The sequence below is a fragment of the Nonomuraea sp. NPDC003709 genome, assembly GCF_040610775.1.
GTDB classification, from domain to species: Bacteria; Actinomycetota; Actinomycetes; order Streptosporangiales; family Streptosporangiaceae; genus Nonomuraea; species Nonomuraea angiospora_A.
In genome coordinates, this window is sequence record NZ_JBEXMW010000020.1 from 191169 (window position 1) to 245829 (window position 54661).

The following is a 54661-nucleotide window of genomic DNA, read 5'->3' on the forward strand; positions in this document are numbered from 1 at the left end:
TGTCGTACACCGGTGAGCTCTCCGGCAGGACGTCGGCCAGCAGCAGGCCCCGCAGCCGAGGCCCCAGGCGCTCGGCGGCGCGGCGGGCGACCAGCCCGCCCATGCTGTGCGCGACGAGCACGAACTCGCCCGGGACGACGGCCTCGGTCATCGCGATCAGATCGGCGGCCATGTCATCGATGCTGAGCCGCTGGGTGACGCGGCCGCTGAGCGCGCGCCCGGCACGGTCGTAGGCCACCAGGTGCGCCGTGTCGGCCAGCAGCGGCAGCACCGGATCCCAGAAGGTCCGGCCGCAGCCTCCGCCCGCCTCGAAGACCACCGTCCGGTCATGCCCCTGGCCGGACTCCTCGACATAGACGCGCCGGCCGTTCACCGGCACCGCCCGCCCCGCTACATCCCGCATGCCCGCTCCTCCCAACCGTTTTCATTTTGGATAATGGTATCTCATATGAAATCGTTGGACCATGGACGCCGTTGAGCTGCTGCTGCATCCGGTACGGCTGCGCATCGTGCACGCCCTGTCGGCAGGACAGGTGCTGACGACCGCGCAGTTGTGCGCCCGTATGCCCGAGGTGTCGAAGGTGACCGTCTACCGGCAGGTCGCCCTGCTGGCCGAGGGCGGCTTTCTCGAGGTGGAGGGCGAGCAGCGGGTACGCGGTGCCGTCGAGCGGAGCTACCGGCTGCGCCAGGACCGGCCCGCGATCGACGCCGGGGCCGCGGCCGCGATGTCGCTCGACGACCACCGCCGTGGATTCGCCGCGACGATGGCCGCCCTGATCGCCGAGTTCAACGCCTACCTGGACCGCGCCGGCGCCGACCCGGTCGCCGACTCGGTGTCCTATCGGCAGGGCACTCTGTGGCTCAGCCCGGACGAGCTCGCCGAGATGCTCACCGAGCTGCTCGCGGTGCTGCGGAACCGGGTCGCCAACGCTCCCGCGCCGGACCGCGCGCCGTACCTGCTCAGCGCGATCCTGTTCCCCGCCGAGCAGCCGCCCCCGGACGCGCCCGGTCACTGAGGGAGGCGGGTGGCCGAATGGCCTACTTCCCAGGGCGGAGACCGTCGGCCGACATCAGGGTTTCCGCGGGTGCCTTCTCCGATGCCGTACCACCCCTCCATGGCTGATCTTGATGTGGCCGAGTCCGGTGACGGCCCGCTGGGAGGCGGGCCGGTGGTTCACCGTACGGGGACGCCGAGTTCGCGGCCCTGGTAGAAGCCTTCGCGCTCCTCGAGGACGTAAGGGCTCATGATCTCGCGGCGCCGGTTCTCGGCCTCGGAGCTGCGCCAGGAGTCGCAGGCCTCCTTCGAGTCCCAGAACGACACCCCGGTGATCTCCTGCCCGTCCTCCGACCAGTACGCGTACGCGTGGCGCAGACCCTCCGGGTACGGGTCCGGGCGCCAGGCCCTCTCGAACTCCTCCAACGCCCCCGGCCTGATGCGGCGCGTCGTCACCCAGACGAAGTGCTCTCTCATCGCAGCCTCCTCAGCGGCTTTCATTCCACCATAGGCGGCCGGGGCGGCGATATAAGGGAAAATATCGGAGTAAAAGGCTGCTGTTTCTATGCCATGCCATGGGATTAGCTTGACGATCACGTGTAACCGAGGTCATCATTGATCCAAGCGATGACACGACGCTTGGATATGAGGCCCGCAGAGATGCGGGCCTCAAATCTTTCACAGGTCGGTGGCGATGATTTTCTCGATGTTCCGCTCGGCCAGGGCCGTGATGGTGACGAACGGGTTGACGCTGGTGTTGCCCGGGATCAGCGCCCCGTCGATGACGTACAGGCCGGGGTAGGCGGTCAGGCGCCCGTAATTGTCGGTCGCCTTGTTCAGGACCGCACCCCCGAGCGGGTGGTACGTCAGATGGTCGCCCCAGATCTTGTAGACGCCGAACAGATCGGTCCGGTAAATCGTCCCCTCTTTCGAATTGATTTTGTCGAAAATGGTCTTCGCCATGTCGATGGCCGGTTGTTTCCAGGCCGTCTGCCAGTTCAGGTCCACCTTTCCCGTCGCGGCGTTCCAGGTGAACTGGGCCCGGTTCGGGTTCTTGGTGATGGAGAGATAGAACGACGCGAAGGTCTCGATCCCGGTGGGCAGCGGGGCGATCTCCGCGAAGGCGCCGCCCGCGGCCCAGTTGTCGATGCCGGAGCACGGGATGGACGACTGGAGTGATCCGGTCGGGTCCCAGAGGTGGTTGGCGCGGCCGCACATGACGTTGCCGTTGTCGCCCCAGCCCTTGCCGATCTCGCCGTTCAGGTTGGGCAGCGCGCCGGTGGCCTTCAGCTTGACCAGTAACTTGCTGGTGCCGACGCTGCCGGCCGCGAAGAACACCCGGTCCGCGGTCACGGTCTTGGTGGCCGTGGTGTCGCCGCTGGTGTTCAGCTGCTCGATGGTCACCGTGTAGGCGCCGCCGGACGCGGGAACGACCGAGGTCACCCGGTGCAGGGGGGAGACGGTGACCCTGCCGGTGGCCGCGGCCCGGGCGAGGTACGTCTTCTGCAGGGACTTCTTGCCGTAGTTGTTGCCGTACAGGATCTCGCCGGCCAGGGCCGACTTGGTGACCGTGCCGGCGGCCTCCTGCTCCATGTAGTCCCAGTCGTACACGTCCGGCACGAAGGTGAACGGGAAGCCGGAGCGCTGGGCGTGCTTGCGGCCCACGCGGGCGTACTGGTAGCAGTCGGTGGAGTCGAACCAGGCGGGGTCCACGGTGCCGACGCCGAGGCCGGTGTTCGCGCGGGGGTAGTAGGTGTCGTACATCTCGGCGGGGTTCACCGAGGGGAGGATGGCGGCGAAGTTCTCGCGCTTGGGGGTGACGGCCATGCCGCCGTTCACCAGCGAGCCGCCGCCGACGCCGCGGCCCTGGTAGACCGTGATGCCGCTGAAATCCTCGGCGTCCAGCACGCCGGTGTAGCGGGGGATGTCCCGGTCGATGGGGAAGCCGAGGAAGTAGTTGAGCGGGGCTTTCGTCCGGGTGCGGAGCCAGTAGGAGCGGTTGTCCGGCTGGAGCGTGTTGCAGAAGATCTTGCCGTCGGAGCCGGGGGTGTCCCAGGCCATGCCCATCTCGATCATGTGGACGTTGACACCCGCCTGGGCCAGGCGCAGAGCGGCCACCGAGCCGCCGTACCCGGTGCCGATGACCAGGACAGGTACGTGGGCCCCGTCAGCGATCGGGCCGGCAGCGGCGGCGGCCGGGTGGCTGAGGGCCGCCGCGCCCAGGAGGGACCCGGTTCCGATGAGGAAGCCGCGGCGGGAGATGTCGGGGGTCGAGGTCTTTCCGGTGCTGCGCATGCGGTCCCTCACTTCCTGGTTCTCATCTTCGGGGGGTAGGCGATGAGCCGCCGGTCAGCGTGCATGCGGTGTCGAGGCCCAGTACGTGGTTGAGGCGGCCGAACGCCAGCCACGAGCCGAGGCACATGCTCAGCTCCACGATCTCGAGCTGGCTGTAGTGCGCCGTCATCCGGGCCCAGAACTCCTCGTCCAGGCCGTGGTGGTCCAGGGCGTACCGCTCGGCGTACTCGGCCGCCAGGCGGGTGCGGTCGTCGAACGCGTCGGTCGTGCGCCACTCCGTGACCGCGTCGGCGAACGTGTCCTCGACCTTCTGCCCGTCCCGTTCCGTACGCCAGTCGAGGCAGAAGGCGCACCCGTTGATCTGCGCGATCCGCAGCCGCGCGGCCTCGAACTCGCGCAGTCCGAGGGTCGTGTGGGTGTACACCGACATCGAGAACTTCGAGGCGGCGATCCCGATGCCGGGGACCATCTCGCCCCACACGTACGAGATCGGGTCCTTGCCTGCGGGAATGTCGATGTTCACGGTCGTTTTCCTCCGAGGGTGCCGGGTCGCAGCGGGACGTCGAGCGCGTCGTACAGTCCGGGTCCGGCGTCCACGAGCCAGTCGATGGCGCCCACCAGGCGGGCGACCGCGGTGGCGTTCCCTCCGGCGGACAGGTTGCCGCCCTCGTCGGTGGCCTCCACCGTGACCTCGATGCGCGGCCGGCCCTCGATGATCACGCGGTGCGCGCCCACGCCGTTCGGAGCCGTCGGCCAGTCGGGCGCGCAGGACGAATGGATGCGGGTGACGTGCTCGACGACGATGCGGGGCTCGCCCTCGACGATGCCCTGCACCTCGAACCGGACCGCGCCCTGCGTCCCCGCCTCGAACTCGCCCACCGTGGCGTCGAGCGCGCGCCGGTCCCGGGTCTCGCGGATCTCGTCGAGCTCGACGCCGAGCGCCCTGGCCATCAGCCGTACCTGGCCGCCCCACACCATGGTCGGGACGGTCGGCGCGATCATCGGCGGCTCGTAGTCCATCGGCTGGCCCATGCCGACCAGGTACCGGACGGAGTCGGGCTGGTCGTACGTGGAGTAGTCGAAGATCTCCTGGCAGCGGATCGCGTCGATGGTGGAGCCGAGCCCGCTGATCAGCAACGGCAGCACGTCGTTGCCCCAGCCGGGGTCGATCCCCGACACGAACAGCGAGCCGCCGCCCTCGCCGATGGCGGCCAGCACCGGCTCGCGCAGCTCGGGCGGGGCGTTGCGCTGGTCGTAGAGCGCGTAGAGGGAGGGGGTGACGACGACGGCTCCGGCTCGGATCGCCCTGGTCACGTCGTCGAGTGCCTCCTGGGGGCGGAGGTCGCCGGAGGCCGCGTAGACCACCGCGCGGGGGCTCGCGCCCAGGACGGCGTCGACGTCGTCGGTGGCGGCGACCCCGAGCTCGTGGCCGAGCCCGCCGAGGTCGCCGGCGTCCCTGCCGACCTTGTCCGGATCGTGGACGAGTACGGCTGTGAGTTTCAGCCCCGGATGGGCCTCGACCGCGCGGATGGCCGCGCGGCCGACGTTGCCCGTGCCCCAGACAACCGTGGACATCATGGGCGGAGCGTAGCAAGCGCTTGGTTAGTCGTATAGGGGTCAGCCGCGTACGGCGCACAGCAGGCGGTTGTTCCCCCGCTGCCAGAGCGTGCCGACCTCCGAGAAGCCGGCCTCCCGCAGCGCCTCGACGTGATGCGACAGCAGGTGCGACTCCGAGCCGTGGTGCGAGGCCCCGGCCGTGGTGCGGCGCGCCTCGTTGAGCTCGGCGAAGGCCGGTTCCGCCGCGACCGCGTCCCACCAGGTCCGCCAGTCCTCCGGCGGGTTCGCGCCGAACGCCCGCTCCGTCTCCCTGTCGTGGACGGCGCGCTCAAGGCGGGAGAGAGCGGGGGAGGTGTCGTCGGTGTCCATGTGGTCGCCGTTGAGCAGCAGCCCGCCGGGCCGCAGCACGCTCGCCACCTCGCCGTACACGCCCCTGAGGTCGGCGGCGGAGATCCAGTGCAGCGCCGTCGTGCTGATCGCGGCGTCGGCGGGCCCGTCCAGTCCAAGCAGTTCCGTCCAGCCGCCGGTACGCAGGTCCGCCGAGACGAACGTCAACCGCGGGTACGCGGCCCGCCCGAGCCCGAGCAGCAGCGGGTCGGCGTCCACCGAGATCACCTTCGCCTTGGGCAGGCGGTCGAGCAGCCGGGCCGACAGGGATCCGGGGCCGCAGCCCAGGTCGATCACCACCGGGTCCGGCCGGTCCAGCGCCTCCACGGCGTCGATCAGGGCGGTGAAGCGCTCCTCGCGGTCGGGGAGGTAACCCTCCTGCTGGCGGTCCCAGCGCGCGATCCACTCCAATGCGGCATCGTGAGTGAGCACGTACGTCTCCTTGTGACTGTCGTTTATGCTTTGGACAGTTACAAGCTAGAACATGAAGGTGTAACCGGTCAATTGGATTACAACAGTCACACGGATGGCGTGGTCAGGACCACGGTGGCGATCGTCAACGCGCTGACCCCCGGCGAGCAGCGGGGACGCGCTTATCCGGCGCCGGGCAGCGCCGGTGCCGCCGCCACCGAGAGCCTGCGTACGGTCTATCCGGATCATCGCGAGGTCACCGACGCGGAGGGCGCCGAGCTGGCGGAGGTGGCCGCCCGCCTGCGGACGGTCTTCGCCGCCGTGGCAGCGGACGACATCGACGCCGCCGCCACCGAGGTGAACGCGCTGCTGGAGGAGAGCCACGCCAGGCCGACGCTGGAGCGGCACGACGGCGAGCCCTGGCACCTGCACTTCCACGGCCCGGGCGGCACGCTGGCGGGCGAGTGGGCGGCGAGCTGCGCCACCGGGCTGGCGATCGTGCTGGGCAGCGAGTTCAGCGACCGTCTGGGGGTCTGCACCGCGCCGCACTGCGACCGGGTCTACGTGGACGTCTCGCGCAACGGCACCCGGAGGTTCTGCTCCACGGCCTGCCAGAACCGCGTCAAGACGGCCGCCTTCCGCGCCAGGAGCCGGGCCGACTGACCGGGGCTAGAGGGTCCTGATCGGGGTGCCGGCGAGGAAGGCGTCGATGTCCTCGACGGCCTCGCGGAAATACGTGCCGTAGTTCAGCTCCGTCACGTATCCCAGATGCGGCGTGGCCAGCACGTTGGGCAGCGTGCGGAACGGGTGGCCGGCGGGCAGCGGCTCCAGCTCGAACACGTCCAGCCCGGCCCCCGCGATGCGCCCCGCCCGCAGCGCCGCCACCAGCGCCTCCTGGTCGACGATCGCCGCCCGCGAGGTGTTGACCAGGTAGGAGGCCGGCCGCATCAGCGACAGCTCCCGCTCCCCGATCAGCCCCCGCGTGCGGTCGCTCAGCACCAGGTGGACGGAGACGACATCGGACTCGGCCAGCAGCGCGTCCTTCCCGGGGGCGAGCCGCACGCCGAGGGCGTCCGTGCGCTCCTCGGTCAGGTGTTGGCTCCACGCCACGACGTCCATGCCGAACGCCCGGCCGATCGCCGCCATCCGGGACCCGATCTTGCCGAGCCCCAGCAGCCCGAGCGTGCGGCCATGGAGGTCCGTGCCGACGGTGCTCTGCCAGGGGCCGTCCGCGCGCAGGGCCGTCGCCTCGGGCAGCAGGTGGCGGGCGAGGCCGAGGATCAGCGCCCAGGTCAGCTCCACCGGCGCGGTCGAGTCGCTGGCCGTGCCGCAGACCGTGACGCCGCGCGCCCGCGCGGCGGCCACGTCTACGGACGCGTTGCGCATGCCCGAGGTGATGAGCAGCCGCAGGTTGGGGAGCCGGTCGAGCACTTCGGCCGGGAACGGCGTGCGCTCCCGCATGATGACCACGATCTCGTAGTCGCGGAGGGCGGCCACGAGGTCGTCCCTGGCGGTGAAGTGGTCGCGGAAGCTGGTCACCCGCACCCTCGACCAGTCGGCCAGGCCGAGAGCCACTCCCTGGTAGTCGTCAAGCACGGCGCAGCGCAGCATGACCAGCAATCCTACGGAGGATCCGGTCCCCTGCTCCAGCTCCCCGGTACGCCCGGGGAGCTGGAGCCCGTTCATTCGGCAGCGAGTCGCTCTGCCTCGTCGTGCAGCGCCAGGATCAGGATCAGCTCGAGCTGGAGCTCCTCCAGATCGGGCGCCGTGAGCCCGTGTAGGACGCGCATGTCGGGCCTCCCTGACCATAGGACGTCCCACAGGTCACAACGGTTCACCTGTCAGGTCTCGCTCCTGAACCGTTCCCACGCGGATTGCCGCGTCATGCCGAGCGAGGCGCCGATGCGTTCCCAGCTGACGTCCCTGCCGCGAAGATGCGCCACCCAGTCGCGCAGGTTGTCGTCCACCTGTGCCTGCACGGCGGCGATTTTCGGAAGATGCTCGAGTATTTGCTCCTCTGTCATGGACTCCCACATCGGGAGGCGGGGCTCGGTAGAGGTGGCGAGGCGCTCCTGCGTGAGGATTTCATTGCACAGTTCGATGCATTGGTCACAAATGTGCACACCGGGACCGGCAATCATCTTCTTCACCTCCGCGCTCTTCTTGTGACAGAAAGAGCAGCGGATCTTGTCCTTCCAGTCGTCAGGCATGCCCTGACATTAGCCCGTCAGGCTGCACCTGACAACCCCATCTGCTCCTGCAGGATGGCCTGACGTTCCTCGGCGATCTTGCGACAGATCGTCACGTACGCGTTCAGCACCTTGCCGTACAGCGCGCGCGCCTGTTCCAACTGGGCGCGCAGCTCCAGGACGCGGTCGGCGTCGCCGCGTTGCTCGGCCTCCGCCAGCAAGGTCCGTGCCTCGTCCACGATCTCCTCGGCGCGCAACCTCGTACGGCGGAGCACGGCGGAGCACTGATGCAGCTCTTCCAAGCGAGCCGCGGAGACGATGAACTCAGCAGAGTGCACGGGCGAGTCGTCCGACGCCCGCCTGCGGAGATCCGATGCCATTTCCCGCCACCTCCCGGTCAAGGTTGCCTAACTGTAGACGCGCAAGCCCCTCGAGAGGATCACCGGGGAACGCCCGGGGGTGGCTGAATGATCCTGGCGGAGAGGTTTCTATTCCTCGGTAGGAAAACCTCATCCCTGAAACTCATTCGGTCCAGGATAAATGTGGTACTGCCAGGGCCTATTAGTGGAATGCCGTATATCTCCGTTGGCTGCAAAAGCGGGGGTGAAGACATACGATCGGCCCTCGCGGAGGCCCGGGCTCGTCACATACTGAAGCCGGACGGCAGCGCAACGTGACTCTCTGAAGTGGTGGCGGTGGTGGCGGATGTCTGAAACGGGGAACGGTGACGACGCGGTCGACGTGAGCGTCGTCATCCCGGCACACAACTGCCGGGCCTACCTCGACAGATGCCTCACCTCCGTGCTCGTGCAGCGCGTGAAGAAGGAGCTCATCGTCGTCGACGACGGCTCCACGGACGGCAGCGCCGAGCTCCTCGACCTCTACGCCGCCTATCACCGGGCCAGCGTCAAGGTCGTCCACATCGACGGCAGCGGCAGCGCGGGCCGGCCGCGCAACGTCGGCATCGAGCACGCCTCGGGCCGGTACGTGTTCTTCTGCGACGCCGACGACTACCTCGGCCCCGAGGCGCTGGAGCGCATGGTCGCCATGGCCGACAGGAACGGCTCCGACATCGTCCTCGGCAAGATCGTGGGCCACGGCAGGCGGGCGCCGGCGTCGATGTTCCAGCAGAGCGCGGAGAGCGTGACCATCGGCGACAGCAACGTCTACAACAGCCTGTGCTGCTTCAAGCTGTTCAGGAGGGAGCTGCTCGAACGCCACCGCATCAGGTTCGGCGAGGGCATGCTCGTGGGCGAGGACATCCTCTTCACCGTGCACGCCTACTGCCACGCCGGCGCCGTCTCCGTGGTGGCCGACTACGACTGCTACCACCTCGTGTCCAGGCCCGACGGCACCAGCATCATGCAGCAGCGCGGCAGCAGGGACCCGCTCGCCTGGCTGGCCATGATCAAGGCGCCGATCCGGCTCATGGCCGGGCACGTCGAGCCCGGTCCGCTCCGCGACCACCTGCTGCGCCGGCACTTCAGGCTGGACGTGTTCGCGCAGCTCGGGCAGGTGTTCCTGGAGAGCGACGACGTGCGGCGCAAGGACATCGCGCGGGAGGTGGCCGCCCTGTGCGACGAGTGGTACACCCCCGGCGTGCACGAGCTGCTCAACAGCGTCGACAGGCAGCGGGCGGCGGCGCTCGACGACATCGACCGCCTCGTGCGCCTGGCCCGCATCGAGAGCGCCGCCGTGCGGCGCAGGCTGACCGGGCTGCGCTGGGACGGCGACGGCCTCGTGGTGACGGGATCGGCCGGGCTCGACGGCATCGGCGGGGACGACGGCCTGGCCGTGGTGCTGCGCGGGCGGCACGACCCGGCCGCCGAGGTGGTCGTCCCGGCCGAGCGCAAGGGGAACGAGTTCACCGCGCGGGTGAACGTGTCCGCGCTCGGCTCGGGGATCTGGGACCTGCGGGTGGCGGTCGAGGCCGAAGGCGTGGTGCGGCTCGGCAGGCTCGGGGCCGAACGCGACAGCGGCGTGAACCGCCCGCCGCCCCGGCTGATCGGCGCCGCCGTCGCCCTGCCGTACTTCACCAGGGACAACGGCAACCTCAGCATCGACGTCGGCGGCCACGTGGTCGGGGTGCCCGGCTCGGTGCGGCTCATCAGGACGCGGTGGGCGCTGGGGCACCGGCTGATCGTCGACGGCGAGGTCTGCGTCGCGGGCGCCGCACCCGCCGCCTCGGCGGTCAAGCGGGTCGTCTGGCGCGAGCGGCGTAGCGGCCGTGAGCGGGTCGAGCGCGTCGTGGCGCTGCCCGGGGGCGGTTTCGTGGCCAGGCTCGGGGTGGGCTGGCTGCCGCCCGGCACCTGGGACGCGTACCTGGAGCTGGATCTGGGCGGGCCGCCCGCGCGGTTCAGAATCGAGACCGACGCCGAGACGGTGGCGGCGCCGCGCCGGTGGTGGGGCGCGGCGGTGCTCAGGAGCGTGCGGCCGTACGCGACCTCGGGGAAGGGACGGCTGAGCACCGTGGTGCGGCGGCTCACGGCAAGGATGATCATCAGGCGAATCATGCGCTAATGCCATCTATATGCAGGTGCAAGACGATGTCCTAAAGTAGGACCGTTTGCTCTTGCAGGAGGTGTGCCGTGCACGTACCAGATGGCTTCTTCAACGCCGCGACGTCCATCTCGGCCGGGGTGGTGGCGGCGGCCGGAGTCACCGTCTGCCTACGCGGGGCACGGCGCGAGCTCGACGACCGGACCGCTCCCATGGCCGGGCTCGTCGCGGCCTTCATCTTCGCCGTCCAGATGCTCAACTTCCCCGTCGCCGCCGGCACCAGCGGCCATCTGCTGGGCGGTGCGCTGGCCGCGATACTCGTCGGGCCGTACACGGGTGTGCTGTGTATGGCCGTGGTCCTCCTCGTGCAGGGCGTGTTCTTCGCCGACGGCGGGCTGACCGCGCTCGGCATCAACATCACGATCATGGGCGTCGTCACCGTGGTGGTCGGCTGGGGGATCTTCCGGCTGGTGACGGGGCTGTCCAGGGGACGCGTGGCGGTGGCGGCGTTCCTGGCGGCGCTGGTCTCGGTGCCGGCCTCCGCGCTGGCGTTCACGCTGCTGTTCTGGATCGGGGGGACCGCGCCGATCGAGGTGGGCGCGGTGGCGGCGGCCATGGGAGGCGTGCACGTCCTGATCGGGATCGGCGAGGCGCTGATCACGGCCATGACCGTCAGCGCGGTCCTGGCCGTGCGGCCCGACCTCGTGTACGGCGCCCGCGGCCTGACCAAGCCCCTGGTCCTGCGCGGCGCAGAAGGCGAGACCACCACCGTGGGCGGGCAGGAGCCGGCCGCCGCGCCTGGCAGGCTCAAGCCGTTCCTGCTCGGCGGGATCGGCCTGACGCTGGTCCTGGCCGGGGTCGTGTCGTTCTTCGCCTCGTCCTCGCCCGACGGGCTGGAGGCGGTCGCCGAGAACAAGGGCTTCCTCGGCCAGGCGACCGACCACCTGGTGACGTGGGGGCTGGCAGACTACGGCGAGGTCGGCGGCATCCCCGTCGGCGTGGCCGGGATCATCGGCGTCGGGCTCGTGCTGCTCATCGCCGGGGCCGTGGCGTACGCCGCCCGCGGCCGCGACGCGGCCAAGGTGTGACGCGTGGGCGCGGGGCACCATCACCAGCTCTACCTGCCGGGCGACTCGGTCGTGCACCGGCTGCCGCCGCAGTGCAAGCTGCTGGCCGTCTTCGCCTTCGCGATCGTCGTGGTGGCCACGCCGAGGGAGCGGTTCTGGGCGTTCGCGGTCTACGCGGTCCTGCTGGGGGCCGTGGCGGTGGCCGCGCGGGTGCCGCTGGCGTACGTGCTGCGGCGGATGGTGATCGAGGTGCCGTTCGTGCTGTTCGCCTTCCTCATCCCGGTCATCGGGCTGGGGGAGCGGACCACGGTCCTCGGGCTCTCGCTGAGCGTGCCCGGCCTCTGGGCGGCCTGGAACATCCTGGCCAAGGCCACGCTCGGCGTGATCGCCTCCATCCTGCTCGCGGCCACCACCGAGCCGCGGGTGATCCTGATCGGCGCCCAGCGGCTGCGGCTGCCGGCCCTGCTGGTGCAGATCGCCATGTTCATGCTGAGGTACATGGACGTGATCATGGACGAGATGCGGCGGATGCGGGTGGCCAGGGAGTCGCGCGGGTTCGAGGCGCGTGATCTGCGGCATGTCCCGGTGATCGCCCGGTCCGCCGGGGCGCTGTTCATCCGTTCGTACGAGCGGGGCGAGCGCGTGCATCTGGCCATGCTCAGCCGGGGATACACCGGCCAGATGCCGGTGATCCAAGATATTTCGGCATCTGTACGTCAATGGGGCATCGCTCTGGCTCTGCCGGCCATGGCCCTCGCAGTATGGGGACTTTCGTGGTGAACTCTCTCGACGTCCGGCAGCTCGCCTACGCCTATCCCGACGGCACGCAGGCGCTGTTCGGCGTGGACCTGTCGATCGGCCGCGGCGAGCGCGTGGCCCTGCTCGGCCCGAACGGCGCCGGCAAGACCACCCTCGTCATGCATCTCAACGGGATTCTCACCCCGGGGCACGGAAGCGTCACCGTGGCCGGCACGCCGGTGCGCAAGGACACGCTCAAGGAGGTCAGGCAGCGCGTCGGCCTGGTCTTCCAGGACCCGGACGACCAGCTCTTCATGCCCACGGTCAGGGACGACGTCGCCTTCGGCCCGGCCAACGCGGGCATGCGCGGCGAGGACCTCGACCGCGTGGTCAAGGACGCGCTGGAGCGGGTCGGCATGCTGGAGGCCATCGACCGGCCGCCGCACCACCTGTCGTTCGGGCAGCGGCGCCGGGTGGCGGTGGCGACCGTGCTGGCCATGGCGCCGGAGATCCTGGTGCTCGACGAGCCCTCGTCCAACCTCGACCCGGCCGCCCGCAGGGAGCTGGCCGAGATCCTGCGCTCGCTCGACGTGACGGTGCTCATGGTCACGCACGACCTTCCGTACGCGCTGGAATTGTGTGAACGTTCACTGATCCTTTCCGGCGGCGTCATCGCCGCCGACGGCCCCACGCGTGAGCTGCTCTCGGACGCGGAACTGCTGGCCGAGCACCGCCTGGAGCTTCCATACGGATTTGCGATCCCTGCGGTGTGAGGGCATTTATCCGCGTCCTGCCCGCCTCTTCCTAGTTTGTGCATGCCCGGGACCCGGGGATGTCGAAGTACAGTGGCTCATCGAGGAGGGGCCAAATGAAGCTGCGGCTTGCGCGACACGCCCTTGGTGATGCCGTGGTGGTGGCCGTTGAGGGAGAGCTCGACCTGTTCACCGCACCGTTCCTGCGCGACGAGGTGCGTGACGCGATCAAGCAGGACAGCGCCAGACTGGTGCTCGACCTGCAGCAGCTGTCGTTCATGGACTCCAGCGGCCTGTCGGTGCTGATCGAGGCCTGGCGGCTGGCGACGGGCGAGGGCGGCGGCGTGTCCCTGGCGGCGCCCCAGGCGCCGGTGGCGCGCATTCTCCGTACGACGGGGCTCGACCGGCGCATCAAGGTCTATTCCGACGTCGACAGCGCTGTGGGTGAGATTTGACGCCCCCCGAGTAGAACTTCATTCGGTCGGCGGGTTAGGGTCCGGGATATGGACGTGAACGGATCTGCAGCAATCATCTCCGGCGGCGCCAGCGGCCTCGGGGAGGCCACGGCCCGCGAGCTGGCCCGCGCCGGCGCCACGGTCGTCGTCGCCGACCTCAACGAGGAGCGCGGCAAGACCGTCGCCGACGAGATCGGCGGGGTGTTCGTCAAGACCGACGTGTCGGACGACGAGCAGGTGCAGGCGGCCGTGGACGCCGCCGTGGCGACCGGCAAGCCGCTGCGCGTGGTGGTCAACAGCGCCGGCATCGGCTGGGCCGAGCGCACGGTCAACCGTGACGGCAGCCCGCACAGCCCGGCCACGTACCGCAAGGTCATCGAGGTCAACCTGATCGGCACGTTCAACCTCATGCGCATCGGCGCCGCGGCGATCGCCAAGACGGAGCCGGCCGACGCTGACGGGCAGCGGGGCGTGGTGGTCAACACGGCCTCCGTGGCGGCGCTGGAGGGGCAGACGGGGCAGCTGGCGTACTCGGCCTCCAAGGGCGGCATCGTGGGCATGACGGTGCCCGCGGCGCGCGACCTGGCCGCGATCGGCGTGCGGGTGAACACGATCTGCCCGGGCATCATCGACACGCCCATCTACGGCTTCACGGCGAACTCCGAGGAGTTCAAGGCCAAGCTCGTGGCGCCGGTGGTGTTCCCCAAGCGCATGGGGCGGGCCGACGAGTTCGCGCACCTGGTGCACTCGCTGATCCAGAACGACTACATGAACGCCGAGGTCATCCGCTTCGACGGCGGCATCCGCTTCCAGCCCAAGTGAGGTCTCGTTGTCTGACGAAGTGCTCGTCGAGGAATCCGAGAACGTCGCCGTAATCACGATAAATCGTCCTAAAGCGCGGAATGCCGTGAACGGGGCGGTGGCGCGGGGGATCGCCGAGGCGCTGGACGCGCTCGACGCCCGCCCCGACATTTCCGCTTATGTCCTGACCGGTGCCGGTGGCACCTTCTCCGCGGGCATGGACCTCAAGGGGTTCCTGTCCGGCGACTTCCCGGTGGTCGAGGGGCGCGGCTTCGGCGGGCTCGCCGAGTCGCCGCCGAAGAAGCCGCTGGTGGCCGCCGTGGAGGGGTACGCGCTCGCGGGCGGGTTCGAGCTGGCGCTGTCGTGCGACGTCATCGTGGCGTCGTCGGAGGCCAAGTTCGGGCTGCCGGAGCCCAAGCGTGGGCTGGTGGCGGGCGCGGGCGGCGTCATGCGGCTGCCGCGCCGGATCCCGTACCACGTGGCCATGGAGATCGCCCTGACCGGCGATCACTATCCGGCGGCGCGGCTGTACGAGCTCGGGCTGGTCAACCGGATCACCGTGCCGGGGGAGGCGTTGGAGGGGGCGCTGGAACTGGCCCGCAAGATCGCCGCCAACGCGCCGCTGGCGCTCGCCGCGACCAAGAAGGTGATCATCGAGTCGCAGGACTGGTCGCTGGAGGAGATGTTCGCCAAGCAGGGGGCGATCGTCGGGCCGGTGTTCGGCTCGAAGGACGCCATGGAGGGCGCGGCCGCCTTCGCCGAGAAGCGCGCCCCCCGCTGGACGGGCGAGTAACCGTCCGGCGCCCGGCCTCTTACGGGCGGGAGAGCCCCCAACCACTCTCCCGCCTCCTCGGTGCCGTCCGCCGCTCCCCCCGAGGGACCTCAGCTCGCTTCTCGCGGATGCGGGGCCTCGGGATGGCCGGATTCCGTCAGGGGCGGCTTTTAGCGCGTGCATAAGTGTTCCTGGCTACGGTAAAGAGAGAGAAGGCAACGTACCGGGAGAGCGCATGAGCGACTATTCGGGTCACAGGTTCGAGTCGGCCAAGCGCGGCGCCGGGGCGCTCCTGTCCGGTGCGCTGAGCGCGCTCGCCGTCGTGGTCGCCATGCTGGCCGTGATGTGGGTCGTCGAGGGCTTCGACTTCGTGCTGAACGGCAGGCTCGACCGCGAGTTCGGCATCATCGGATGGGAGCCCGACGGCCTGATCGGCATCCTGTTCGCCCCGTTCCTGCACGGCGGCTTCGGCCATCTCATGGCCAACTCGCTCCCGCTGCTGGTCCTCGGTTTCCTGGCCGGCCTGCGTGACCTGCGCAAGTTCCTGTGGGCCAGCGTGCTGATCATCCTCATCGGCGGCTTCGGCACCTGGCTGACCAGCCCCAACGTCTACACGGTCGGCGCCAGCGGCCTGATCTTCGGCTACTTCGGGTTCATCCTGGCCCGCGGCCTGTTCGACCGCAGGCTGCTCGACATCGCCATCGCCGTCGGCGTGGGCTTCGCGTACTGGGGGATCCTGGCCGGCCTGCTGCCCAACCAGCAGGGCATCTCCTGGCAGGGCCACCTGTTCGGGCTCATCGGCGGCGTGGTGGCCGGCTGGGTGCTGCGGCGCAAGGGCCGCGAGATCCCGGCGTACTGAGGGTCAGAGATGTGACCGTGTGTGCTCCGCCGGGGAGGTGGCCAGCAGGCGGTCGATGTAGGCGAGGCCGATGGCCGAGGCCACGAAGGCCAGGTGCATGATCGTCTGCCACATGATCTTGTCGTTGGGCGTCGACTGGGCCCTGATGAACGTCTGCAGCAGGTGCACCGACGAGATGCCGACGATGGCCGTGGCCAGCTTGACCTTCAGGACGTTCGCGTTGACGTGGGAGAGCCACTCGGGCTCGTCGGGATGGTCGTTGAGGTTGATGCGGGAGACGAAGGTCTCGTAGCCGCCGATGATCACCATGATCAGCAGGTTGGAGATCATCACCACGTCGATGAGCGCCAGGACCGTGAGCATGACCACGACCTCGGGCGACGGCGTCGCCGCGGTGACCGGCGCGGTGTGCAGGAACACCGTCTCGATCAGGTGCCAGAGCTCCAGCGCGAACTGCCAGACGTACACCGCCTGGGCCACGATGAGGCCCAGATAGAGCGGGACCTGGAGCCATCGGCTGGCGAACATCAGATAGCCGAGGCTCTTCGGCCGTGAGATCCCCTGGCCGGATCTGACTTTTTCGGGCAACAATGTTTCCTACTAATCGAACCGGAGGGTTGGTCAGTTGGCGAGCCTGGGGTCCCTGGAACGCGCGATCATGGACGTGCTGTGGGATGCCCGGAAACCGATGCGCGTCAGGGAGCTGCTGGTCAGGCTCAACGAGGAGCGCGAACTGGCGTACACGACGGTGCAGACCGTGGCCGAGCGGCTGGTGAAGAAGGGGCTGCTCGAACGTACGCCCTACCGCAACGCGTTCCGCTACGCCGCGGTCAAGTCGAGGGACGAGCACGTCGCCGACCTCATGCTCGAAGCGCTCTCGGCCGGCGGCGACAGGTTGCCGGTGCTGGCCAGGTTCGCGCAGAGAGTCGAGGAGGAGGACGCGCTCGCCCTCATGGAAGAGCTGTCACGCCGTCAGAGGCGCTCGACCACGTAGTCGACGCAGACCGTCAGCGCCTCGATGTCGGCCGGGTCGATCGCCGGGAACATCGCGACGCGCAGCTGGTTGCGGCCCAGCTTGCGGTACGGCTCGGTGTCGACGATGCCGTTGGCGCGCAGCACCTTGGCCACGGCGGCGGCGTCGACGGAGTCGGCGAAGTCGATCGTGCCGACCACCTGGGAGCGGAACTCCGGAGCGGCGAACGGCGTGGCGTACGCCGACTTCTCCGCCCAGGTGTAGAGGCGCTGGCTGGACTCGCCCGTGCGGGCGGTGGTCCAGGCCAGGCCGCCGTTGGAGTTCATCCAGTCGAGCTGGTCGGCCAGCAGGAACAGCGTGGCCACGGCCGGCGTGTTGTAGGTCTGGTCCTTCGAGGAGTTGTCGATCGCGACCGGCAGGCTGAAGAACTCCGGCACGTAACGGCCGGTCGCGGCGATCTCCTCGACCCTGGCCAGCGCCCGCGGCGACATGATCGCGATCCACAGGCCGCCGTCGGAGGCGAAGCTCTTCTGCGGGGCGAAGTAGTAGACGTCGGTCTCGGCGATGTCGACGGGCAGGCCGCCGGCGCCGGAGGTGGCGTCCACGAGCACCAGCGAGTCGTCGGAGCCCACGCGCTTGATGGGCATGGCGACGCCGGTCGAGGTCTCGTTGTGGGTGAGCGCGTAGACGTCCACGCCCTCCTCGGCCACGGCCGTCGGGTAGGTGCCGACCTCGGACTTGATGACGCTCGGCTCGCCCAGCCACGGGGCCTTTTTGGCCACCGTCGCGAACTTCGAGGAGAACTCGCCGAACGACAGGTGCTGCGACCTGTCGCGGATCAGCCCGAAGGCGGCGATGTCCCAGAACGCCGTGGTGCCGCCGTTGCCCAGGACGACCTGGTAGCCCTCGGGCAGCGAGAACAGGTCGGCGAGCCCGGAGCGTACGCGGCCGACCAGGTTCTTGACCGGCTTCTGGCGGTGGGAGGTGCCCATGAGGCTCGCGCCGGAGGCGGCGAGCGCGGCCAGTTGCTCGGTGCGTACCTTCGAGGGCCCGCAGCCGAAGCGGCCGTCGGCGGGCTTGATGTCAGCGGGAATCACGATGTCAGCCACCTGACCAGGGTACTGATCCCGCGGGGCTGACAAGGGACCGGGGCGGGAATCTGAGAATAACCCCACAGCCAAAAGATCTCCAATGCCGCAGAATGGAGGAACCGGGGACCTGCCATGTTCGTGACATGAGAGCGGCGGTGGCGCCATGCCCCCTGAACAGGATTCGCGCGAGGTGGTGGAGGGCCTGCTGCGGCGGCCCTTCTGGCGGGACCTCCCGCTGCCCGTGCTGGTCCTCACCGGAGCGCAGGACGGTACGGCGGGGCAGCTGGCGGAGCGTTTCAACGGACTCCTGCCGTACGCGAAGCCGGAGGAAGGCGCCCACAGATCGCTGGCCGAGCTCGTGGACGCCCTGGCCGGAGCCAGTGGCGCCCTCGGCGGCAACAGGGTCGGCCGCACCCTGCTGCCCGCGCCGCGCTTCCCGCTGACGGAGTTCGTGCTGTGGGCCCGGGCCCAGCGCGACAAGAAACCGGAGCAGTGGCCGGAGGACAAGTGGCCGCCGCAACCTGACTCGCGCCCCGGGCAGGAGGAGCTCAAGCGCCGGTTCGGCGCCAGGTTCGGGGTGCGCCCCAGCCTGCAGGCCGACAGCCGCAAGCGTTGGGCGGCCGGCGACTTCCTCGTTCGGGCCGCGGTCTTCTTCGTGCCGGTCGCCACCGTGGTCGCCTGGTGGCTGGACACCGGGATCACCGACCTGATCCCGCTGGCACCCGGCCTGCTCGCGCTGCTGCTGGGCGCGGGCGCGATCGGGCTGCAGGCCGTGCGCTTCATCCGCGGCACGGCCTTCTCACGGTGGTTCCGCCGCCACCAGTACGAGGACTTACGGCGCACCGTCGGCCAGAGCCGCCCGGAATACGCGCTGCGGCTGATGAACGCCTCAGAGCCGGAGATCGAGAAGCTGCTGGTCTACGCGATGTTGGAGGACCTGCGCCAGGCATACCGCAAGTGGCCGCGCATCCCGTGGCCGAGCTGGGGGCGCGGGCTGTACGCGCTGCTGGTGCTCGACGCGGATGATCCGGTCCACGCGCGGTTCCTGCGGGTCCTTGACGAAGTCCTGTACGAGACGGGCATCGTGCCGCCGCTGCTGGTGATCGCCGAGGACCGGGGACAGCCGGGGCCGGCCGGGCCGCCGGCCAGGCGAGAGCGGCGGACCATCGCCAAGGAGGTCGATGACTGGCGCTCGCGCGTGGCGCTGCGCGGGCCGGAGCCGCGGCTGCGTCTCGCCGGCGACAAGCTGGTGCTGACGGGCACCTACCGGCCGCGCCTCGGGCGGGTCAAGGCCCGTGCCGTCGGCTACTGGCTCGCGATGCTGGCGCTGCTGCTCGCCCCGCCGCTGTACGTCTACGGCAGCAACTGGTTCGGCTGCGGCCCCGGCATGATGCGGGCCGAGCGACAGTGCGTCGGCCTGAGCGACAACCTCGCCGAGATCGCCCCCGACCCGGCCCTCATGCCCATCCTCGAGCGGATCAAGCGGCAGAACGAGGCCATCGACACGAGGCAACGGGTCATCACGGTCTTCTATCTCGGCGTGCTCACCACGTCACACCCGGGCGACGACCAGACGGGCGGCTCGGCCGGCGAACTGTCCGGCATCGCGGCCCGCCAGGGCGCCTACAACCGGCTGGGCAGCTGGCAGATCAAGGTGGAGCTGGCCAACAGCGGGCAGTACTTCCGGCATGCCGAGTTCGCCGCCAGGATGATCAGGCAGCGCGCGGCCGGCGACCCGGACGTGGCCGGCGTGATCGGGCTCGCGTGGAGCAGGACGGAGACGCAGGACGCCATCCGGGTGCTCAGCGACGCGCACATCCCGATGCTCAGCACCACGAACTCGGCCGATCAGACGCCGCTGGTCTACCACGACCGTCCCTCGCCGTACTTCTTCCGCATGGCGGCTCCCAACTCCGCGCAGGCGCGGGCGTTCGAGCTCTGGCTCGCGCACGGGCTCCCCGGCAGGAAGCCGGTCGCTCCGCAGCGGGTCGCCGTCCTGGTCGAGCACGACGCGGAAGACCATGAGCTCTACAGCAGGGACCTCGCGGAAGGGCTGGCCAAAGGCCCGTACGCGGCCGCCAGGCAGTACCGGTTCGCCAACCAGGACGAGCTGGCCAGCAAGGTCGACCTGGCCTGCCAGGACGGTGCGGAGGTGCTGCTCTACACCGGCCGGGCCACCTTCCTGAACACCGTCGCCGACACCCGCGAGCACCAGTGTGCGGACAAGGTGCAGATCCTGGCGGGCGACGATGTCACCGAAAAACTGGGGCAGATCCTCGTCAAGGAGGACTTCCTCAACAGGCCGGCGATCTCGTTCGTCGCGCTCAACGACGTGCGAAAGGGACAGGGCGACAACCGCACCCAGACGGAGATCGAGAACTGGATCGCAAGCGTCAAGGCGACGGGCGTGTCACGCGTGCACGCGTGGATGGGCTACGACGCGCTGCTGGCCGTCACCTCGGCGATCAACAAGATCAAGGCCTCGGACGTCGACGAGTCGGTCAACATCGCCGAGAGCGTCGCGTACAACCTGCGCGGGCTCGGGGTGGGCGGCCTCATCCAGGGCGCGAGCGGGAAGTTCTACTTCTCGGAGGACGCGGAATCGCACGCCGCGCTCCCTCGCGGCCTCTGGCTGTTCTCCACGGACCCCGCCGCGGGTGCCCCCGACAACGGCCTGGTGCCGCGGGGCAGCTGCACGGTCGACGAAAAGGCCCCGGACACCGCCGAACTCGAGGTGAAATGCTCGTTCGACTGACGCGCCGGGGCCGATCCCGTCAGTTCTTGCCGGTGACCTCGGCGGCGCCGGGGACGTCGCTCAGGGGACGCGAGGCGGGGCCGACGTAGTTGGCGCTCGGGCGCACGAGGCGGCCCGTGAGCTTCTGCTCCAGGACGTGCGCGGCCCAGCCGGCCGTGCGCGCGCAGGTGAACATCGAGGTGAACATGTGGGAGGGCACCTCGGCGAAGTCCAGCACCACGGCCGCCCAGTACTCGACATTGGTGGCCAGCACCCGGTCGGGCTTGCGGGCGTGCAACTCGTCCAGCGCGGCCTGCTCCAGCGCCGCGGCGACCTCGTAGCGGGGGGCGTCGAGCTCCTTGGCGGTGCGGCGGAGCACGCGGGCGCGCGGGTCCTCGGCGCGGTAGACGCGGTGCCCGAAGCCCATGAGCCGGTTGCCCTTGTCGAGCTCGCTCTGGACGTACTTCTTGGCGTCGCCGAGCTGCTCGACGCCCTCGATCATGTGCAGGACGCGGGCCGGGGCGCCGCCGTGCAGCGGGCCCGACATGGCGCCGACGGCGCCGGAGAGCGCTGCCGCCACGTCGGCCCCGGTGGAGGCGATGACGCGGGCGGTGAACGTGGAGGCGTTCATGCCGTGCTCGGCGGCGGAGGTCCAGTAAGCGTCGATGGCCTTGACATGCTTGGGATCAGGCTCACCGCGCCAGCGGATCATGAAACGTTCGACGATGGTCGCGGCCTCGTCGACCCGGCTCTGCGGCACCATCGGCAGGCCGAGGCCGCGCGCGGACTGCGCGACGAAGGAGAGGGCCATGACGGAGGCGCGGGCGAGCTGGTCGCGGGCCTCCTCGTCGGTGATGTCGAGCAGGGGCTTGAAGCCGTAGGCCGGAGCCAGCATGGCCAGGGCGCTCTGCACGTCTACGCGGATGTCACCGGAGTGGACAGGGATGGGGTACGGCTCCGCCGGGGGCAGGCCCGGCTGGAACTTGTTGTCGACCAGCAGGCCCCAAACGGCCCCGAACGGGACGCGGCCGACCAGCTCCTCAATGTCGACGCCCCGGTATCGAAGGGCGCCCCCTTCTTTGTCCGGTTCCGCGATCTCGGTCTCGAAAGCTACGACGCCTTCGAGCCCGGGTTTGAAGTCGGACATACTCGGCCGCCTCCCTTTCCCTTGCCATGTTTGGGCAATGCTGTGCCAATAGTCGGGGCCGCTTCGGGGGGTCGTTGGCATCGTTGCCCTCGTTCTCGCCCCCGAGCTTCTCCGCTCTGTTGATGTCGAGATACCGGCGGGTCAATTTAACCCCTTCCCAGGTCGTGCTCGGTCTCGGGACCCGCCGTAAGGCCAAACCCGCTGGTGAGGGGGGTTGCATGGGATCTACCACGCAAGCGCGCAAGAATACCGTCTCGTGGATGCCACCCCGCGCCCGCCCGTGCTGGCGGGGCTTCGCCGAACGTACGAGGGCCGGCCGCTGCTCGAATCCGACCTCGCGTCCGACCCCATGGAGCAATTCACCTTCTGGCTCCAGGACGCGCTCGAGTCCGGCCTGCCTGAACCCAACGCCATGATCCTGGCCACCGCCTCGTCCGGCGGCCGCCCGAGCGCCAGGACGGTCCTGCTGAAGGGCTACGACGAACGCGGTTTCGTCTTCTACACCAACTACGAGTCGCGCAAGGGCCGCGACCTGGGCGAGAACCCCCGAGCGTCACTGCTGTTCCCCTGGCATCCGATCCGCCGCCAGGTACGCATCGAGGGCACTGTGACGCGGATCTCCCACGAGGAGTCGGCCGAGTACTACAACTCGCGCCCGTACGGCTCGCGCATCGGCGCCTGGGCGTCGCGGCAGTCGGCCGTCGTGCGGTCCAGGGAGGAGCTGGACGAGCGCTACGCGGAGCTGGCCGAACGCTGGCCGGAGAGCCCGCCGGTGCCCGACTTCTGGGGAGGTTTCCGGGTCTACCCGATCGAGATGGAGTTCTGGCAGGGACAACTCGACCGGATGCACGACAGGCTCCGTTATCGGCGGACACGACCCGGTTGGGTCCTGGAAAGACTGGCACCTTAATGTTCATGGAGTGGCGATCGCGGAGCTGGTCAAGCGTCATCTGGTAGACACCCGGCCACTCGGCGCGCCCGAGTACCGGCGGCTCTGGCTCGGCCAGGCCGTCTCGCACGTCGGTGTCGGGGCGACCGTCGTGGCCGTCGGCCAGCAGGTCTGGGAGCTCACCCACTCCTCGTTCTACGTGGGGCTGCTGGGGATGGCCAACCTGATCCCGCTGGTCGTCTTCGGCCTGTGGGGAGGGGCGGTCGCCGACGCCGTGGACCGGCGCAAGCTGCTCATCGTCGGCTCGCTCATCGCGTGGACGGCGACGCTCCTCATCCTCGGGCAGGCGCTGCTCGGCATGAGGAACGTCTACCTGATCTTCGGCGCGGTCGCCCTGAACGCCACCGGCTTCGCGATCACCAGCCCGACCAGGGGCGCGATCATCCCCAGGATCCTGGAGAAGGAGCTGGTGCCCGCCGCGAACGCGCTCAACTCGCTCGTCTTCAGCATCGGCGCGGTCGCGGGTCCGATGATCGGCGCGGTCGTGCTGGCCTCCGGCGGGTTCGCGGCGGCGTACGCGATGGACGCCCTGCTCTTCACCGCGAGCCTCTACGCGGCCCTCAGACTGCCCTCACTGCCCCCATTGGGCGAAGTGCGACGTCCGGGTGCCGGGGCGGTGCTGGAAGGGCTCAGCTTCATCGTCAGGAGCCCGGTGCTGCTGATGTCGTTCGTCGTGGACATCATCGCGATGGTGTTCGCCCTGCCGCGCGCGCTCTTCCCCGAGCTGACCGCCGACAGGTTCGGCGGCTCGATGTACGCGCTCGGCTGGATGAGCTCCGCCATGGCCATCGGCTCGGTGGCCGGGGCGCTGTTCTCCGGCTGGGTGGGGCGGGTCTCGCGGCAGGGGGTCGCGCTCGTCGTCGTGATCGCCGTCTGGGGCCTGGCCGTGGCCGCCGCCGGGCTGGCGAGCGAGCTCTGGCTGGTGGTGGCGTTCATGGCCGTGGGCGGGGTGGCGGACGTGATCTCGTCGGTCTGGCGGCAGTCCATCCTGCAGCTGTACGCGCCCGACGAGATGCGGGGGCGGCTGCAGGGGGCGTTCATGGTGGTCGTGGCGGGCGGGCCGCGCCTGGGCGACCTGCGGGCCGGTGCGACGGCGACGGAGCTGGGGGTCAGCGGGGCCTGGGTGGGCGGCGGCATCGCCTGTGCCGTCACGGTGCTGCTCGTCGGCCTGTCCGCGCCCGCATTCCGCAATTACCGGGCTCGATAAAGGTCAGAGGTCAGACGACCTGGGCGGCCACCTTCAGGTCGGCCAGGAAGCCCTCGTACGCCTGGTCCCTGTCGGGCGCGCGCAGCACGGCGGACGGGTGCACGGTGGCCACGGCCAGCGCGTCGCCGAGCGGCACCGGCTCGCCCCGGTGGTGCGTCACGCGGAACTCCCGCCCCAGCAGAGCCCTGGCCGCCGTCGCCCCGAGCACCACGATCACCTCCGGCCGCACGAGGGCCAGCTCCGCGTCGAGCCACGGATGGCAGGCGTCGATCTCGCCGGCCGTCGGCCTCTGGTGGATCCGCCGCTTTCCGCGAAGGGTGAAGGAGAAATGCTTGACGGCGTTCGTGACGTAAACGTCCTCGCGCTCGATTCCGGCCTCTTCCAGTCCCTTGTCCAGAATGCGCCCGGCCGGGCCCACGAACGGGTGTCCCTGCCGGTCCTCCTGATCTCCTGGCTCCTCGCCCACGAGCATGAACCGGGCCCGCTGCGGACCCTCGCCGAAAACGGTCTGGGTGGCGTTCAGGTAGAGCCCGCAGCCCTGGCAGCACGCGGCCGCGCGCCGCAGCGAGTCGAGATCGAGCTGGTCGGGAAGGAACTCGGCCGCTCCTTTGTTTCCGTCCTTAACCATCGTCGGTCGTTCTCCCAATAGGGTTCGTGTGACTTCTGTGCCCGCTGCGGACGGGCCCAGTCCCCGCCACGACCGGCGTAATATTTGATTGGGAGGACTGCCTTGACCGCACACGGCCTGATCGACACGACCGAGATGTACCTCCGCACGATTTACGAGCTCGAAGAGGAGGGCATCGTCCCCCTTCGCGCCCGCATCGCGGAGCGTCTTCAGCAGAGCGGCCCCACCGTGAGCCAGACCGTCGCCCGCATGGAGCGTGACGGCCTCGTCCGCGTCGAGGGCGACCGCCACCTGTCCATGACCGATCTGGGCCGCACGCTGGCCACGCGGGTCATGCGCAAGCACCGGCTGGCCGAGTGCCTGCTCACCCAGGTGATCGGCCTTCCCTGGGAAGAGGTGCACATCGAGGCGTGCCGCTGGGAGCACGTCATGTCGGAGTCGGTCGAGGCCCGCCTGGTGACCCTGCTCGACAACCCCACCGTCTGCCCGCACGGAAACCCCATCCCCGGGCTCGCGGAGCTGGGCGCCAAGGAGCCCCCCGAGGGCGGCGCCGGGGTGCTGACATCGATGTCAGACCTGGCGGGGCCGAGGGACACGCCGGTCGTCGTGCGTCGAATTAGCGAACAAGTGCAAAGCGATCCTGCTGTGATGCTTAAACTCAAGCAAGTTGGGATACAACCCGGACGCGAGGTGACGCTCGCGGCGAGCGACGACGGTGTGCGGGTGACAGGTGACGGTGACGCGAACGACACTCCCGCGGAGCTTCCGCGCGATGTCGCCGCGCACGTTTTTGTCTCCAAGCGCTGACGCGCGCGCAGCGGCTTGGTTGAATCCCTCCTGGGAGGCCCTCCACTCTCCCCTGGCCAAGACTGTTGCAGGAGCGCCCGTGGTCCACTTTGCGTGCATGCCACCCCAAGGAGTGGTCTCCGGATGAATCGATGGGGGGATCTGTCACAGGAAACGGCTGATCACCTGGGTGCCGGATCTGTGCTCGATCACGCTGAGATGGCGGTGATCGTCACCGACCGTTTCAGCAATCTCCTCTATTGGAACCCCTTCGCCGAGAAGCTCTTCGGCCGTCAGGGCAAGTCGCCTTCACGTGACGCGTCCGTCCTGTCCCTCGGGATCATGGAGAAGGACCACCCGCTGGCGGTCGAGCTGGCCAAGCACGTGCTCAAGGGCGGCGTGTGGGAGGGCACGTTCGACGTCAGGCGCGGCGACGGGACCATCGTCTACGTACGCGCCCAGGCCGTGCCGCTGCGCCACGCCTCGGGCTCGGTGACGGGCATCGTCATCATGGCCCGCGAGGCGCTGCGCAGCAACGAGCGCGAGAAGGACCGCTTCGGCCTGCTGGAGCGCATCGGCGAACGGCTGGCCGGCTCGCTCTACGTCGAGGAGACGCTCAAGCGGGTCGCCGAGATGCTGGTGCCCCAGTTCGCCGACCACTGCTTCATCGAGCTGATGGAGGGCGACCGGCTCGTCCGCCGGGTCTCCCAGCACGTCCAGGGATGGGAGCCGCCGTCGGGCACCTGGAAGCCGCTGGGCGCGGAGATCCGCTACCCCTCCGGCCACTACGCCGACACGGCGCTGCGCCGCCAGGAGACGATCCTGGTCGAGAGCTTCGCCACCAGCAGCTACCCGGCCACCAGCGAGGGCAGCGCCCGCCTGTGCGGCGAGATCGGCATGACCTCCGCCATCGTCGCCCCCCTGCTGGTGCGCGGCGAGACGCTCGGGCTGATGTATCTGGGCCTGTCCAACCTCACCGACCGGCGCAGTCCCCACTACGACGCCTTCGACCGCGACTTCGTCGGCGCCATCGCCACCCGGGTCGCGCTCGCCATCGACAACGCGCTGCTGTTCGAGGAGGAGCGCCACACGGCGGAGTCGTTCCAGAAATACCTGCTGCCCCGGGCGCTGCCGCAGCTCGACGGCCTGCAGATCGCGGTGCGCTACTACCCGGCGGCCCCGCTCGCCTCCCACGGCCAGGGCATCCAGACCCAGGTCGGCGGCGACTGGTACGACGTGATCCCGCTGTCGGCGGGCCGGGTCGGCATCGTGATCGGCGACGTCGAGGGCCGGGGCGCCAAGGCGGCGGCCATCATGGGCCAGCTCAGGGCCGCGCTGCGGGCCTTCGCTCAGGACGACAAGTCGCCGGCCGACATCCTGGCCAGGCTCGACGAGTGGACCCGCATCATCGCCACGCCCGAGCACGACGACAACGGCGCCGAGGTCAGCATCCCGCCCATCGTGACCTGCCAGTATCTGGTCTACGACGCCTGGTCGCGCCAGCTGTCCTTCGCCAACGCGGGCCACGCGCCGCCGCTGCTGCTGGTCGACGGCCAGTGCGTGGAGCTCGACATCGAGGAGGTCGGCCAGCCGCTCGGCGTCCACGCCAAGGGCCTGCACGCCGACCTGGTCTACAAGGAGGAGACGCGCACGCTGCCGCCGGGCGCGGCGCTGCTGCTCTACACCGACGGCCTGGTCGACCGCCGCCCGGGCCGCGACGGCCAGGTGCCGAGCGAGCAAGAGACGCTCGGCGTGCTGTGCGAGAAGCTCGCCAAGATGTCCGGCGCCGAGGTCGAGCGCATCGCCGACACCGCCACGGTGGCCGTGCCCGGCGAGATCGACGACGACATGGCGATCCTGGTCGTCCGCTCCAGCGACGTCGACCTCGACGTCGAGGAGCGCACGTTCCCCGCCCAGCCGATCATGGTGGGCGAGGCGCGCCGCATGGCGTCGGAGGCGTTCTCGAGCTGGAACGTGCCCGAGGAACGGGCCGAGCTGGCCTGCCTGCTCGTCTCCGAGGTCGTGACCAACGTCGTGCTGCACGCCGCCACCGCCACCGTGCCCCGCAGGGAACTGGTCGTGGAGGGGCCGCCGCTGCCGTTCGACGAGTCCTGGGACGTGCCGGGCTTCGAGGACGAAGTGGTCGGCGACAAGGAGTTCACGCTGAGGCTGCGCAGGGGCGAGGAGTCGGTCTGGGTCGAGGTCTTCGACCAGGACCTGCGCCTGCCGCGCATCCGCAGCGCGGGGGAGAACGACGAGGGCGGGCGCGGCCTCTACCTCGTCGACCAGCTGGCCAGGCGCTGGGGATCACGTCCTACCAGGGAAGGCAAAGCCGTCTGGTTCGAGATTCCCACTCGCGGGAGATGAGTGATTAGCTGACCGTATGGAGCTGGCCTTCGAACGACGGGGCACCGGCGCGCCGCTGATCCTCATCCACGGGATCGGCCATCACTGGCAGGCGTGGTTGCCGGTGCTGGACCGCCTGGCGGCCGCGCGTACGGTGATCGCGCTCGACCTGCCCGGCTTCGGCAGATCCCCGGGCCTGCCCGAGGGCGTCACCTACACCGCGGAGTCGCTGGCCGACGCGGTCGAGTCGTTCTGCGCGGTGCTCGGCGTGCGCGAGCCGCACGTGGCGGGCAACTCGCTCGGCGGCTACATCGCGCTGGAGCTGGCCTCGCGCGGCGTCGTACGCACGGCCACCGCGCTGTCGCCGGCCGGCTTCTGGTCCCGGCCCGAGCTGCTCTACTGCCAGTCCGCGCTGCGCGCCCTGCGCGCCTCGGCCCGGTCGATCCCCGCAAGGCATACCGCCAAGGTGGCCGAGAACCCGCTGCTGCGGGCCGTCTCGACCGGGATCCTGGTCGCCCACCCCTCCAGGCTCTCCGCCACCGCGCACGTCGCGGCCATGCAGGCGCTGGCCTGGGCGAGCGGCTTCGACGAGACGCTGGAGTCGTTCGCCGGCCTGATGCCGCCCGCCCCGCCGAAGTCGCCCATCACGATCGCGTGGGGCGAGCACGACCGGCTCCTGCTGCGCCGCCAGGCCGTGCGCGCGGCCCGCTGGTCGGGGCAGCGGGTCAAGCTGTTGAAAGGGTGCGGTCACGTGCCCATGAGCGACGACCCCGACCTCGTCGCCCGCGTCATTCTGGAATCCAGCGCCATTTCGTAATTTCTCTGACCTCCGCCAAAGGGATGGGATAGGTTTCCCGGTATCGAGCGCTCAAGAGGGAGCGGCGGTCGATTTCCCGGTATGGCCATATGGCGGAATTCATGGCGGACGACTCCTGGTACCCGTTGTTGCGAGGGTGCCTCCAGAAAACTCATCCTTCCGGGCAGCACGAGCTGCCCGTCATTTTTCTGCTCGGACTGGCGGGCACCGGGAAGAGCGCGACCCTCACGCAGATCTCGCACAGCGTGCGGAAACCGCCCTCTCCGGCGGTCAACCTGGCGCTCCACCCGGCGCACGGCAGCACCGTCGCCGACGTGATCCAGCGGATCGCCTATGACCTGGCGGCGCTCGACAAGGTGCGGCTGCCCCGTACGGTTTTCACGCTGGTGGTGCTCGGTCTCGATCCGAAATTGTCGCGTTCGCAACTCGAAGATCAGCTGCAGCTGCGTCTTCAGCGCAAGGCGCGCATTGATCCCGATGACGCGGCGCAGTGGCGAGATATCGCCTCCTTATTGCCGAACATTGGCATTTGGCTGAAATTTCTGGTTTATGTCGCGGAGTTGCTGGAGCGCCATCTGGACGCCGCCGATCGGGTTCACCGCGTGGCAAAGGCGTGGCTCTCGGAACGGCTCGGCGGTGACGTCCTGAATCTCGTACAGGAGCAGAAGATCGGTGGGGAGCGGGCGGAGGGCGCGCGGGGGATCCTCGTCGAGGCGTTCCTCGAGGACCTCGCCCAGGCGTGGGCGAAGCCGCGCCACGCGCGCAACTGCCTCCTGCTGCTGGACGACGCCGACAGCCCGGCGGGCTGTGCCTTCCTGCAGGCGCTGGTCGCCGCCAGGGACAGGCGCTCCAAAGCCGGCGCGAGCGCGGACCCCCTGGTGGTCGTGGCCGCGTCCAGGACCTGGCCGAAGGGAATGACGGGCTGGGCGTGCCCGGGAACGCCGGAGGCCCGCCGGCCGCCGCGGCTCGCCGCGGCCACGTACGAGGACTGGGTGGAGCGGCGCGGCGACGGGGAACAGCGCTGGTGGTATCCCGTGCTCATGCCCGGCCTGCCGGCCGGCGGGACCGCGGCGGTTCACGAGCGCGCGGTCCACGAGCTGACCGGGGGTTACCCGTACGCCGCCCGCGAACTGGGCGATCTGCTCGAGAAGGCCGAGGACGACGACGAGTTCCGCGCCGTCCTGCACGAAAAGGTCGCCCTGCGCCGGCTGATGCCCGACCACCTGCCCCGGCGTGACCTGCTGATGGCCTGGTCGGCGGCCAGGAACGTGGACGACGCCGAGAACGCGCTGCTCGACGGGGCGAGCACCGCCTCGCACCTCCGCCGCGAGCTGGCCGAGCGGCTGTGGCTCACCACGCAGAGCGCCGCGGAGAGCCGAGGAGGCGGCTGGGAGCGCTCCTCCTCCGGCGGTGAGGAGATCACCGTCCTCCATCCCTGGCTCAGAAGGCTGCTGCTGCACCACCTCGCCGCGGAGCCGGAGCGCTGGGACCAGGTCCACGAGACGATGGAGAGGTTCTACCGCAAGCAGGAGGTGGCCGACGACGCCTCGGCCGCCTATCACACGCTGGCCCGGGTGACGGACGGGGACGATCCCCGGCTGGAGATCGTCGTGGCGTTCCTGAACGAGAGGTTCGGGCAGCTCGACGTGATCGGCCGCCGCGGCAGTCGCCTGCCGGAGTGGGTTCAGCTCTACGAGCAGGTGACCGCGGCCCCCAACCGCCTGCCCCTGGACCGGCCCTTGGCGGCGTTGTACGACTCACTGGCGGTGAGCTCGGCCGACACGGAACGGCGAGACCGGACTTCCATGATCAGGAAGCTGGTGGTGGCCCGGTGGTTCTGGCTCGATCCCGTCCTCGATCCCCCGGGCCGGCGCGCGACGGAGATCGCGCACGAGTTCAGGCAGCTGGCGAGCCTCACGACGACCGGCGGGTCGATCCTCAACCGAGAGGCCGAGAGGTATGAGCGACATCCCTGACAGCCTCCGGATCGGGCCCGCCCCCGCCTACGTCAAGCGTCGCCGCCGGCAGTGGACCGTGCGCGTCGTCCTCGTCGCCGTGCTCGTCGCGACGGGCCTCACCTTCGCCTTCCGCGCGCCGTCCAGGCTCACCGACGCGAGCGACGCCTTCGACCCGAGCCTGACCGGCATCATGGAGCGCATCCACGCGGAGAACGACGACGTGATCTCGAAGCATCCGGGTGAGTACGCCACCATCCTGGTGCTGCTCCCGATGTCGGGCGATGTGACCGAGACGGGGATGGGCCTCGACACCATCCGGCATGCCCTCCAGGGGTCACATCTGGCGCAACTGTGGCGGAACAGGGAGCAGTCCGCGGCGCCGTACATCAGGCTGCTCGTCGGCAACATCAGCTCGGACGCCTGGGAGGACACGGTCACGGACCTGGAGGGCCGCGTCCAGAGCGAACGCATCCTCGCCGTCACCGGGCTCGGGAACAGCGTCGAAGCCACCAAGCGCGTGATCGACCGGCTCAGCAAGGACAAGATCGCGATGGTGGCGGCCGTGATCACCTCGGACGAGCTGCAGCGTCACGAGGCACTGGTACGGATGGCGCCGCTGAACAGCGACGAGGCGGCGGCTCTCGTGCGCTTCGCCGGGCAGGCCGTTCCCGCGCTAAAGCCGGTCATCGTCATGGACACCAAATCCGGCGACAGCTACAGCCGGACGCTGGGCGAGGCCTACGACAAGACCCTCGCCCGCGTCGTCGACGCCAAGAGGCGCGGCCGGGCGCTGACGTTCGACTCGACGGTCAACGCCTCCAGCACGGTCATCGGGAACATCGCGGACACGATCTGCGGTTCCGACGCCAACGCCGTCTTCTACGCCGGTCGCGCCCGAGGCCTGCCCGCGCTGTTACGCGGTCTCAGCCTGTCGCGCCCCTGCGTGCAGCGCGACATCAGCGTCTTCGCCGGGGACGACACCAGCGAGCAGGCCCACCTCGTCAAGAGCCCCATCTGGGAGGACAACGGCGGCAAGATCCGGCTGTACTACACCGCCCTGGCCCATTCCGCGAACGTCACCGACCACGGCAGCCGCGTGCTGCCCGCGATCAAGGCGAGGTTCGGGAACGGCGACGAGAAGGGATATGTGCGGCTGTTCCCCACGGAATCGCTCGACGACGGCCACGCGATCATGAACCACGACGCCGTGTACGTCGCGATCAAGGCCATCGACAGGTACGCGAAGGACGATCTGGCGAAGCTCGGGCCGCAGGAGGTGGCGGCCATGCTGCGCAGCGGCACCATCGACGTTCAGGGCGCCAGCGGCGACATCACGATCGACCGCGACGGCAATCCGCTCAGGAGGGAGATCCCCGTCCTGCGGCTCACCCCCTACGGCGCCACCGTCTTCGCCGCGTGGTCGTCCCCCGAGCCGGCGGGGGCCTCGCGTCAGTGATCGAGGTTGGCCGACATGCGGCGGAGCACGTCGACGGTGGCCGCGTACTCCTGCGAGCTCACGCCTTCGACCACCTGTTGCCGGAATCGGTCGACCTTCTCGGAGATCTCGCCGTGCGCGGCCCTCCCGGCCTCGGTGAGCTCGCCGTCCGCCAGCCAGCCCCTGGCGGTGAGCCGCTCCACGGCCTCGTCCACGCCGGTGAACGGCATGGTGTACGTGCTTTCGTGGGCCGCTCGGTTGAGCACCTGCCACTCCCGGCGGGTGGTGGGCTGGAGCGCCTGCTCCATGGCGCCTTCCAGCAGGTTGTCGAGATGCTTCAGCCAGTGGCCGATGGGTTTGTCCATAGATGTAGGATAGCAACAATATGTATGAAGACAAGTATATTGCCGCGGTCGAGCGGGCGATGGTCGCGATCAGGCGGCGGCAGAGCCGGCGAGTGCTGGCGCGGCAGCAAGGCGTCGTGGGGCCGGAGTACGAGGTGCTCGACGTGATCGAGGGCGCCGACGGGTCCGTCACCGTGTCCACGGTCGCGCAGGCGCTCAGCGTCGATCAGCCGAGGGCCAGCCGGCTGGTGGCGGCGGCCGTGGCGGCGGGCCTCGTCAGGCGGGAGGCCGATCAGGCCGACGGGCGCAAGGCGTGGCTGGTGCTGACCGAGGCCGGGCAGGCGGCGCTGGAGCAGGCCCACCGGGCCAGGCAGGCGGCGTTCGCGGCGGCCATGGAGGAGTGGCCGGAGGAGGACCGGGCGGAGTTCGCCCGGCTGCTCACCCGCTTCGTCGAGGGGCTGTCCGGTTAGACCTTGGTCTGGCCCCACAGGAGGAGCATGACGATGACGAACACGATCATCACGCCGCCATAGGCCACCGGCCCCAGGCGGATCGCCCGGCGCACACGGTTGAGGCCCCAGGCGAACAGCAACGCCAGGAAAGCCAGGAGGATCAGGCCGCCGTCCATGCTGTCCAGTATGGGGCGCGGACCGCCTTCCCGCGCGGTCCTGCGCAGTCTGTGCGGTCAGAATCCGAAGGACCGGCCGATGATCTCCTTCATGATCTCGGTGGTGCCGCCGTAGATCGTCTGCACCCGGCTGTCGATCCACGCCTTGGCGACCGGGTACTCCATCATGTAGCCGTACCCGCCGTGGAGCTGGAGGCAGCGGTCGATGACCTTGTTCTGCAGCTCGGTGGTCCACCACTTGGCCTTGGCCGCGTCCACCGCGTCGAGCTGCCCGGCGTTGAGCGCCAGGATGCACTTGTCCACGTAGTGGCGGGCGATCTCGGTCTCGGTGGCCAGCTCCGCCAGCACGAACCGGGTGTTCTGGAACGAGCCGATGCTCCGCCCGAAGGCCTGCCGGGTCTTGCAGTACTCGATGGTCTCCTCCAGCACGGCCTCCGCCGCGGCCACCGCCGCCACGGCGATCGACAGGCGCTCCTGCGGAAGGTTGTTCATGAGCTGGAAGAAGCCCTCGCCGTCGCGCGGGCCCAGGCGGTTGGCGACGGGCACGCGTACGTTCTCGAAGAACAGCTCGGCCGTGTCCTGGGCCTTCATCCCGATCTTCTCGAGATTGCGCCCCCGCTCGAACCCCTCCATGCCGCGCTCGACCACGATCAGCGTGGTCCCCCTGGCGCCCGCGTCGGGGTCGGTCTTCGCCACGACGACGACCAGGTCGGCGTTGATCCCGTTCGTGATGAACGTCTTCTGCCCGTTGACCAGGTAGTGGTCACCCTCGCGGAGGGCCGTGGTCCTGATCCCCTGCAGGTCGCTGCCGGCCCCCGGCTCGCTCATCGCGATCGCGCTGATCAGCTCGCCGCTCGCGAAGCCAGGCAGCCACCGCTGCTTCTGCTCGTCGTTCGTCAGATCCACGAGGTACGGCGCCATGACGTCGTTGTGCAACGAGAACCCGAGCCCGGAGGCGCCGTTCCGGAGGATCTCCTCGACGATCACGGCGTTGTAGCGGAAGTCCGTGACCCCGGCCCCGCCGTACTCCTCGGGCACCGAGAACCCGAACATCCCGAGCTCCCCGGCCTTCTTCCAGACCTCGCGCGGGACGATGCCGTCCTTCTCCCACTGGGCGTGGTGCGGCACGACCTCGCGGGCCATGAACTCGCGCACGGTCTCGCGGAAGAGCAGGTGCTCCTCGTCGAAGAGGTCTCGCCGCATTATGGTCCTCCCGAACAGGGTTCTGTTACTGGCAGGTATACCCGCTTTCCCGGTACGGCGGATAGCTGTGGACACGGCTTCATCACAAGTGCTGGACGTTGCCGCGATCGGCATGTGTTGGGGGTGTTTTCGACTCTAAGATCTACCCTCGGTCTATTTGTGGCGTGATCGGAGTCTCCCGTGAGTCGGTGGCGCAAGGCATTGATTGCCGCATCGGTGAGCGTGGCCGCGTCGGCGGCGTTCGTCGCAGCATCCTCGGTCCCGGGCCAGGCCGCGGCCTCGCTGGTGGCCAACTACAGGTGTACGGGTGGCATCGCGGGCGCGGGCGTGGACATCGAGGCCCGTATGACTCCCCAGGTTGAGGCGGGCACCATGAACGTCCGCTGGGACATGTCGTACAGGAGCCTGCAGAAGTTCGGGTCGCCCGGATTCTTCCCCAAGGGATCCTCCCTGGACCTCGAGGGCGTTGTGGACATCAGCGGCGCCTGGATCGGTCAGCTCCGGCCCCGGGGCGGCAAGGAGCAGGGCGAGCTGCTGCCGGGTAATTACCTGGAGCTTCCCGAGGGGTTATCGGACAGTGCGTCTCTCACGCGTACCGGAACCATCCGCTTCAAGCCCACCACGCTGACGGTCAGGTTCACGCCCGCCGAGGGCGAGGTGATGGTCAACAACAACAGGAAAGTCACCTATACCGGCGCCTGGAGCCACGAGTACACCGCGCCGGAATACTCCGACTTCCTCAACGACGTGCAGAAGACCAGCGCACAAGATGCCACGGCCAAGCTGGAGTTCATCGGCACGAAGGTGGCCTACATTGGCCGGCGGGCGCCGGGCCTCGGGCCGATCCGAGTGATCCTTGACGGGCAGACCGTCACCGATCCCCTGGTGGAACCGGGTCTGGACCGTAGCGGGAACGCCATGACGGGCACCGAGACTCAGGAGGTCCTTTGGGAGTCCCCGCAGCTTGACTATGGGAAACACACCATCGAGATCGTCAACACCGAGGCCAAGGACGCCTACGTGGACGCCTTCCAGGTGATCACCGGCGACATCCCCGAACCGCCGGCTCATAACCAGGCCACCTGCACGCTTCAGGGCAACCCCGGTGCCATCGACATCACCGTCTCCGGCCCCAGCGGCTCGCAGTCGCCGTCCAACAGCCCCAGTAACAGTCCCAGCAACAGCCCCAGCAACAGTCCGTCGACTAACCCCACCAACCCGACGCCCACCGGGACCCACACCACCCCGAACAACAGGACCACCGACATCGGCCTCGGGCGCGTGATCGTGATCCCCAGCGCCACCGGCACCAGTTCGGCCACGGCTACGCCCAAGGCCACCGGGCCGACCGCGACCAAGTACTACCGGGCGCAGGTCGCCAACACCCCCAAGGGCGGCGTGGACAGCGGTGAGGCGCCGGATCGCGAGGACAGACCGTACGGGCTGATGGCCGCGCTGGTGATCGGCGGCGCGGGCGGCGGATTGCTGCTGCGCCGGCGCAGGGCCGCGCACGCGGGAGGAGCGCTCTGATGACCGAGCAGACACCGATGCAGCGGGCACTGCCCGGATTGCTGATCGCCGGCTCGCTGGGCGGCGTCGGCCTGGTCATGGTGAGCATGCTCTCGCTGTGGCCCACCACCCCCGACGACGCCTCGGGCTCGCTGGCGGCGGCGCAGGACACGCCGACGCAGGTGGAGGTGGCGAACGCGGGCGCGTTCGTGCTCCCGCCCACCGTGGGCCCCGGCGGCAAGGGCGTCCCCCTGACCCCGGCCCGCCTGGACGCGCCGCCTCCGCTCCCGGCGGTCCCGGTCGTGTCCCCGATCCCCTCGACCAAGGCCAAGTCCACCCGGTCCAGGCCGACCCGCATCAAGATCCCCAAGATCAAGGTGAACGCGCCCATCGGGGCCGTCACCGTGGACAGCAAGGGCAAGCTCGGCACCCCGCCCCTGACCAAGCCCAACCAGACGGGCTGGTACAAGGGCTCCCCGCTGCCCGGCGAGCTCGGCCCCTCGGTCATCAACGGCCACGTGAGCACCCGCAAGGGCCCCGCCGTCTTCGACCGCCTCCGGGAGCTGGCCAAGGGCGACCAGATCTACGTGTACCGGTCGGACGGCAAGGTCACGCGGTTCACGGTGAGCGGGATCGAGCAGGCGAGCAAGTCGTCGTTCCCGACGTCGCGGGTGTACGGGAACACGACCAACGCTCAGTTGCGGCTCGTCACGTGCGGTGGGGTCTTCAACAAGACGGCGCACAGTTACACGGACAACATCGTCGTATACGCGACGTTGTCCAAGAAGAAGGGCTAGGGTTTTGGCGGTTTACGGGAACTTGACAGGGACAGTTCGTAGGATCTCAACCTAACCGTGACCAACGGCTGGAATTCTGGCACGACTGTTGAAACTTGCGTTGAACGGAGATGGACCCGTGCTTATGTCCCAGGCGTGGCGCCGCCTCGCCCATAAGACGTCCGCGCTGGGATTGACGGGTACGCTCGCGATCTTCGTCGGCTCCATCTTCGTGGTCTCCACCCCGACGGCCGCGTTAGCTGCGACCAAGCAGTTCGCCTACACCTGCAGCGGCGGGCCGTTCAGCAACACCTCGCTCAGCGTCGGACTCACCGCGCCCGACACGGCGACGGCGGGCCAGAGCTTCGACCTGACCGTGAACGTCCCCGCGCTGACGCTCACGACGGCCCCCACGACGAGCACCACCGTGCAGGCCACCCTGACGCTGTCGCCGACCGGCGGCACCGTCTCTGACTCTGGCGCGAAGACGGGCGCGACAGTCACCTCCGGCCAGACGACGGTGCCGGCGGGCAACGTGACGTACAAGGTCGCGGTCACCGCCGGAGCCACAGGCAAGGTCAGCTTGAAGCCCAGCGAGCTGAAGCTGGCCCTCACCAGCGCATCGACCACGCAGACGACGTGCACGACGACGTCGACCGAGGTCCTGGACGTGACGATCGGGACCGGTGGCGGTAGCGGTGGCGATGAGGTCGTCGCCTATGACTGCGACCTCGCCAGCGGCGGCGGCGACGCCGACTATCCGGCCGACGTCGACATGAAGGTCGTCATGACGCCGCCCACCAGCGCCACCGCCAACGCCGACGCCTCGATCACCTGGACCGGCACCATCCAGACCGGCAGTGACACGCTGAAGGCGCCCACCGGCTTCCCCACCACCAGCCCCAAGATGTTCGTCACCGTCAAGGCGAGCGGCGCTGGAACCCCCGCCACCGCCACCGGGGAAGCGACGCTCGGCACCGTCACCATCGGCCAAGCCATCACGCTCCCCACCAGCGTCACCGTCAAGGTCAAGCCCACCACCACGGGCACCGTGACGCTGACCGCCGGCGACCTGGCCTTCGGCACCTCGGCGTCCTCGCCCGTGATCAAGTGCCTGGCCCCCACAACCGGCCTCAAGACGTACACCTTCACGGTGGGCTCCTCCACCGGCACCCCGACCACCTCCCCCACCCCGACGAAGACCACCTCCACCCCCAAGCCCACCAAGACCAGCACCGCGACGGTGACGGTCACCCCCTCCAGCAAGAAGTCGAAGACCCCCAAGGCCGGGGCCGACACCGGTGGTGGTGGTGAGGCGGGGCCCGACGGGCGGATGTTCATCCTGACCGGCACCGCGCTGGTGGGTGCCGCGGCCGTCGGCGGGCTCGTCATGCGGCGCCGTAACGCCACCAGGGGCTGACGGGCATGTCGGGGCACTATCCGTACGGCGGCGGCGATGGCGGGCACGTGCCGCCGCCCGCGGACAGGGGGAGCGCGGCCCTCAGGACCGTGCTCATCGGGGCGGCCATCGCCGGTGTCGTCACCGTCGTGGCCGGGCTGCTGATCGTGCTCAATTCCCCCCAGGAGTACGGGCTCGCGAGCAGCAGCAACCGGGAGACCCTGAAGCTGCAGGCGCAGCCGGACGGGAAGGCCACCGGGCAGCCCGAGCAGGCGCTCTTCCAGGCGGCACCCGACGTGCCGCCGCCGCTGCCGCAGATCAACCCCGCGCCCCCGATGATGCCGTCCACGCCCAAGCGGATCGTGATCAAGAGGCTCGGGATCAACGCGCCGATCATGTCCGTCGGGCTGAAGAAGGACGGGACGATCGAGGTGCCTCCGTCCGAGAACCCCAACCTGGCCGGGTGGTACCGGAGCATGTCCACCCCGGGTGAGGCGGGGCCGGCCGTGATCCTCGGGCACAAGGACACCAGGACGCGCAGCGCCGTGTTCAGCAGGCTGCCCGAGCTCAAGAACGGCGACACCATCGAGATCCAGCGCCAGGACAGGACGACCGCGGTGTTCACCGTCGGCGGCATCGAGCAGGCGAGCAAGAAGACGTTCCCGACCCAGCGCGTCTACGGGCCCCAGGAGAACGCTCAGCTTCACCTGATCACCTGCGGTGGGAACTACGATCGCACGATCGGCCACTACGACGACAACGTCATCGTCTACGCGACGATGACGAGCTCTTATCGAAGCTGACAAGCGCGGAGGCGGGCTATGGGCTGGATGGCCAAGCGGAGACTGCGTACCGGCCCGACGGCGGCCCTGCCCGCCAAGCCGGATCCGGCCGAGCTGCTGCGCATCGTGCGGCTCGCCGACCCCGACGCGAAGAAGGACGGCGACGACATCGTGGCCACCGACGTGCGGGTGTACGCGCCCGTGGAGGCCGAGCCGGAGCTGACCGGTGGCGAGCTGGAGAAGGTGTGGGCGGTCAGGGTGGCCGCCGAGGGGCCGCTGCCGCTGAACTTCTTCGACCGCTATCTCGCCGAAGGCCTGGCCTTCCGGCTCAAGGGGCTCGCGGTGTGCAGGGGCGAGGTGACCGACCCCGCCGACGAGGAGGAGAGCGGGCCCGCCGTCATCCTTCCGGCGCGGCCGACCGCCGAGGAGCTGGCGCCGCTGCTGGAGCCGGACGAGGAGGACGAGTTCGCGTTCACGGCCGGTGACATCCGGGCCGTGCTCGTCCCGGAGAAGGGGCAGCCGCCGGCCGTTCAGGAGCTTCTGCCCTTCGCCGTCGAGCTGACCGCGATCGAGTTGCGCGGCGACGAGCCCGCCAAACTCGGCGCGCTCGCTCTGGAGCTGGCCGAGGCGCTGAACGGGCTGGTCGTGGACCGCTGGCGGTTCCGGGTCGACGCGGCGGAGGACCTGGTCCCGCCCACGCGTGAGTAGAACGTCGTTCTGTTGTAGTCTGCCCCTAGTAACCGAATAATGCTCGGTTTCCAGGAGGCACTGTGGCAGAGGCGTACATCGTCGGGGCCGTTCGCACCCCGGTCGGCAAGAAGAAGGGCGGCCTTTCCACCGTCCACCCCACTGACCTGGCCGCGCACACGCTGAAGGCGCTGATCGACCGCACGGGCGTCGACCCCGCGGCGGTCGAGGACGTCATCATGGGGTGCGTCATGCAGTTCGGCCCCCAGAGCATGGACATCGCGCGAAACGCCTGGCTGTCGGCGGGCCTGCCGGAGACCACCGCCGGCGTCACGATCGACCGGCAGTGCGGCTCCTCGCAGCAGTCGATCCACTTCGCCGCCCAGGGCGTGCTGTCCGGCACCCAGGACCTGGTCGTGGCCGCCGGCGTGGAGTCGATGAGCATCGTGCCGATGGGCTCGTCGATCACGGCCGCGCTGGAGAAGGGCATGCCCTTCCCGTTCGGCGAGACGTGGGTCGAACGGTACGGCAAGCAGGAGATCTCGCAGTTCCGCGGCGCGGAGCTGATGTGCGAGAAGTGGGGCTACACGCGGGAGACGCTGGAGCGGTTCGCGCTGGAGTCCCACCAGCGCGCCGCCAAGGCCATCGCCAACGGCTACTTCAAGGACCAGATCGCCCCGGTCAACGGCGTCGAGGACGACGAGGGGCCGCGGCCTGACTCGACGCTGGAGAAGATGGCCACGCTCAAGACGCTGAAGGAGGGCGGCCAGATCACCGCCGCCACCTCCTCGCAGATCTCCGACGGCTCCGGCGCGCTGCTGATCGCCTCCGAGCAGGCGGTCAGGGACCACGGCCTGACGCCGCGGGCCCGCATCCACCAGCTCGCCCTCATGGGCGACGACCCGGTCTACATGCTGACCGCGCCCATCCCCGCCACGCGGCGGGCGCTGGAGAAGGCCGGCATGTCGATCGACGACATCGACGTGGTGGAGATCAACGAGGCGTTCGCGCCGGTGCCGCTGGCCTGGACGCACGAGCTCGGCGCCGACCCGGCCAAGGTCAACCCGAACGGCGGCGCCATCGCGCTCGGCCACCCGCTCGGCGGCACGGGCGCGATCCTGATGACCAAGCTGCTGCACGAGCTCGAGCGCACGGGCGGCCGGTACGGGCTGCAGACGATGTGCGAGGGCGGCGGCCAGGCCAACGTCACCATCATCGAGCGCCTCTGAAGGCATGAAAGGCGCGAGCGCCGCCTCCTGGCGTACGGTGGAGGCGGCGCTCGCCTAACTACCATCCTGGTAGTTGTCTCAGCGGCCCTTCGGCGGGATGCGCCGGGGCGGCATGATCGGCCGTTGCGGCATCTTGGGCATCGGCCGCGTCACGGGCAATCCGGGAAGGTTCTTTTTCCTGGATGAACGGACTCGCATAAGGAAGCTCCTTTACACAGACTCACGACGCGGCTCATGGAGGCCGGTCGGCAAGCTCAGCTGCCGCGTCTGGAACGGATGACGGGCGATCTCGCTGCTGAGCAGCGGTGAATCACAGGTAAAGGCGCATGTCCATGACAGTACGGGCCGGCCGTAATCCCGTGCAACCGAATTAACGCCGGGCGGCCATCAGCCGGGCCGCCGCCACCGCCGCCCCCGACAGCGCCGCCACCAGCAGCATGATCGACAGAGGCGCGGCGAAGTAGGTGAGCTGGGCCCACGTCACCGCCCGCCCGTTCATCAGGAACGAGATCAGGTCTGGATACGCCGCCAGCACGGCCACGGGGAGCAGCACGGGCACCAGCCGCCACCAGACCCGCCTGCCCGCGCGCCGGGCGGCCCAGCGCCGGGCGCGCAGCACGCCCAGGACGCCGAGGCCGGCCGCGGCCATCGCGAGCACGCCCAGCACCAGCTCGTACAGCTGCCGGTCGCCTCCGGGCACCTCAGGGGCGCGGCCCTCGCTCAAGGCGGTCAGCCCCTCCATGACGATGTAGGTGTCGTCGGTCAGCGCCGCCCCGTTCGCCATGACGGCGAAGCCGTAGCCGGTCTTGGGGGAGACGGCCTCGACGGCGTTGTACGTGAACAGGTTCCCCGAGTGCACGAGCTGCCCGGTCTCCCGCTCGACGCCCCAGCCCATGCCGTAGTCGCGGATCTTGCTCGGCGTGTGCATGGCGTCCAGGCTCTCCCGCTTCACCAGCGGGCGCCCGTCGCCCGACTGCGCGATCAGCCACTTGCCCATGTCGGCGGCCGTGGTGACGACCCCGCCCGAGCCGCTGTCGTTGAGGAAGCCGGACAGCTCGGCACGCGGGAGCCAGGCGCCGAAGATCGAGTTGTAGCCGTCGGCCGGCCGGACGACCTGGTCGCTGACGGCGCTGGACTTCATGCCCAGCGGGCCGAACACCCGCTCCCGCAGGTAGTCGCCGAACCGCTGCCCGGAGGCCACCTCGACCAGCCGCGCGGCCAGGTCGTAGTTGACGTTGCAGTACTCCCAGCGGGTGCCGGGGTCGGCGCGGAGCTCGGAGCCGGACAGCCGGGAGGTGTAGTCGGCCAGCGAGGTGGCGCCTTCCACGGCGGCGATGTCGACCGTCGTGTCCGACAGGCCGGAGGTCTGGTTGAGCAGCTGCCGTACGGTGATCGCCGCCGCGCGCGGGTCCGCCATCCTGAACCCCGGCAGCTGCCCGGCCACCGGCTCGTCCAGCTTGATCCTGCCGCGCTCCACGAGCGTCATCACGGCCATCGCGGTGAACGACTTGCTGACCGAGGCCACGCGCATCGGGGTGTTCGCGGTGACGGGACGCCCCTCGGAGTCGTGGCCGTAGCCGGCCGCGTGCACGACCTCGCCGTTGTGCGTCACGACCACGGACATGCCGGGCAGTCCGGTGGACTCCATGGCCTGGCGCAGGTAGGCATCGATGGTCTGGGAGGTCGGCTGCGGGGCGGGGGCGAGGGTCAGCGCCGTCGAGAGGCCGATCAGGAGGGACTTCACTGCTATCACGGAGAGAAACCTAGGAAGTCGCCCCCCTCCTCCGGATCGGCCGACCGTCCAGTACCACCCCTGACGAAAGTCAGGTCAGGCGCTCCGGGACGGTGTTGTGCACCTGCTGGAAGATCACCGACGTGCGGAAGCCGACGATCTCCTTGCGCTTGCTCAGCCGGTCGAGCAGGAACGAGTGCAGGTGGTCCAGGTCCTGCACCGCCACGTGCAGGAGGAAGTCGTCCCCGCCGGCCAGCACGAACACGCTGAGCACCTCCGGCATCGCCGCCGCCGACGACTTGAACGCGTTGATCACCGCCCGGCTCAGCGGCCGTACCTGGACCGAGACCATGGCCTGCACGCTCCGGTTGAGCGCGGCCGGGTCGATCTCGGCGTGGTAGCCGCGGATCACGCCGCGCCGGGTGAGCGACCTGACCCGCTCCAGACAGGTGGAGGGCGCGACACCGAGCTGCCGGGCCAGCTCCCGGTTGGACTGCCGCGCATCCGTTTGGAGCAGCCGCACGATTTCCGAATCAAGTTCGTCCATGAGTGGATGGTGTCATGTGGTTCCGGCCATTCGTTCGACTGGCAGGGGTTGGCGCCGAATGAGTGCATTAGTTTCGGCTGCATGTCGGAACATCGCATAGGCGCAGGACACGGCACGGCACTGCTGGTCGGGGCGGTCCTGGGGCCGGGGATGCTGGTGCTGCCGCACCTCGCCGCCGCTGCCGCGGGGCCCGCGTCCGTGCTGGCCTGGGCCGGGCTGCTCGCGCTGAGCGTCCCCGTCGCGCTGACCTTCGCCGCGCTCGGCGCCAGATACCCCGACGGCGGAGGAGTGGCGAGCGTCGCCGGGCTCGCGTTCGGCCGGCACGCCTCCGCCGTGGTCGGCTGGTGGTTCTACGGCGCGGTCCCCATCGGCACCGTCGCCGGCGCGCTGGTCGGCGGCCAGTACGTCGAGGCCACGCTGGGCATGGACGCCACCCTGGCCGCCTGCCTGATCCTGGGAGCCGCCTTCGCCGCGAACGCCGCCGGGCTGCGCACCTCGGGACGGCTGCAGATCGGCTTCGTCGTCCTGCTCGTCGCGCTCCTGGCCACCGCCGTGATCACCGCCGCTCCGCACGCCGACCCGGGCAACTTCACCCCCTTCGCCCCGAACGGCGCCGCGGGCGTGGCGGACGCGGCCGGCGTGCTCCTGTTCGCCTTCGTCGGCTGGGAGGCGGCCAGCCACCTGTCGGCCGAGTTCGCCGGGAAGGGGAACGGCCTGGTCCGGGCCACCACGGTGACGCTCGTCGTGATCGGGGTCCTGTACGTGGGCGTGTCGGTCACCTCCGTCGGCGTGCTCGGCCCCGGCATGACCGGCGTGCCGCTCACCGCCATGCTGGAGACCGGCATCGGGCCGGCCGCGCGGCCGGTCACCGGCGTGGTGGCGGTGCTGCTGACCTTCGGCGCGGTCAACACCTATCTCGCCGGGGCCTCCCGGCTGGGTGCGGCCATGGCCAGGGACGGGGCGCTGCCGGGCTGGTTCGCCAAGGGCGGGGCGCCGGGCGAGACGCCGTACCGGAGCCTGGGGCTGCTCGCCGTGCTCAGCGTGCCCGTGCTGGTGTGGGCGGTGGATCTGGACCTGCTCATGCGGGCCACCTCGGCCTGCCTGGCCGCGGTCACGGCGGCGGGCGTGGTGGCGGCCGTGCGGATGCTGCCCGCGGGGCGGCACCGGAACACGGCCGTGGTGGGCGCCGGGCTGTCGCTCGTGGCGCTGGTGTTCTGCGGCGCCTATCTCGTGGTGCCCGCCGTGCTCGCACTGGTGGCGATCGGGGCTCTGAAAGCGAATGTTCGCCGTTCGTACAGAATCAGGCGATGAGGCGCCGTCAGGCGGGCAGTACTCCTAGCACAGGACGGCGGATCGTCGGGAGGTGCTATGACCGAGCACGCCAAGTACGCGGAGTCCAGGGAGGTCGGCGAGCAGGCGCGCGAGAAGGAGTGGACGCGGCCTAGCTTCGCCAAGCAACTCTTCCTCGGTGACTACCGGCTGGATCTCGTGTACCCCGTGCCGACGCTGTCCGAAGAGGCGACCAAGCGGGGTGAGGAGTTCGTCAGGGCGGTGCGGCGCTACCTCGACGCCCATGTCGACCCCGCGCTCATCGAGCGGACCGCGCAGGTGCCCGACGAGGTGGTCAAGGGGCTCGCGGCGCTCGGGGCCTTCGGGATCACGATCGGCGAGGAGTACGGCGGGCTCGGGCTGCCCTACCTGTACTACTGCCGCACCCTCATGCTCGTCGGCTCCTACTGCCCGGCCCTGGCCACGCTGCTGTCGGCGCACCAGTCGATCGGGGTGCCGCAGCCGCTCAAGCTGTTCGGGACCGAGGAGCAGAAGCGGGAGTTCCTGCCGAGGTGCGCGGCGGGCGAGATCTCCGCGTTCCTGCTGACCGAGCCCGACGTGGGCTCCGACCCGGCCCGCCTGTCCACCACCGCCGTCCGCGACGGCGACGACTACGTGCTCGACGGCGTCAAGCTGTGGACGACGAACGGCGTCGTCGCCGATCTCCTGGTGGTCATGGCCAGGACCGGCAAGAAGATCAGCGCGTTCGTGGTCGAGGCCGACTCTCCCGGCATCACGGTCAAGCGGCGCAACGGCTTCATGGGGTTGCGCGGCATCGAGAACGGGGTCACCGAGTTCTCCCAGGTCAGGGTGCCGGCCAAGAACCTGATCGGGCGCGAGGGGCAGGGGCTGAAGATCGCCCTGACCACGCTGAACACCGGCCGCCTGTCGCTGCCGGCCACGTGCGCGGGCAACGCCAAGTGGGCGGTCAAGATCGCCCGCGAGTGGGGCAACGAGCGCGTGCAGTGGGGGCGCAAGGTCGGCGAGCACGAGGCCGTGGCCACGAAGATCGCGTTCATCGCGGCGACTGCGTACGCGCTCGAAGCCCTCTGCGAGCTCACCAGCCGCCTGGCCGACGACCAGCGCAACGACATCAGGATCGAGGCGGCGCTGGCCAAGCTGTACGCGTCGGAGCTGTCGTACCAGGCACTCGACGAACTGGTCCAGATCAGGGGCGGGCGAGGCTACGAGACCGCCGAGTCGCTCGTGGCGCGCGGCGAGCGCGGCGTGCCCGCCGAGCAGATGCTGCGCGACTCCCGCATCAACCGCATCTTCGAGGGCTCCTCGGAGATCATGCGCCTGATGATCACCCGGGAGGCGGTGGACGCGCACCTGTCGGCCGCCGGGGAGCTGATCAACCCGGAGGCCTCGCGCCAGGAACGCGCCCAGGCCCTGCGCCGGGCCGGCGGCTTCTACGCCAAGTGGCTGCCGACGCTGGTGGCCGGCACCGGCAACCTGCCCGCGTCGTACGGCGACTTCGGCCCGCTGGCCGCGCACCTGCGCTTCGTGGAGCGGACCAGCCGCAAGCTGGCCCGGTCCACCTTCTACGGCATGTCCCGCTGGCAGGGGCGGCTGGAGCACAAGCAGTCGTTCCTCGGCAGGCTCGTGGACATCGGGGCCGAGCTGTTCGCCATGACCGCCGTGTGCGTCAAGGCGGAGGAGGACTCCAGGGACCTCGGGCGGCGGCCGTACGAGCTCGCCGACACCTTCTGCCACCAGGCGCGACACCGCGTGGACGGGCTGTTCGACCGGCTCTGGGACAACAGCGACGCGGGCGACGTGCGGCTGGCCGGCTACGTGCTCGACGGCCGCTACGGGTTCGTCGAGGAAGGCATCCTCGACCCCTCCATCGAGGGCCCGTGGATCGGCACGCCGCAGGGCGGGGAGAGCATCCGGAGAAAGATCCTCTGACGCCCGGTCTAGACCGGTTGTGAGGTTTTCCGGCCCTCAGCGTTTTCAAACTGATACGAGCCGGTATAGACCGGCTTGTCGATCCAGGCTTACGCTGGCGCAAACGCGTCGAGCTGTACGCTCGCGTGCCCCATCCCCCAGGACGGGGTCCGTTGGCTGGTACGGACCAGCACCCGTCCGACGAGAAGGCGGTATCTCCAGTGAACATGAAGCTTGTGGGCGGCGCCGCTCTCGGCCTTGCCACGATGCTGGTCCTGTCCAGCTGCGGCTCCGGCGGTTCCGGCGGTGGCGGAGGCAACACGCAGGCGTCGGGCGGCGGACCGGTCACCCTGAAGATGGTCGCCGCCGACTACGGCGACGGCCCCGGCAAGCCGAACTCGGGCGAGACGTTCTGGAAGGGCGTCGTGGACGAGTTCCAGGCGGCCAACCCGAACATCAAGGTCGACGTCCAGGTCATCAACTGGAACGACATCGACAAGCAGGTCGCCACCATGGTGCAGAACGGCCAGGTGCCCGACATCCTGCAGACCGGCGACTACTCCGGCTTCGTCAAGGACGGGCTGCTCTACAAGGTGGACGAGGTGCTGTCGCCGAACGTCTCGGGCGACATGCTGCAGAAGTTCGCCGAGTTCGGCAAGGTCGACGGCACCGCGTACGGCATCCCGTTCGTCTCCTCCGCGCGGGCGCTGTTCTACAACAAGGACCTGTTCCAGAAGGCCGGCATCGCCGAGCCGCCGAAGACCTGGGACGAGCTGAAGGCCGACGCCGAGAAGCTGAAGAAGGCCGGCGTCACGCAGCCGTTCGGCCTGCCGCTCGGCCAGGAGGAGGCCCAGGGCGAGTCGTTCCTGTGGATGCTGGGCAACGGCGGCGGCTACAAGGACGCCTCCGGCAAGTGGGCGATCAACTCGCCGCAGAACGTCGAGACGTTCACGTACATGAAGGGCCTGGTCGACGCGGGCCTGACCACCCCCAACCCGGGCACCAAGGACCGTAAGACGGTCTGGGAGGACTTCGGCGCGGGCAAGGTCGGCATGGTCAACGGCGGCCCCATGTCCATCCCGATCTTCGACGCGGCCGGGCTGAAGAACTACGGCGTCGCGCCGATCCCCGGCAAGAGCGGCCCGCTCGACACCACGCTCGGCGTCATGGACTGGATCATGGCGTTCAACAAGAACGGCCACGGCGCCGAGATCAAGAAGTTCTTCGACTTCTTCTACACCGGCAGCGCCGCCCAGAAGATCTCGGACACGTACAAGCTGCTGCCCGTCACCAACGGCGGCATCCAGAAGCTGTCGGGCGACGAGAAGCTCAAGCCGTTCCTCGACGCGCTGCCCAACGCCAGCTTCTACCCCTTCCAGGACCCCAAGTGGGCCGAGGTGAACCCGGCGATCAAGCAGACCATCGGCGGGGCCGTCAAGGACGACCCGGCCAAGGTCCTCGGCGAGCTGCAGAAGACCGCCGAAGCGGCCGGCTGATACGTCGGGGGCCCGTGCGGCCGGCGCTCTCACCGGTGCCGGCCGCACCGTCTTGGAAGGTTTCTCATGAGAAGGATGCGCGCCCTGGAGCCCCTCGCGTGGGTAGGGCCCGCCGTGGTGCTGATCGCGCTGGTCGTGCTCTGGCCCGTGATCGAGATGATCAGGTCGTCGTTCCTCAAGATCAGCCGGTTCGGGGTGGTTCAGGGGGGCAACGGCTTCGCGAACTACGAGAAGCTGTTCGGCGAGAAGGACTTCGCCGACATCATGCTCCGCAGCGTGATCTGGGTGGTCGCGGTCGTCGCGCTCACCGTGCTGATCTCGCTGGCCCTCGCCCAGCTGTTCAACCAGAACTTCCCGCTGCGCAAGGCGGCCCGGTGGGCGCTGATCGCGCCGTGGGCCGCGTCGGTGCTGATGACGGCGATCATCTTCAAGTGGATGCTCGACCCCGAGGTCGGCGTGATCAACCAGATCCGGCTGAAGCTGGGGCTGATCGACGCGATGGGCGGGGCCTCGGCCGACCAGCTCGGCGACGCCGCCACCGCGATGCCGTGGCTGGTGTTCGTGGCCGTCTTCGTGTCGGTGCCGTTCACCACGTACGCGCTGCTGGCCGGGCTGGCGACGATCCCCGCCGACGTCTATGAGGCGGCCAAGATGGACGGAGCCACCCGGTTCCGGACGTACTGGTCGATCACGCTGCCGCTGCTGCGGCCCGCGCTCACCGTGGCCGCGCTCATCAACGTCATGAACGTCTTCAACAGCTTCCCGATCATCTGGGCCATGACGCACGGCCAGCCCGGCTACTCCACGGCCACCTCGACGATCCTCATGTTCATCCTCAAGGGCTCGAACATCGGCGAGTCGGCGGCCATGTCCGTCGTCAACTTCGGCATGGTGATCATCCTGACCGCGATCTTCCTCAAGGTCTCCCGCTGGAACAAGGAGGTGGCGTGATGGCGATCAAGACCCTGCCGTCGCAGGCCACCCGGCCGCGGCAGCACGTCAGGCCGTCGGCGCGGCGCAGCATGCCGAAGCTCAAGACCGTGCTCGTCGCGGCCGCCGCGTACGTCGTCGCGTTCGTCTTCCTGTTCCCGTACGTGGTGATGCTGCTCACCTCGCTGCGCTCCCAGGAGTCGCTGCGCGAGGTGTCTTTCTGGCCGAAGGAGTGGGTGTGGTCGAACCTCGCCAACTTCTGGGCCAGCGGCCTGGCCGGCAACCTGTGGGTGACACTCAAGGTCGCGGGCGGCTCGACCGTGCTGGTGCTCCTGGTGGCGCTGCCGGCCGCGTACTACTCGGCCCGGCACGACTTCAGGGGGCGCACGGCCTTCCTGATCCTCGTGCTGATCACCCAGATGTTCCAGCCCACGGCCATGCTGGTCGGCATCTACCGCGAGTTCTTCCAGTTCGGGCTGGTGGACTCGATCTGGTCGCTGATCCTCGTGAACGGCGGGTTCAACCTGGCGTTCGCGGTGTGGATCCTGAACGCGTACTTCGCCTCGATCCCGCGCGAGCTGGAGGAGGCGGCGTTCATCGACGGGAACGGGCGCTTCGGGGCGCTGTTCAGGATCACGCTACCGCTGGCCCTGCCCGGCGTGATCACGGCGCTGATCTTCACCTTCATCGCCGCCTGGAACGAGTTCGTAGTCGCCCTGACCCTGACCACGACGCCGGAGAACCAGCCGCTCACGGTGGCGCTCAACTCGTTCATCGGTCAGTACCAGGTGGACTGGCAGAACCTGTTCGCCGGGTCGGTGATCGCCACCATCCCCGTGATCATCCTCTTCGCGCTGATCGAGCGGAAGGTGGTGGGCGGCCTCACGGCCGGGTCGATCAAGTAGCGCCTACGCCTTGGGCTGGGGCACCCGTGCCACGCAGAAGACCGTCTGGCCGAACGGTGGCCTGATGAACCGCTCGATGAAGCGGGTCGTCGGGACCACCGTACGGTCGTAGATCTTGACCAGGCGCGGGTCGGGGTAGCCGACGCCGCCCCGGCGCACGGCGGCCCACCAGGCGATGCCACCCAGGAAGTTGATCGGCTTGAGCATCTCGATGTCCAGGCCCGCCTTGGCGACCGTCGCGCCGAGCGTCTTGGGCGTGTAGCGCTGGACGTGGCCCACCTTGCGGTCGAAGTCTCCGTAGAGCTGCATGTAGCCGGGGACCCAGATGATGATCCGCCCGCCCGGCAGCGTGACCCGGGCCAGCGAGCGCAGCGCCTCGGCGTCGTCCTCGATGTGCTCCAGGACGTTCATCATGACGACGGTGTCGACCTTGTCCTCGAGCGGGATGTTCGTCGGCAGCCCGAACTGCAGGACGTCGATGTCGTCGCGGCCCGCGAACCGCTTTTCCAGCTGCTCGACGCAGTAGGGGTCGAAGTCGCTCACGACCAGCCTGTCGAGCCGCGGCAGGAACGCCTCGGCGAAGTGGCCGAGGCCGGAGCCGATCTCCAGCATCGAACGGCCGACATGCGGGGCGACCATGTCCAGCTCGTACTGCCGATAGTTCTTGGCCTCGTCCCCACCTAGGTGGTTCTCCAGGGCCTCGTCACCGGCCGCCGGTTGCACTACACGGTCATACCCAGACATAGTCCCGTTCCTTCTCGGGGGGGCTCATGGATTGCCCGAGTCTAATGCCCCGATCACTGGTGACGTTCACCCGATACGCGAAAGACCCTTCCCCGGGGCACCTCGAATGGGGTGGAATCTGACTCGCCATGAACGACGACGAGGCGATCGAGCGCTCGCTCGCCGGTGACCAAGCCGCCTATGAGGTGCTGGTCGCCCGCTACAGCGCGCTCGCCCACCGTACCGCTTTCATGCTGGGGGCGGGGGACGAGGCCGAGGACGTGGTGCAGGAGGCGTTCGTCAAGGCGTTCCGGCATCTGCCGGGCTTCCGCAGGAACTCGCCGTTCCGCCCCTGGCTGCTGCGGATCGTGGCCAACGAGACCCACAACCTGACCCGGTCGCGGGGGCGCCGCTCCGAGCTGGCCTTACGGTTGAGCGCCACGGCGTCCGTGGCCGCGCCCGACGATCCCGAGGGCACCGCAGTGGCCGGCGACCGGCGCTCGCGGCTGCTGGAGGCGGTACGCCGGCTGCCCGAGCGGGAACGCCAGGCCGTCGTCTGCCGGTACTTCTTACAGCTGACCGAGGCGGAGACGGCGCAGGTGCTCGACTGGCCCGTGGGCACCGTCAAGTCCAGCACGCATCGGGGGCTGGCCCGGCTGAGGGAGGAGGTGGGCAATGAGCTCGCGTGAGCCTTTCGACGACCTGGAGGCCGAACTCCTGGCGCTCGGCGACCTCCTCGACGTCCCCGTCCCGCCGCCCGCCGACGTCGCCGCGGCCGTACGCGCCCGCCTGGAGGCTCCGGACGAGGCTTCGCGCGGTGAGGTGCCCGATCCGGCCCACGGCCCCGTCAGCGGCCCCGTCCGGCCGCACTCCCCGGTGCGCCGCCGGCGCGCGAGGTGGAAGGTCGTCACGGCCGTCGTCCTCGTCGTCATCGCGATCACGGCCGCGACCCCCCAGGGGCGGGCGGCGGTGGTACGGATCCTGCGGTTCGCCGGGATCGAGCTCCGGATCGGCGACACGCCGCCCAAGGCCGTCACCAGCGTCACGCCCCTGCCGTACGAGCACCCCGTGGACCGGGACGGCCTGAAGGCCGAGGTTAAGTTCCAGGTCAGGACGCCGAAGGCGCTGGGGGAGCCCGAGCGCACCACGGTGTCCGACAGGGGCCGGGTCGTGTCGATGTTCTGGCCGGGCGGGGTCCGGCTCGACCAGTTCGACGGCGGCCTGGACCCGGTGCTCTTCAAGAAGCTCGGCCCGCCCTGGCCCGACTACACCAAGGTCGGGCCGTACCAGGCCTGGTGGGTCCCGGGGGCGCACCCCCTCGGCTACCTCAGCCGCCTGGACGGCACCGAGATCCCTCTGCGCCAGGCGGGCCCCACCCTCATCTGGCAGCAGGACGCCCTGAACTACCGCCTGGAAGGCATCAAGGCCGAGGAAGAGGCCGTCCGCGTCGCCACGTCACTCGGGTGAGCCCGTCAGCCACTCGTCCACGCCCGCCAGCAGCTCCTTGCGCACCGGCTCGGGGGCCGCGGAGGAGCGTACGGACTGGCGGGCCAGCTCGGCCAGCTCCGCGTCGCTGAAGCCGTAGACGTCCCTGGCCAGCTCGTACTGGCTCAGCAGCCGCGCGCCGAACAGCAGCGGGTCGTCGGACCCCAGGGCGATCGGCACGCCCGCGTCGAACAGCCGCCGCAGCGGCACGTCGGCGGCCCGCTCGGCCACCCCCAGCCCCACGTTGGAGGTGGGGCAGACCTCGCAGCAGATCTGCCGGTCGGCCAGCCGGTGCATGAGCCGCTCGTCCTCCGCCGCCCGCACCCCGTGCCCGACCCGGTCCGCGTCCAGGTCGTCCACGCACTGCGCCACGCTGCGCGGGCCCAGCAGCTCGCCCCCGTGCGGCACGGACAGCAGCCCGCCCCGCTTGGCGATCCTGAACGCCCGCTCGAAGTCCCTCGCCTCGCCCCGCCGCTCGTCGTTGGACAGCCCGAACCCCACCACGCCCTTGCCGGCGTACTGGGTGGCGAGCCGGGCCAGCGTGTTCGCGTCGAGCGGGTGGCGGGTCCTGTTGGCCGCCACGACCACCGCGATCCCGATCCCCGCGTGCTCGGCCGCCAGGCGCGCCGCGTCCAGCGTCAGCTCCAGCGTCGCCGTCAGCCCGCCGAACCGCTGCGCGTACCCCGACGGGTCCACCTGGATCTCCAGCCACCGGGACCCGGCCGCCGCCTCGTCCTCGGCCGTCTCGCGCAGCAGCCGGTAGACGTGCTCGGAACGGGTCAGCACGGACCTGGCGATGTCGTACAGCCGCTGGAACCTGAACCACCCGCGCTCGTCGGTGGCCCGCAGCTTGGGCGGCCAGTCGTCCTCCAGCGCGTCCGGCAGGTGCAGCCCCTGCTCCCTGGCCAGCTCGATAAGCGTGGAATGCCGCATCGATCCGGTGAAATGCAGGTGTAGATGCGCCTTGGGCAGCGTGTTCAGGGGCCTTGCCATTTGCATATCTTGCCACTCAACCCCGGGACCGCTTCGCGCGTTGGGGAGGGCGAAAGGGGACCTTCGCTCATGACAGATGACGATGAAGCGGCCTTCGACGAGTTCCTGGCCGCCCGGAGCACCTCGCTGCTGCGCACCGCGATCCTGGTCTGCGGAGCGACCGAGCACGACGCCGAGGACCTGGTGCAGCACGCGCTGGAGAAGGTCTACCGGCACTGGCCGCGGATCAGGCGCGACAACCCGGAGGCCTACGCGCGCAAGGTCGTCGTGAACGCGGCGATCAGCAAGGCGCGGCGGCGCAAGATCGTGCAGGAGATCACCTTCGCCCGGCCGCCCGAGACCGCCGCCGACGCTCCCGACCTCGACCTGCGCCACGCGCTCATCAGGGAGCTGCGCAGGCTGCCGCCGAAGATGCGGGCCGTGCTCGTCCTGCGCTACTGGGAGGACCAGTCGGAAGGGAACACCGCGGCCCTGCTGGGCTGCTCGGTCGGGACCGTGAAGAGCCAGGCGGCGCGGGGGCTCGCCAGGATCCGCGAAAACATGACTGTCGCAAAGGAAGTGACCAGATGAGGATCGAGGACGACCTCGCGGACGCCATGCGGGCGCACGTCTCCGACGTGCAGGCCCCGCCGGACCTGGGCAGGTCCGTACGGCGCGGCAACCGCTCGCGCGTGCTCCGCTTTCGCGTGGCGGGCGCGGCGCTCGTCACGGCGGCGGTAGCGGTGGCCGTGCCCGTGGCGCTGAACTCCGGGGAACCCGCCGGAGGGGAGGCCGCGACCGGTCAGGACCGGGCCGTGGTGCGGAACGACGTGACCGTGCCGGACGTGACGGGCAAGCCCGTCACCGAGGCGGTGCCCCTCCTGCGCGCAGCCGGGCTGCTGGCCGACATGGCGGCGGAGGAAGTGCGGAACAACCGGGTGATCGCCCAGAAGCCCGCGGCCGGGGCGCAGGTCGCGCCCGGCAGCCATGTCGAGCTCACCCTGGAGCCGCCGCCTGTCACGATGCCGCAGGACCTGGGCGATCTGGGCGACGGGCGGGAGTTCGGCGGCATCCGCCTGGATTACCTGCCGGAAGGGCTCGAATGGGGCAAGTGGTCGGGCAAGGACGGGTTCGGCAAGCACAGTTTCACCACCACTTATGACAAGCCGGGCAACGAGCCTGGGCACTACTCCGTACAGGTGATCGTGTTCGAGGGAGAGGCCGCCAAGAGCGCCATGGCCCGCTTCCCCAAGGCCGGCGCCGAGACCGTGGACATCGGCGGCACGAAGGCGCGCCTGGCGACGCTCGGTGAGGGCGGCGAGGTCGTGTCGGAGGGCACGCTCACGATCGCCTGGAAGCTGCGCGACGGGCTCGTGGTCGAGGTGTGCTTCAGCCCCGACTACGCCAAGGACGTGGACGGCCCGACCGAGGCGAAGAAGATCGCGGAAGGCATCCGCGCGACCGGCTGAACCCGCGGTACGGATGAGGCCGAATGGGGGATCAACCTTGCATGATCCCTGAGGGGCCTGCCGGCATCGGGCAGGGAGGCCGCGCGACGCTCACGGCGCTGGCCTTCGCGGCGACATCTCTGATCATCTACGCGCTCTTCTCCTCGGGGTTCGGGCGTCCGCGCCCGGCCCCTGTGGAGGGCCCTGTCATGGTCGGGGCCTCCGTCGCCGAGGCCACCCTCGCGGTGGTCTCCGACGATCTCTGGCTCACCTACCTCCCCGCGGGGCTGGAGCGCAGCGGCGGGGGACCCGTCAAGCCGAAGGGGTCGTGGGCCAGGTTCGGCTCGGCCCAGCGGTTCGTGGAGGCCCAGGTCGAGCCCGCCGCCGACTGGGTGAGCTACACCAGGAAGGCCGCCCTGCTCGACGCCCGCCCCGTCACCGTGCGCGGCAGGCCCGCCGTGGTCGGCAGGCATCCGAACGGCGGTCGGATGATCATCTGGATGGAGCGCGCGGGCACGGGGGCGTGGATCCGGGTCAGCGATTCCCTCGGTGGCGAACTGGTGGCAATTGCTGCCTCAGTCAAGAGTCCTGTAGGAGACTAAGAGCCTTTTCCATGCGTTCTTGGGGGGTCGATGCGGCGTCTGGCAGCGGTGCTCCTCATGTTCGCGCTGAGCGGGTGCGGGGCGGACGACGTGCCCGCGCCCGAGGCGATCGCCTCGCCGCCGTCCTCCGCGCATGCCCCGCACCAGGGCGTCTGGCTGGCCTGCGGCCAGACCAAGGTGGGGCTGCCCGCCATGCCC

At 69.6% G+C, this 54661-nt stretch carries 57 protein-coding genes (2 of these 57 only partly in view); 37 read left to right on the plus strand and 20 right to left on the minus strand.

Annotated features, from left to right (window positions below; all coding sequences use genetic code 11):
- Positions 1 to 403 carry the start of an alpha/beta hydrolase gene (locus ABZX61_RS46030; RefSeq protein ID WP_355204409.1) on the minus strand. Its footprint begins 467 nt before the window's first position, so 403 of the gene's 870 nt are visible here — the first part of the coding sequence; its start codon is at positions 401 to 403; its stop codon lies beyond the left edge, outside the window.
- A 61-nt stretch (positions 404 to 464) separates the two neighbouring features.
- Here ABZX61_RS46030 and ABZX61_RS46035 point away from each other — a divergent pair, with 61 nt between their 5' ends.
- Positions 465 to 1016, plus strand: coding sequence for a helix-turn-helix domain-containing protein (locus ABZX61_RS46035; RefSeq protein ID WP_355204412.1), 552 nt, complete (start codon positions 465 to 467; stop codon positions 1014 to 1016).
- A 158-nt stretch (positions 1017 to 1174) separates the two neighbouring features.
- On the opposite strand, the gene ABZX61_RS46040 is transcribed toward ABZX61_RS46035, so the two are convergent.
- From ABZX61_RS46040 to ABZX61_RS46060, 5 genes are all read right to left on the minus strand, one after another.
- Positions 1175 to 1471 carry an antibiotic biosynthesis monooxygenase gene (locus ABZX61_RS46040; protein ID WP_192789828.1) on the minus strand — a complete coding sequence of 99 codons (297 nt, stop codon included), beginning with the start codon at positions 1469 to 1471 and terminating at the stop codon, positions 1175 to 1177.
- Between the two features lie 201 nt (positions 1472 to 1672).
- On the minus strand, positions 1673 to 3289 hold the full coding sequence (locus ABZX61_RS46045; RefSeq protein WP_355204415.1) for a GMC oxidoreductase: 1617 nt from the start codon (positions 3287 to 3289) through the stop codon (positions 1673 to 1675).
- 22 nt (positions 3290 to 3311) lie between these two features.
- Positions 3312 to 3812 (minus strand): carboxymuconolactone decarboxylase family protein, encoded by a 501-nt coding sequence (locus ABZX61_RS46050; RefSeq protein WP_355204417.1) that lies wholly within the window; start codon positions 3810 to 3812, stop codon positions 3312 to 3314.
- Positions 3809 to 4867: a dihydrodipicolinate reductase gene (locus tag ABZX61_RS46055; RefSeq protein ID WP_355204420.1), complete on the minus strand. Its 1059-nt coding sequence runs from the start codon at positions 4865 to 4867 to the stop codon at positions 3809 to 3811. The genes ABZX61_RS46050 and ABZX61_RS46055 overlap by 4 nt, the downstream gene beginning before the upstream one ends.
- A 39-nt stretch (positions 4868 to 4906) precedes the next feature.
- On the minus strand, positions 4907 to 5665 hold the full coding sequence (locus tag ABZX61_RS46060) for a class I SAM-dependent methyltransferase (RefSeq protein ID WP_355204423.1): 759 nt from the start codon (positions 5663 to 5665) through the stop codon (positions 4907 to 4909).
- Positions 5666 to 5737: 72 nt separating this feature from the next.
- Between ABZX61_RS46060 and ABZX61_RS46065 the strand changes: the two genes are divergently transcribed.
- Positions 5738 to 6307, plus strand: coding sequence for a CGNR zinc finger domain-containing protein (locus ABZX61_RS46065; protein ID WP_355204426.1), 570 nt, complete (start codon positions 5738 to 5740; stop codon positions 6305 to 6307).
- 6 nt (positions 6308 to 6313) lie between these two features.
- Here ABZX61_RS46065 and ABZX61_RS46070 read toward each other — a convergent pair whose 3' ends face one another.
- The 3 genes from ABZX61_RS46070 to ABZX61_RS46080 form a co-directional block, all read right to left on the minus strand.
- The gene (locus ABZX61_RS46070) at positions 6314 to 7330 is read right to left on the minus strand and encodes a D-2-hydroxyacid dehydrogenase family protein (RefSeq protein WP_355204429.1); all 1017 of its coding nucleotides are present in this window, start codon (positions 7328 to 7330) and stop codon (positions 6314 to 6316) included.
- Positions 7331 to 7485: 155 nt separating this feature from the next.
- Positions 7486 to 7854, minus strand: coding sequence for a ClpX C4-type zinc finger protein (locus tag ABZX61_RS46075; RefSeq protein ID WP_355204432.1), 369 nt, complete (start codon positions 7852 to 7854; stop codon positions 7486 to 7488).
- Between the two features lie 17 nt (positions 7855 to 7871).
- Complete coding sequence (locus tag ABZX61_RS46080) at positions 7872 to 8213, minus strand: hypothetical protein (protein WP_355204435.1); 342 nt, start codon at positions 8211 to 8213, stop codon at positions 7872 to 7874.
- 325 nt (positions 8214 to 8538) lie between these two features.
- Between ABZX61_RS46080 and ABZX61_RS46085 the strand changes: the two genes are divergently transcribed.
- From ABZX61_RS46085 to ABZX61_RS46120, 8 genes are all read left to right on the plus strand, one after another.
- A complete protein-coding gene (locus tag ABZX61_RS46085; protein WP_355204438.1) occupies positions 8539 to 10353 on the plus strand; it encodes a glycosyltransferase family 2 protein in 1815 nt (604 codons plus the stop codon).
- Between the two features lie 68 nt (positions 10354 to 10421).
- The gene (locus ABZX61_RS46090; protein WP_355204440.1) at positions 10422 to 11420 is read left to right on the plus strand and encodes an energy-coupling factor ABC transporter permease; all 999 of its coding nucleotides are present in this window, start codon (positions 10422 to 10424) and stop codon (positions 11418 to 11420) included.
- Between the two features lie 3 nt (positions 11421 to 11423).
- Positions 11424 to 12179: a cobalt ECF transporter T component CbiQ gene (gene cbiQ, locus ABZX61_RS46095; protein ID WP_355204443.1), complete on the plus strand. Its 756-nt coding sequence runs from the start codon at positions 11424 to 11426 to the stop codon at positions 12177 to 12179.
- Positions 12173 to 12910 carry an ABC transporter ATP-binding protein gene (locus ABZX61_RS46100; protein WP_350733342.1) on the plus strand — a complete coding sequence of 246 codons (738 nt, stop codon included), beginning with the start codon at positions 12173 to 12175 and terminating at the stop codon, positions 12908 to 12910. Before cbiQ ends, ABZX61_RS46100 begins: the two co-directional genes overlap by 7 nt.
- Before the next feature lie 95 nt (positions 12911 to 13005).
- A complete protein-coding gene (locus ABZX61_RS46105) occupies positions 13006 to 13344 on the plus strand; it encodes an STAS domain-containing protein (RefSeq protein WP_101785558.1) in 339 nt (112 codons plus the stop codon).
- 48 nt (positions 13345 to 13392) lie between these two features.
- Positions 13393 to 14166 (plus strand): SDR family NAD(P)-dependent oxidoreductase, encoded by a 774-nt coding sequence (locus ABZX61_RS46110; protein ID WP_355204448.1) that lies wholly within the window; start codon positions 13393 to 13395, stop codon positions 14164 to 14166.
- Between the two features lie 7 nt (positions 14167 to 14173).
- Positions 14174 to 14938, plus strand: coding sequence for a crotonase/enoyl-CoA hydratase family protein (locus ABZX61_RS46115; RefSeq protein ID WP_355204451.1), 765 nt, complete (start codon positions 14174 to 14176; stop codon positions 14936 to 14938).
- 214 nt (positions 14939 to 15152) lie between these two features.
- Positions 15153 to 15776 (plus strand): rhomboid family intramembrane serine protease, encoded by a 624-nt coding sequence (locus ABZX61_RS46120; protein WP_350733349.1) that lies wholly within the window; start codon positions 15153 to 15155, stop codon positions 15774 to 15776.
- Positions 15777 to 15779: 3 nt separating this feature from the next.
- Here the strand turns inward: ABZX61_RS46120 and ABZX61_RS46125 are convergent, their stop codons facing one another.
- A complete protein-coding gene (locus tag ABZX61_RS46125; protein ID WP_350733351.1) occupies positions 15780 to 16364 on the minus strand; it encodes a TIGR00645 family protein in 585 nt (194 codons plus the stop codon).
- A gap of 37 nt (positions 16365 to 16401) precedes the next feature.
- On the opposite strand from ABZX61_RS46125, the gene ABZX61_RS46130 reads away from it, so the two are divergent.
- Complete coding sequence (locus ABZX61_RS46130) at positions 16402 to 16770, plus strand: BlaI/MecI/CopY family transcriptional regulator (RefSeq protein ID WP_355204456.1); 369 nt, start codon at positions 16402 to 16404, stop codon at positions 16768 to 16770.
- On the opposite strand, the gene serC is transcribed toward ABZX61_RS46130, so the two are convergent.
- Positions 16749 to 17858, minus strand: a complete 1110-nt coding sequence (gene serC, locus ABZX61_RS46135) for a phosphoserine transaminase (protein ID WP_350733354.1) — start codon at positions 17856 to 17858, stop codon at positions 16749 to 16751. The genes ABZX61_RS46130 and serC overlap by 22 nt on opposite strands.
- 145 nt (positions 17859 to 18003) lie before the next feature.
- Between serC and ABZX61_RS46140 the strand changes: the two genes are divergently transcribed.
- Positions 18004 to 20595: a hypothetical protein gene (locus ABZX61_RS46140; RefSeq protein ID WP_355204459.1), complete on the plus strand. Its 2592-nt coding sequence runs from the start codon at positions 18004 to 18006 to the stop codon at positions 20593 to 20595.
- Positions 20596 to 20614: 19 nt separating this feature from the next.
- Here ABZX61_RS46140 and ABZX61_RS46145 read toward each other — a convergent pair whose 3' ends face one another.
- Positions 20615 to 21721, minus strand: coding sequence for a citrate synthase 2 (locus tag ABZX61_RS46145; RefSeq protein ID WP_355204461.1), 1107 nt, complete (start codon positions 21719 to 21721; stop codon positions 20615 to 20617).
- 256 nt (positions 21722 to 21977) lie between these two features.
- On the opposite strand from ABZX61_RS46145, the gene pdxH reads away from it, so the two are divergent.
- Together pdxH and ABZX61_RS46155 are read left to right on the plus strand one after the other, a co-directional pair.
- A complete protein-coding gene (pdxH, locus tag ABZX61_RS46150; protein WP_350733357.1) occupies positions 21978 to 22631 on the plus strand; it encodes a pyridoxamine 5'-phosphate oxidase in 654 nt (217 codons plus the stop codon).
- A gap of 10 nt (positions 22632 to 22641) precedes the next feature.
- Positions 22642 to 23877 carry an MFS transporter gene (locus ABZX61_RS46155; protein ID WP_355204464.1) on the plus strand — a complete coding sequence of 412 codons (1236 nt, stop codon included), beginning with the start codon at positions 22642 to 22644 and terminating at the stop codon, positions 23875 to 23877.
- Positions 23878 to 23887: 10 nt separating this feature from the next.
- Here ABZX61_RS46155 and ABZX61_RS46160 read toward each other — a convergent pair whose 3' ends face one another.
- On the minus strand, positions 23888 to 24505 hold the full coding sequence (locus ABZX61_RS46160; protein WP_355204467.1) for a UdgX family uracil-DNA binding protein: 618 nt from the start codon (positions 24503 to 24505) through the stop codon (positions 23888 to 23890).
- A 102-nt stretch (positions 24506 to 24607) separates the two neighbouring features.
- Here ABZX61_RS46160 and ABZX61_RS46165 point away from each other — a divergent pair, with 102 nt between their 5' ends.
- The 5 genes from ABZX61_RS46165 to ABZX61_RS46185 all read left to right on the plus strand — a co-directional run bounded on the left by ABZX61_RS46165 (position 24608) and on the right by ABZX61_RS46185 (position 31868).
- Positions 24608 to 25312, plus strand: a complete 705-nt coding sequence (locus tag ABZX61_RS46165) for a metal-dependent transcriptional regulator (RefSeq protein WP_185070520.1) — start codon at positions 24608 to 24610, stop codon at positions 25310 to 25312.
- A gap of 123 nt (positions 25313 to 25435) precedes the next feature.
- Complete coding sequence (locus ABZX61_RS46170; RefSeq protein WP_355204470.1) at positions 25436 to 27658, plus strand: SpoIIE family protein phosphatase; 2223 nt, start codon at positions 25436 to 25438, stop codon at positions 27656 to 27658.
- A 16-nt stretch (positions 27659 to 27674) separates the two neighbouring features.
- A complete protein-coding gene (locus ABZX61_RS46175; RefSeq protein WP_350733365.1) occupies positions 27675 to 28454 on the plus strand; it encodes an alpha/beta fold hydrolase in 780 nt (259 codons plus the stop codon).
- Between the two features lie 89 nt (positions 28455 to 28543).
- Positions 28544 to 30430 (plus strand): hypothetical protein, encoded by a 1887-nt coding sequence (locus tag ABZX61_RS46180; protein ID WP_355204473.1) that lies wholly within the window; start codon positions 28544 to 28546, stop codon positions 30428 to 30430.
- Complete coding sequence (locus ABZX61_RS46185; protein WP_355204476.1) at positions 30414 to 31868, plus strand: hypothetical protein; 1455 nt, start codon at positions 30414 to 30416, stop codon at positions 31866 to 31868. The genes ABZX61_RS46180 and ABZX61_RS46185 overlap by 17 nt, the downstream gene beginning before the upstream one ends.
- On the opposite strand, the gene ABZX61_RS46190 is transcribed toward ABZX61_RS46185, so the two are convergent.
- The gene (locus ABZX61_RS46190) at positions 31862 to 32212 is read right to left on the minus strand and encodes a MarR family transcriptional regulator (RefSeq protein ID WP_355204479.1); all 351 of its coding nucleotides are present in this window, start codon (positions 32210 to 32212) and stop codon (positions 31862 to 31864) included. The two genes, ABZX61_RS46185 and ABZX61_RS46190, sit on opposite strands and share 7 nt — an antisense overlap.
- Before the next feature lie 20 nt (positions 32213 to 32232).
- Here ABZX61_RS46190 and ABZX61_RS46195 point away from each other — a divergent pair, with 20 nt between their 5' ends.
- The gene (locus tag ABZX61_RS46195) at positions 32233 to 32661 is read left to right on the plus strand and encodes a MarR family winged helix-turn-helix transcriptional regulator (RefSeq protein WP_355204482.1); all 429 of its coding nucleotides are present in this window, start codon (positions 32233 to 32235) and stop codon (positions 32659 to 32661) included.
- Here the strand turns inward: ABZX61_RS46195 and ABZX61_RS46200 are convergent.
- Both ABZX61_RS46200 and ABZX61_RS46205 read right to left on the minus strand, forming a co-directional pair.
- On the minus strand, positions 32658 to 32819 hold the full coding sequence (locus tag ABZX61_RS46200; protein ID WP_350733373.1) for a hypothetical protein: 162 nt from the start codon (positions 32817 to 32819) through the stop codon (positions 32658 to 32660). The genes ABZX61_RS46195 and ABZX61_RS46200 overlap by 4 nt on opposite strands.
- Before the next feature lie 57 nt (positions 32820 to 32876).
- On the minus strand, positions 32877 to 34022 hold the full coding sequence (locus tag ABZX61_RS46205; RefSeq protein ID WP_350733374.1) for an acyl-CoA dehydrogenase family protein: 1146 nt from the start codon (positions 34020 to 34022) through the stop codon (positions 32877 to 32879).
- A gap of 180 nt (positions 34023 to 34202) precedes the next feature.
- On the opposite strand from ABZX61_RS46205, the gene ABZX61_RS46210 reads away from it, so the two are divergent.
- From ABZX61_RS46210 to ABZX61_RS46235, 6 genes are all read left to right on the plus strand, one after another.
- Complete coding sequence (locus tag ABZX61_RS46210) at positions 34203 to 35552, plus strand: hypothetical protein (protein ID WP_355204486.1); 1350 nt, start codon at positions 34203 to 34205, stop codon at positions 35550 to 35552.
- On the plus strand, positions 35552 to 36328 hold the full coding sequence (locus ABZX61_RS46215) for a class F sortase (protein ID WP_350733377.1): 777 nt from the start codon (positions 35552 to 35554) through the stop codon (positions 36326 to 36328). Before ABZX61_RS46210 ends, ABZX61_RS46215 begins: the two co-directional genes overlap by 1 nt.
- Positions 36329 to 36446: 118 nt before the next feature.
- Positions 36447 to 37727: a hypothetical protein gene (locus ABZX61_RS46220; RefSeq protein WP_355204489.1), complete on the plus strand. Its 1281-nt coding sequence runs from the start codon at positions 36447 to 36449 to the stop codon at positions 37725 to 37727.
- 5 nt (positions 37728 to 37732) lie between these two features.
- Positions 37733 to 38509 carry a class F sortase gene (locus tag ABZX61_RS46225; RefSeq protein ID WP_350733379.1) on the plus strand — a complete coding sequence of 259 codons (777 nt, stop codon included), beginning with the start codon at positions 37733 to 37735 and terminating at the stop codon, positions 38507 to 38509.
- Between the two features lie 27 nt (positions 38510 to 38536).
- A complete protein-coding gene (locus ABZX61_RS46230; protein ID WP_355204491.1) occupies positions 38537 to 39196 on the plus strand; it encodes a hypothetical protein in 660 nt (219 codons plus the stop codon).
- Between the two features lie 62 nt (positions 39197 to 39258).
- On the plus strand, positions 39259 to 40404 hold the full coding sequence (locus ABZX61_RS46235) for an acetyl-CoA C-acetyltransferase (protein WP_350733384.1): 1146 nt from the start codon (positions 39259 to 39261) through the stop codon (positions 40402 to 40404).
- Between the two features lie 370 nt (positions 40405 to 40774).
- Here ABZX61_RS46235 and ABZX61_RS46240 read toward each other — a convergent pair whose 3' ends face one another.
- On the minus strand, positions 40775 to 42157 hold the full coding sequence (locus ABZX61_RS46240; RefSeq protein WP_355204495.1) for a serine hydrolase domain-containing protein: 1383 nt from the start codon (positions 42155 to 42157) through the stop codon (positions 40775 to 40777).
- A gap of 70 nt (positions 42158 to 42227) precedes the next feature.
- Complete coding sequence (locus ABZX61_RS46245) at positions 42228 to 42683, minus strand: Lrp/AsnC family transcriptional regulator (protein ID WP_185070549.1); 456 nt, start codon at positions 42681 to 42683, stop codon at positions 42228 to 42230.
- An 81-nt stretch (positions 42684 to 42764) separates the two neighbouring features.
- On the opposite strand from ABZX61_RS46245, the gene ABZX61_RS46250 reads away from it, so the two are divergent.
- The 5 genes from ABZX61_RS46250 (at position 42765) to ABZX61_RS46270 (ending at position 49233) form a co-directional block, all read left to right on the plus strand.
- The gene (locus ABZX61_RS46250; protein ID WP_355204498.1) at positions 42765 to 43994 is read left to right on the plus strand and encodes an amino acid permease; all 1230 of its coding nucleotides are present in this window, start codon (positions 42765 to 42767) and stop codon (positions 43992 to 43994) included.
- Positions 43995 to 44051: 57 nt separating this feature from the next.
- Positions 44052 to 45923, plus strand: a complete 1872-nt coding sequence (locus ABZX61_RS46255) for an acyl-CoA dehydrogenase family protein (protein WP_355204500.1) — start codon at positions 44052 to 44054, stop codon at positions 45921 to 45923.
- Between the two features lie 206 nt (positions 45924 to 46129).
- Positions 46130 to 47398 carry an extracellular solute-binding protein gene (locus tag ABZX61_RS46260; RefSeq protein ID WP_350733392.1) on the plus strand — a complete coding sequence of 423 codons (1269 nt, stop codon included), beginning with the start codon at positions 46130 to 46132 and terminating at the stop codon, positions 47396 to 47398.
- A gap of 66 nt (positions 47399 to 47464) precedes the next feature.
- Positions 47465 to 48349, plus strand: a complete 885-nt coding sequence (locus tag ABZX61_RS46265) for a sugar ABC transporter permease (protein WP_355204504.1) — start codon at positions 47465 to 47467, stop codon at positions 48347 to 48349.
- Entirely contained in the window at positions 48349 to 49233 is an 885-nt protein-coding gene (locus ABZX61_RS46270; protein ID WP_355204507.1) for a carbohydrate ABC transporter permease, read from the plus strand. The genes ABZX61_RS46265 and ABZX61_RS46270 overlap by 1 nt, the downstream gene beginning before the upstream one ends.
- Before the next feature lie 3 nt (positions 49234 to 49236).
- Here ABZX61_RS46270 and ABZX61_RS46275 read toward each other — a convergent pair whose 3' ends face one another.
- Positions 49237 to 49977 carry a methyltransferase domain-containing protein gene (locus tag ABZX61_RS46275; protein WP_355204509.1) on the minus strand — a complete coding sequence of 247 codons (741 nt, stop codon included), beginning with the start codon at positions 49975 to 49977 and terminating at the stop codon, positions 49237 to 49239.
- A gap of 128 nt (positions 49978 to 50105) precedes the next feature.
- Between ABZX61_RS46275 and ABZX61_RS46280 the strand changes: the two genes are divergently transcribed.
- Positions 50106 to 50645 (plus strand): RNA polymerase sigma factor, encoded by a 540-nt coding sequence (locus ABZX61_RS46280; RefSeq protein ID WP_355204512.1) that lies wholly within the window; start codon positions 50106 to 50108, stop codon positions 50643 to 50645.
- The gene (locus ABZX61_RS46285; protein WP_355204515.1) at positions 50632 to 51423 is read left to right on the plus strand and encodes a hypothetical protein; all 792 of its coding nucleotides are present in this window, start codon (positions 50632 to 50634) and stop codon (positions 51421 to 51423) included. The genes ABZX61_RS46280 and ABZX61_RS46285 overlap by 14 nt, the downstream gene beginning before the upstream one ends.
- On the opposite strand, the gene ABZX61_RS46290 is transcribed toward ABZX61_RS46285, so the two are convergent.
- On the minus strand, positions 51412 to 52434 hold the full coding sequence (locus tag ABZX61_RS46290) for an adenosine deaminase (RefSeq protein ID WP_355204518.1): 1023 nt from the start codon (positions 52432 to 52434) through the stop codon (positions 51412 to 51414). The genes ABZX61_RS46285 and ABZX61_RS46290 overlap by 12 nt on opposite strands.
- A 69-nt stretch (positions 52435 to 52503) precedes the next feature.
- On the opposite strand from ABZX61_RS46290, the gene ABZX61_RS46295 reads away from it, so the two are divergent.
- The 4 genes in view from ABZX61_RS46295 to ABZX61_RS46310 are tightly spaced (at most 41 nt apart) and all read left to right on the plus strand, a layout consistent with a single transcriptional unit that may run on beyond the window.
- Positions 52504 to 53004 carry a SigE family RNA polymerase sigma factor gene (locus tag ABZX61_RS46295; protein ID WP_350733406.1) on the plus strand — a complete coding sequence of 167 codons (501 nt, stop codon included), beginning with the start codon at positions 52504 to 52506 and terminating at the stop codon, positions 53002 to 53004.
- The gene (locus tag ABZX61_RS46300; protein ID WP_355204521.1) at positions 53001 to 53882 is read left to right on the plus strand and encodes a PASTA domain-containing protein; all 882 of its coding nucleotides are present in this window, start codon (positions 53001 to 53003) and stop codon (positions 53880 to 53882) included. Before ABZX61_RS46295 ends, ABZX61_RS46300 begins: the two co-directional genes overlap by 4 nt.
- 41 nt (positions 53883 to 53923) lie before the next feature.
- Positions 53924 to 54463 carry a hypothetical protein gene (locus ABZX61_RS46305; RefSeq protein WP_350733409.1) on the plus strand — a complete coding sequence of 180 codons (540 nt, stop codon included), beginning with the start codon at positions 53924 to 53926 and terminating at the stop codon, positions 54461 to 54463.
- Positions 54464 to 54493: 30 nt separating this feature from the next.
- Positions 54494 to 54661, plus strand: the start of a protein-coding gene (locus ABZX61_RS46310; protein WP_350733410.1) for a hypothetical protein. 336 nt of this gene lie beyond the right edge of the window; 168 of the gene's 504 nt are visible here — the first part of the coding sequence; its start codon is at positions 54494 to 54496; the stop codon falls past the right edge of the window.

What these genes read in the sequence shown, in the direction of transcription:
- ABZX61_RS46035 (WP_355204412.1), top strand. Translation starts at nt 465, where the DNA reads ATGGACGCCGTTGAGCTGCTGCTGCATCCGGTACGGCTGCGCATCGTG.
- ABZX61_RS46040 (WP_192789828.1), bottom strand. Translation starts at nt 1,471, where the DNA reads ATGAGAGAGCACTTCGTCTGGGTGACGACGCGCCGCATCAGGCCGGGG.
- ABZX61_RS46045 (WP_355204415.1), bottom strand. Translation starts at nt 3,289, where the DNA reads ATGCGCAGCACCGGAAAGACCTCGACCCCCGACATCTCCCGCCGCGGC.
- ABZX61_RS46055 (WP_355204420.1), bottom strand. Translation starts at nt 4,867, where the DNA reads ATGATGTCCACGGTTGTCTGGGGCACGGGCAACGTCGGCCGCGCGGCC.
- ABZX61_RS46070 (WP_355204429.1), bottom strand. Translation starts at nt 7,330, where the DNA reads ATGAACGGGCTCCAGCTCCCCGGGCGTACCGGGGAGCTGGAGCAGGGG.
- ABZX61_RS46075 (WP_355204432.1), bottom strand. Translation starts at nt 7,854, where the DNA reads ATGCCTGACGACTGGAAGGACAAGATCCGCTGCTCTTTCTGTCACAAG.
- ABZX61_RS46080 (WP_355204435.1), bottom strand. Translation starts at nt 8,213, where the DNA reads ATGGCATCGGATCTCCGCAGGCGGGCGTCGGACGACTCGCCCGTGCAC.
- ABZX61_RS46085 (WP_355204438.1), top strand. Translation starts at nt 8,539, where the DNA reads ATGTCTGAAACGGGGAACGGTGACGACGCGGTCGACGTGAGCGTCGTC.
- ABZX61_RS46105 (WP_101785558.1), top strand. Translation starts at nt 13,006, where the DNA reads ATGAAGCTGCGGCTTGCGCGACACGCCCTTGGTGATGCCGTGGTGGTG.
- ABZX61_RS46110 (WP_355204448.1), top strand. Translation starts at nt 13,393, where the DNA reads ATGGACGTGAACGGATCTGCAGCAATCATCTCCGGCGGCGCCAGCGGC.
- ABZX61_RS46120 (WP_350733349.1), top strand. Translation starts at nt 15,153, where the DNA reads ATGAGCGACTATTCGGGTCACAGGTTCGAGTCGGCCAAGCGCGGCGCC.
- ABZX61_RS46140 (WP_355204459.1), top strand. Translation starts at nt 18,004, where the DNA reads ATGCCCCCTGAACAGGATTCGCGCGAGGTGGTGGAGGGCCTGCTGCGG.
- ABZX61_RS46145 (WP_355204461.1), bottom strand. Translation starts at nt 21,721, where the DNA reads ATGTCCGACTTCAAACCCGGGCTCGAAGGCGTCGTAGCTTTCGAGACC.
- ABZX61_RS46160 (WP_355204467.1), bottom strand. Translation starts at nt 24,505, where the DNA reads ATGGTTAAGGACGGAAACAAAGGAGCGGCCGAGTTCCTTCCCGACCAG.
- ABZX61_RS46170 (WP_355204470.1), top strand. Translation starts at nt 25,436, where the DNA reads ATGAATCGATGGGGGGATCTGTCACAGGAAACGGCTGATCACCTGGGT.
- ABZX61_RS46175 (WP_350733365.1), top strand. Translation starts at nt 27,675, where the DNA reads ATGGAGCTGGCCTTCGAACGACGGGGCACCGGCGCGCCGCTGATCCTC.
- ABZX61_RS46180 (WP_355204473.1), top strand. Translation starts at nt 28,544, where the DNA reads ATGGCGGAATTCATGGCGGACGACTCCTGGTACCCGTTGTTGCGAGGG.
- ABZX61_RS46185 (WP_355204476.1), top strand. Translation starts at nt 30,414, where the DNA reads ATGAGCGACATCCCTGACAGCCTCCGGATCGGGCCCGCCCCCGCCTAC.
- ABZX61_RS46190 (WP_355204479.1), bottom strand. Translation starts at nt 32,212, where the DNA reads ATGGACAAACCCATCGGCCACTGGCTGAAGCATCTCGACAACCTGCTG.
- ABZX61_RS46195 (WP_355204482.1), top strand. Translation starts at nt 32,233, where the DNA reads ATGTATGAAGACAAGTATATTGCCGCGGTCGAGCGGGCGATGGTCGCG.
- ABZX61_RS46200 (WP_350733373.1), bottom strand. Translation starts at nt 32,819, where the DNA reads ATGGACGGCGGCCTGATCCTCCTGGCTTTCCTGGCGTTGCTGTTCGCC.
- ABZX61_RS46205 (WP_350733374.1), bottom strand. Translation starts at nt 34,022, where the DNA reads ATGCGGCGAGACCTCTTCGACGAGGAGCACCTGCTCTTCCGCGAGACC.
- ABZX61_RS46215 (WP_350733377.1), top strand. Translation starts at nt 35,552, where the DNA reads ATGACCGAGCAGACACCGATGCAGCGGGCACTGCCCGGATTGCTGATC.
- ABZX61_RS46225 (WP_350733379.1), top strand. Translation starts at nt 37,733, where the DNA reads ATGTCGGGGCACTATCCGTACGGCGGCGGCGATGGCGGGCACGTGCCG.
- ABZX61_RS46230 (WP_355204491.1), top strand. Translation starts at nt 38,537, where the DNA reads ATGGCCAAGCGGAGACTGCGTACCGGCCCGACGGCGGCCCTGCCCGCC.
- ABZX61_RS46245 (WP_185070549.1), bottom strand. Translation starts at nt 42,683, where the DNA reads ATGGACGAACTTGATTCGGAAATCGTGCGGCTGCTCCAAACGGATGCG.
- ABZX61_RS46250 (WP_355204498.1), top strand. Translation starts at nt 42,765, where the DNA reads ATGTCGGAACATCGCATAGGCGCAGGACACGGCACGGCACTGCTGGTC.
- ABZX61_RS46255 (WP_355204500.1), top strand. Translation starts at nt 44,052, where the DNA reads ATGACCGAGCACGCCAAGTACGCGGAGTCCAGGGAGGTCGGCGAGCAG.
- ABZX61_RS46260 (WP_350733392.1), top strand. Translation starts at nt 46,130, where the DNA reads ATGAAGCTTGTGGGCGGCGCCGCTCTCGGCCTTGCCACGATGCTGGTC.
- ABZX61_RS46265 (WP_355204504.1), top strand. Translation starts at nt 47,465, where the DNA reads ATGAGAAGGATGCGCGCCCTGGAGCCCCTCGCGTGGGTAGGGCCCGCC.
- ABZX61_RS46270 (WP_355204507.1), top strand. Translation starts at nt 48,349, where the DNA reads ATGGCGATCAAGACCCTGCCGTCGCAGGCCACCCGGCCGCGGCAGCAC.
- ABZX61_RS46275 (WP_355204509.1), bottom strand. Translation starts at nt 49,977, where the DNA reads ATGTCTGGGTATGACCGTGTAGTGCAACCGGCGGCCGGTGACGAGGCC.
- ABZX61_RS46280 (WP_355204512.1), top strand. Translation starts at nt 50,106, where the DNA reads ATGAACGACGACGAGGCGATCGAGCGCTCGCTCGCCGGTGACCAAGCC.
- ABZX61_RS46285 (WP_355204515.1), top strand. Translation starts at nt 50,632, where the DNA reads ATGAGCTCGCGTGAGCCTTTCGACGACCTGGAGGCCGAACTCCTGGCG.
- ABZX61_RS46290 (WP_355204518.1), bottom strand. Translation starts at nt 52,434, where the DNA reads ATGGCAAGGCCCCTGAACACGCTGCCCAAGGCGCATCTACACCTGCAT.
- ABZX61_RS46295 (WP_350733406.1), top strand. Translation starts at nt 52,504, where the DNA reads ATGACAGATGACGATGAAGCGGCCTTCGACGAGTTCCTGGCCGCCCGG.
- ABZX61_RS46300 (WP_355204521.1), top strand. Translation starts at nt 53,001, where the DNA reads ATGAGGATCGAGGACGACCTCGCGGACGCCATGCGGGCGCACGTCTCC.
- ABZX61_RS46305 (WP_350733409.1), top strand. Translation starts at nt 53,924, where the DNA reads ATGATCCCTGAGGGGCCTGCCGGCATCGGGCAGGGAGGCCGCGCGACG.